Below are 57,671 nucleotides of genomic sequence, written 5' to 3' on the forward strand. Positions count from 1 at the left end.
CTCTACTCCGCGGATGCCGGGGTGGCGCGCGCGTCGGCCGCGATGCTCGAGCTCGAGCGGCGCGTGCAGGACGGCGGCGGCGAGGTCCGCTGGGGAGCGCCCGCCGCCGGCATCGACGATCTCGGCGCGCGCGGCGCGCGCGTGCGGCTGGCGAGCGGCGGTGAGGTCGAGGCGGACGTCGTCGTCGCGACCGTCGGCGCCTGGACCGAGCGCCTGCTGCCCGGCATCCGTCTGCCGCGACTCACGGTGACCGAGGAGACCCCGGCGCACTTCGCGCCCACCGCGGGCCCGTGGCCGTCGGTCAACCACCGGCTCGATCCCAGCCGCTACCCGGCGCCGGTCTACGGGATGCCGACGCCGGGCGAGGGCGTCAAGGTCGGGTTCCACCGTGTCGGGGACGTCGTCGACCCCGACGCGCGCACCCACCGGGTGACGCACCACGAGACGCTCGTCCACTACGTGCGCGAATGGATGCCGGGGCTCGACCCCGACTCTGCCGTGCACCTGTCGTGCACCTACACCTCGACCGACGACAGCGCCTTCGTGCTCGATCGCGTCGGATCGGTGGTGGTGGGAGCGGGCTTCTCGGGACACGGCTTCAAGTTCGCCCCCGGCATCGGCGCGACCCTCGCCGACCTCGCGCTGGATGCGACGGCGCGCGCCGCGGCGCCCTTCCGGCTGCCGCGAGGGTGAGTCGGGCCCTCGGGCTCGCGACCGGGCGCAAGCTTCGGAGGATGTCACGTCGCTCGGATCGAGCGGCACGATCTCTCCGGTCTTGCGACGAATCTCCGACTTCCGTGAACGCGGTGGGGCGCAAGCTCGGGCTCACGACCGCAGGTGAAGCCGTTGGGCGAGGGCGCGCTGGAGGGTGCGCTGGACGGCGGCCCGCTCGTGCACGACCTGCCGGTAGGTGAAGCGCAGCACGGTGTAGCCGCGTAGCCGCAGTTCGGCGAGGCCGTCGACGAATCGACCCGCGATCTTCGCCTGCTGGACGACCGGGACCCCGCGGTCACGCAGCGGCGCGAATACCAGGGTCTCGAGGCCGGAGTCGGACAGCCCCGTGACCGCGCCGGCGAGCTCGCGCGCCGCGACCGACGGCCACGGCACGGCCCGGAGAGTCTCCGGGGCGAGGGCTTCGGTGCGGGCGGCCGATTCCCACACCACGAGCGCGTCCTCCCGCGGCAGGCACTGGGCGATGTGGCCGAGTGCGTCCTCGACACCGGCTTGCAGATCCGTCCGCGCCACCGGGCAGAGCGGCCGGGTCCAGTGCGCCACAGTGTCGGCGTCGTCGGTATCCGGGGATGCGGCGTGCGGCAAGAGGTGCACGTGGTGCTGCGACGGGATGCCGTCGGGCACCCACCACCCGCGCCGTCGCGCGAGCGAGACGCAGCTCAGCCTTCCGCCGGCCGATGCCGCAGCACGGAGGTCTCCCGGTGCGCCGGCAGAGACGCACCAGGCGCGGCGAACCATCCGCAGGCCGCCAGCAGCGACCGCGTCGCGGATCACCCGCACCGGGAACTCGGCGGCGAGGACCGCGCTGCGATGCGCGATTCCTCCGGCTCCCTCCACCCATCGGGTGACTTCGGATGCTGTGGGACGGCGGGGCATGCCGTCATCCTCGTGCGGCGCTGCGGCCCCGCGGCATCCCTCCCCCGGTTCTGGGGAGAACCACGTGGCTTCTCTCCCTGGGGAGGAGGACCCATGCCCGTCGTACCTCGGAGAATGCGACGAAGGTCGGACGATCTGGGGCGATCGATCCGACCTTCGTCAGAATCTCCGAGCTTCGCGCACAGGCGAGCGCGGGTCAGCGCTTGTAGTTGGGCGCCTCGACCACGATCTGGACGTCGTGGGGGTGCGACTCCTTGAGCCCGGCCGAAGTGATGCGCACGAACTTGCCGCGGGCCTTCAGCTCTTCGACGGTGCGGGCGCCGACGTAGAACATCGACTGACGCAGGCCGCCGATGAGCTGGTATGCCACGGCCGACACGGGGCCGCGGTAGGCGACCTGCCCCTCGATGCCCTCGGGGATGAGCTTGTCGTCGCTCGGGACGTCGGCCTGGAAGTACCGGTCCTTCGAGTACGAGGTCTTCTTGCCCCGGGTCTGCAGCGCGCCCAGCGATCCCATGCCGCGGTACTGCTTGAACTGCTTGCCGCCCTGGAAGACGATCTCGCCCGGCGACTCGTCGGTTCCGGCGAGGAGCGACCCGAGCATGACCGAGTCGGCGCCGGCGACGAGGGCCTTGGCGATGTCGCCCGAGTACTGCAGACCGCCGTCGGCGATGATCGGGATGCCGGCTTCGCGCGCGGCCAGCGACGCTTCGTAGATCGCGGTGACCTGGGGCACACCCACACCGGCGACGACGCGCGTGGTGCAGATCGAGCCCGGGCCGACGCCGACCTTGACGGCATCCACACCCGCGTCGATGAGCGCCTGCGCGCCCTCGCGGGTCGCGACGTTTCCGCCGATGACGTCGATGTGCTCGAAGGATGCATCCGCCTTCAGGCGTTTGACCATGTCGATGACGCCCGCGGACTGACCGTTCGCGGTGTCGACGACGATGACGTCGACACCGGCGTCACGCAGTGCCTCGGCCCGCTGCCACGCGTCTCCAAAGAAGCCGATGGCCGCACCGACGCGGAGGCGCCCCTGGTCGTCCTTGGTGGCGAGGGGGTACTTCTCGCTCTTGTCGAAGTCCTTGATCGTGATGAGACCGGCGAGCTTGCCCTCCTCGTCGAGGAGCGGGAGCTTCTCGACGCGGTGGTGGGCGAAGAGCGCGATGACCTCGTTCGCCCCGATGCCGACGCGACCGGTGACCAGGTTCTCGCTCGTCATGACGTCGCGCACCTTGGTGGTCTGCCGCTCGAAGCCCGAGACGAAGCGCATGTCGCGGTTCGTGACGATGCCGAGCAGGTGTCCCTCGTCGTCGACGACGGGCAGGCCCGAGATGCGGTACTGCCCGCAGAGCGCGTCGACCTCTTCGATGGTGGCGTCGGGGGTCGTCGTGATCGGGTCGGTGATCATGCCCGACTCGCTCCGCTTGACCCGGTCGACCATCGCCGCCTGCTCCTCGATCGAGAGGTTGCGATGGATGATGCCCAGGCCGCCCTCGCGCGCGATCGCGATCGCGAGGCGCGCCTCGGTGACGGTGTCCATCGCGGCCGACAGCAGCGGAGTGGCCACGGTGATGCGGCGCGTCACGCGCGACGACGTATCGGCCTCGGACGGGATGACGTCGGTGTGCCCCGGCAGGAGCAGGACGTCGTCGTAGGTGAGGCCGACGAATCCGAACGGGTCGTTGTAGTCGCTCATGCGCACTCCTTGAAAGTCTCAACGATTCTAAGCGCCCGGCGCCCCACGGCATTCCCGCTCCCGAGATCCACGAAACGACACACCGCATTCGTTGTTGCGCACCGGAAACACGCAAGCAACAATCAGCGCATACGTTCAGGTGTCGCCGAAGCCACCAGCAGAACCGGTACCTCTCGGCGTTCGTCCACTTATCTCAGGAGGTGCCAGTGGCGATCACTTCGATGACGCGCGCTGCTCGTCGCCCGAGGCGCATGTTCTCGACGTTGATCGCCGGCCTCCTGGCCGCCGTGGCGTTCCTGGGCATCGCCTCCCCCGCCCTGGCCGCAGGAGACGACGCCGAGTCGTTGCCCTTCACGATCGCGGGCAACGTCCGCACCGGCGGTGAACCCGTCGAGGGCGCGACCATCGTCGTGACCGGCGGCGACTTCGAAGCCGAAGGCGAGACGAACGAGAGAGGCAGCTTCTCGATCGGCGTTCCGACGAAGGATGTCGCCTACACCGTCGAACTCGTCGAGGACAGCCTCCCCTCGGGGGTGACCGTCCCTGAGGGCTTCGAGTCGACGCTCGAGGTCGAGTTCGGAGCGACGAGCACGATCACGCGCAACTTCACCCTCGAGGCGGCCGAACGGCAGACGACGAGCTTCGTCGATCAACTGCTCTCCCGCGCCGTCAACGGCCTGAACTTCGGCCTCATGCTCGCCCTCGCCGCGATCGGCCTCTCGCTCGTGTTCGGCACGACGGGCCTGTCCAACTTCGCGCACGGCGAGATGGTCACCTTCGGAGCGCTCGCAGCGCTGCTGTTCTCGGCCGGGTTCAGCCTGCCGATCTGGATCGCGATCCCGTTGGCGGTCGCCGTCTCGGCACTGTTCGGCCTGACGATGGATGCCGGCCTCTGGCGACCGCTGCGACGCCGCGGCCTCGGCACCGTGCAGCTCATGATCGTCTCGATCGGTCTCTCGCTCGCGCTGCGCTACATCTTCCAGATGTTCGTCGGCGGCGGCACGGCCCAGCTCCCCGGCGGCTCGACCTCGGTCATCCCCGGGCTCGGCCCCATCCGCCTCACCCTCACCGACGTGATCAGCATGGGCGTCTCGCTCGTGGTCATCGCCGGCTTCGCCTGGTGGCTCATGCGCACGCGGATCGGCCGCGCGACGCGGGCCGTCTCGGACAACCCGTCGCTCGCCGCCGCCAGCGGCATCGACGTCGATGCGGTGGTCCGGGTCGTATGGGTCGTCGCCGCGGCGCTCGCCGGCCTGTCCGGCGTGCTGTGGGCCTACTTCCGGCCGGGCATCAAGTGGGACATGGGCACCAGCATCCTGCTGCTCATCTTCGCCGCCGTCACGCTCGGCGGTCTCGGGACCGCGTTCGGCGCGCTCGTGGGCGCCATCATCGTGGGGCTCCTCGTCGAGGTGTCGACGCTGTGGATCCCCTCCGACCTCAAGTACGTCGGCGCGCTGGTCGTGCTGATCGTCATCCTGCTGTTCCGCCCGCAGGGTCTCCTCGGGCGCCGAGAGCGAATCGGATAGGCATCGTGAACTTCCTTCAGATCCTCAGCAACACCGCGGCGCAGATCCTCGCCCCGGCGACCCTCGGGTACATCCTCGCCGCCATCGGCCTGTCGGTTCACTTCGGCTTCGCCGGCCTGCTCAACATGGGCGTCGCGGGCTTCATGGCGATCGGCGCCTACGGGTTCGCGATCTCGATCCTCACCTTCGGTCTCGCCTGGCCGGTGGCCGCACTCATCGGCCTCATCGCCGCCGTGGTCTTCGCGCTCGTCATGGGCATCCCCACCCTCCGGCTGCGCGGCGACTACCTCGCGATCGTGACGATCGCGGCCGCCGAGGTGCTGCGCCTGCTCTTCCTGACGTCGGCATTCCGCAACCAGACGGGATCGGCCGACGGCCTCTCGGGCTTCCAGGCCGGGTTCCGGGCGAGCAACCCGCTTCCTCCCGGACGGTGGGGCTTCGGGCCGTGGACGTACCAGTCCGACCAGTGGTGGGTCATCATCGTCGGCCTGATCACGATCGCGATCGTCGTCACCCTGGTCTGGCTGCTCATGAGCAGCCCCTGGGGCCGCGTCATCCGCGGCATCCGCGAGGACGAGGACGCCGTGCGGTCGCTCGGAAAGAACGTCTTCGCGTTCAAGATGCAGGCGCTCATCGTCGGCGGTGTCATCATCGCGGCCGGCGGCATCGTCACCGCCATGGGCACCAACGTCAACCCGAACGTCTACGTCACCTCGCAGACGTTCTACGTCTGGACCGCCCTGCTGCTCGGTGGCGCGGCCACCATCTTCGGCCCGGTGCTGGGCGCCGTGCTGTTCTGGGTGGTGCGCGCGTTCCTGTCGAACCTGCTGCCGGCCCTCGTCAACATCGGCTGGCTGCCGTTCCTGACCACCGAGCAGAGCCAGATGCTCGTGTTCGTGCTGGTCGGCGTCGCGCTCATGCTGCTGGTGATCTTCCGCCCGCAGGGCATCCTCGGAAGCAAGAAGGAGCTGACCTTTGTCCGCTGATGTCGTACCCCCGACGCCGCGCCCCAAGGCGACCGGCCTGCACAAAGACGACGGCAGCGGCGAGGTCCGCCCCGGCGTCGCGAAGAACGACCCGATCATCGTCGCCGACGGCGTCAAGCGCGTCTTCGGCGGCCTGACCGCCGTCGACGTCGAGCACCTCGAGATCCCGCGCGGCGCGATCACCGCCCTCATCGGCCCGAACGGCGCCGGCAAGACGACGCTGTTCAATCTGCTGACCGGCTTCGACAAGCCGAACGCGGGATCGTGGTCATTCGACGGGACCAACCTCGCCGGCATCCCCGCCTTCAAGGCGGCGCGCATGGGCCAGGTGCGCACGTTCCAGCTGACGAAGTCGCTCGGTCTGCTCACGGTGCTCGAGAACATGAAGCTCGGGGCTCCGAAGCAGAAGGGCGAGGGCATCTTCGCCGGCATCCTGCCCTTCCTGTGGCGTGGTCAGGAAGCCGAGATCGAGGAGAAGGCGCGCGGTCTGCTCGCCCGCTTCAAGCTCGACGCCAAGGAGAAGGACTTCGCCGCGTCGCTCTCGGGCGGTCAGCGAAAGCTCCTCGAGATGGCGCGGGCGCTCATGAGCGATCCCGTGCTCGTCATGCTGGATGAGCCGATGGCCGGCGTGAACCCCGCCCTGACGCAGTCGCTGCTCGACCACATCCTCGATTTGAAGGACCTCGGCATGACCGTCGTCTTCGTCGAGCACGACATGCACATGGTGCGTCACATCGCCGACTGGGTCGTCGTGATGGCCGAAGGCCGCGTCGTCGCCGAGGGCCCGCCCGACACCGTGATGCAGAATCCCGCCGTGATCGACGCCTACCTCGGTGCACATCAGGACGTCGACCTCGGCGTCGTGACGGGCCGCCACGCCGGTGAGCTGCCGCCCGAGGCGGAGGAGCTCGTCGAGACGGTGCACGAGCTCGACCAGGCGATCGACGAGGCGCCGACGACGGATGCCGCGGGCGCTGCGCGCGCTGACGAGGATGGGGACCGCAAGTGACCGAGAACGTCGTCGAACTGACCGACGTGCACGCGGGCTATCTGCCCGGCGTCAACATCCTCAATGGCGCGAACCTCACCGCGGCTCCCGGCGAGCTCGTCGGGATCATCGGCCCCAACGGCGCCGGCAAGTCGACGATGCTCAAGGCCATCTTCGGGCAGGTGAAGGTGCGATCCGGTTCCGTGAAGCTGAACGGCGAGGAGATCACGGGGCTGCGTGCCAACAAGCTCGTGTCGAAGGGCGTCGGCTTCGTGCCGCAGACGAACAACGTGTTCCCGAGCCTGACGATCGCGGAGAACCTGCAGATGGGGGCGTATCAGCGACCGAAGGTCGTCGCGGAGCGCACCGACTTCGTGACATCCATCTTCCCCGACCTCGCCAAGCGGCTGCAGCAGCGGGCCGGATCGCTGTCGGGCGGCGAGCGCCAGATGGTGGCGATGGGGCGCGCGCTGATGATGGACCCCTACGTGCTGCTTCTCGACGAGCCCTCGGCGGGCCTGTCGCCGTCCCGCCAGGACGAGGCGTTCCTGCGGGTGTCGGAGATCAACAAGGCGGGCGTGACGACCATCATGGTCGAGCAGAATGCCCGCCGCTGCCTGCAGATCTGCGACCGTGGGTACGTCCTCGACCAGGGCCGCGACGCCTACACGGGCACCGGCCGCGAGTTGCTCAACGACCCCAAGGTCATCGGTCTCTACCTCGGCACCCTGGGCACCTGAGCCCGGGCTTCGCCTGGCTCGGCTGGTTCGCCTGGTTCGCCTAGTTCGCCTGGCAGTTCTCGCCTCTTCGCTCGCGCGGAGGCGGCGTGAGCTGCCAGGCGAACTGCATTAGGGGCTCCTCCCCTGCGGAGCGGGCGCGCGGGGGATCCACATGCCGGGGGCGCTGAGCCCAGCGGGGCGGAGTCCACGAGGAGGATCGGGGGATGCCGCGACGACCCGACCCTCTCCCCGAAGCCCTCGGCGGAGCGTTCTCGTGTGCCGACGCGGCGGCCGCGGGCGTCTCACGCAAGCGGTTGCGTGCAGCCGACCTCGACACACCCTTCCGCGGCGTGCGCCGGAGGCGCGGAGCAGAGGATGCTGCGGCGGCAGGACCGCTCGCGGAGGATCAGGCCATCCGGCACCGCGTTCTCGAGGATGCGCGGGCCTACGCCTCGATCATGGGCGGTCGGGCGTTCTTCTGCGGCCGGACCGCGGCGGTGCTGTGGGGAACGGGCGCCCACTCCCCCGGCGAGCTCGAGGTCGGGGTGCTTGCGCCGGAGCGAGCGCCGCGGCGGCGCGGCATCCGCGGGCGTCAGCTCGCTCCGACGCACGTCGAGGTCACGACTCTTGATGGCCTGCGCGTGTCGTCGCCCGCGTCGACGTGGGCGATGCTCGGGCGGAATGCCGGCGTGCGCGAGCTCGTGCGCATCGGCGACGCGTTCGTGCGGGTGCCGCGCGGTGAGCGGGGGCGGCGCCGGTCCGAGGCGCGGCTGTGCACGCTCGATGACCTCGCCGCTGCGGTCGCCGCCGGAAGGCGCGTCGGCTCCGCGAAGCTCGTCGAAGCGCTGGGGCTCATCCGCGAGGGCGCGATGTCGCCGCTCGAGACCGACTTCCGGCTCGGCCTCGTGGCGGCCGGGCTGCCGGAGCCCCTGCTCGACCAGGAGATCCGCGACGGCTCGGGGCGGCTGGCGGGAATCGCGGATGCCGTCTGGCCCGAGTACCGCGTCATCGCCGAGGTCGAGGGCGACCACCACCGCACATCGCGGAGTCAGTGGGCGCGCGACATCGAGAAGCACACCGCGTACGTCGCCCTCGGTTTCGAGGTCGTGCGGCTCACCTCGGCGCACATCAGGCCCACCGGCTCCGCGGCCGTGGCTCTCGTGGCTGGTGCCCTCAGCCGCCGCGGCTGGTCTCCGTCGCCAACCCGAACCTGAGCCCAGAGCCCAGAGCCCAGAGCCCAGTTGGCAGCTCGCGCCCCCTCGGGCCCCAAAAAGGGGCATCAACTGCCAACCCGAACCTGAGCCCGAAGCTCGGTTGGCAGGTCAAGCCCACTCTGGGCCCGCGAGCGGGCACGAACTGCCACCCGAGTGAGGCCCCACTCTGCTCGACTCAGCGATTCCACGCCCGGCTCGCGGCTCAGGCCCCACAGCTCGGTTGGCAGCTCATGCCCACTCGGAGCTTAAGAAGGGGCATCAACTGCCAACTCAAACCTGAACCCGCAGCTCAGCTGGTAGCTCGCGCCCACTCGAGGCATAGGAAGGGGCGGGAACTGCCAACCCGAGCGGGGGCGCGACCCCGCCTCCGAGCGAACACGACGAAGGGCCCCGGCCGGGAGACCGGGGCCCTCGTGCGTGGGAATCAGCCGACGCGGACGAACTCGTAGTTGTTGTCGTCGCCGTACTCGAAGACACCGATGGAGGCCTCCGTCGGGTCGCCCACCTCGTTGAAGGTGATCGGGCCCGAGACGCCGTCGTAGTCCGCGGCCTGACCGGCGATGATCAGGTCGGCGCATTCCGCGAAGCTCGTGCACTTCGTGCCGTCACCGGAGCCGCCCGAGACCGCCTGCAGGTTCGCCGCGACGTCGGGGCCGGCCGTCGATCCGGCCTGCAGCGCGGCGAGGGCGAGCAGCACGACCGCGTCGTACGACTCCGGCCCGTAGGTGAAGTCCTGCAGCTCGGCGTTGCCGGCACCGGTCCAGAACGCCTGCAGGTTGTCGCGGAAGGTTGCGATCGACGCGGGGTCGACGGCGGGGTAGGTGCCCTTCGCGCCGGCCATCGTGCCGGCCTCGAAGTCATCGCCGAAGTTCGCCAGGTTGCCGTCGACGAGGTAGAGCTGCTCGGGCGACACGTCGGCGCCGATGAGCTCGGGGATGATCGTCTTGACCTCTTCGAACGTGATGAGGGCGATCGCGTCGGGGCCGGCCGCGAGCACGTCCTCGACCTGGGCCGAGAAGTTCGTGTCACCGGTGTTGTAGAGCGAGGTCGCGACGACCTCGCCGCCGGCGGCCTCGAAGGCGGCCTTGGTGAAGCACGCGAGGCCGGTTCCGTAGGCGTCGTTGAGCACGATCATGCCGAGCGTCTCGTTGCCGTCGGCGCCGATCAGGTTGCCGAGCACCTCGCCCTGCAGCACGTCGGAGGGAGCGGTGCGCCAGTACAGGCCGTTGTCCTTGTACCCGGTGAACGCGGCAGAGGTGTTGGCCGGCGAGAACTGGATGGCGTTGGCCGCGATCACCTGGTCGATGAACTGCAGCGACGTACCCGAGGATGCCGCTCCGATGATCGCCGTGGCACCTTCGCCCAGCAGTCGGGGGATCTCCGTCTCGTACGCCTTGTTGTCGGTGTCACCCGAGTCGCCCTGCTTGAGGTCGATCGTGATGCCCTTGCCCGCGGCGTTGATCTCGGAGGCGGCGAACTCGGTCGCCGAGATCTCCGGCGGGCCGAGGAACGCGAGGTTGCCGGTCACGGGCAGCGCCGTGCCGATCGTGTAGGTGAGGTCGGTGCCGGGACCCGTCGAGGTCGAGGTGTACTCCGGCGTGTACGAGGCGGGCTCGGCCGCTTCGCAGTCGATGGGGAAATCGGCCGAGGTGTTCCCGCCGGCGTCGCCCGACGCAGCGGGTTCGCTGTCTCCGGCACAGCCTGCGAGGACGAGGGCACTCGCGCCGATCACGGCGATACCGCCGAGGACCTTCGCGGTGCGGGAACGGGTGAGAACGCCCATTGTGCTCCTTGATGAGTGGGAACGCGGCACCGAAGCCCCGCGAGGTTGGGTCAAACCTAGTGGCGCGTCCGCGTCGGCGATGTTGCGATGTGTTAACGGTCTGTTACGCGACCCAATCGTTATCTGCGGCCTCGCGTACGGCCTGTCATTCCGCGGTTGGGACCGTGGTCACGACCGTCATCGCGCCGAGCCGACGAGCCGGAATGCGAAGCGGGAGCCTCAGACGACGGGAGCGACGTCGGATGCCTCGTCGATGCGCTTCGGGCGACGTGCGGCCCGGAGAGAGTCGACGCTCAGCACGACGAGGGCGAGCCAGACGAGCCCGAACCCGATCCATCGCTCGAGCGGCATCGGCTCGCCGAGGATCCAGGCTCCCGTGATGAACTGCAGGATCGGCGCGACGAACTGGAGCAGGCCGATCACCGTGAGGCTGCTGCGCCGGGCGCCGGCGGCGAAGAAGAGCAGGGGCACGGCGGTGACGACACCCGCGAGGGTGACCAGCGCGGTGTGTCCGGGGCTCACCGAGCCGAACACCAGCCCGCCGGTGAGCGCGACGATGATCGCCTGAACGATCGCGACCGGCGCCAGCCAGAGCGACTCGAGCGTCAGGCCGCTGACGGCGTCGACCGACGGCCCGATCTGCTTCTTCACGAGGCCGTAGGTTCCGAAACTCGCGGCGAGCGTCAGCGCGATCCACGGGAAGGCTCCGTAGCCGACGACGATCACGCCGACGGCGACGGCGGCGATGCCGATGGCGACCCACTGCGCCACCCGCAGCCGCTCCTTCAGGACGAGGACGCCGAGGAGCACCGTGACGATCGGGTTGATGAAGTACCCGAGACTCCCCTCGATCACGTGCCCCGTGAGGGTGCTGATGAGGAAGACCTGCCAGTTCACGTAGATGAGCAGGCCGGCCACGATGGTCCACAGCACGAGGCGCGGCGTGCGCAGGATCGCGATCAGCTTGCCCCAGGCGCGGAGCACCGTGAGAAGGATCGCGCAGAAGACGAGCGAGAACAGGATGCGCCACGACACGACCTCGAACGGGCCCATCGGGGCGAGCGTGAGGAAGTACAGGGGCATGAAGCCCCACAGCACGTACGCCGAGAACGCGTAGATCCCGCCGAGAGAGCGTTCACGGGCGGGATCGAGGGGTGTCACGAGCCAAGCATAGGACGGTCATGACATGCTGCGCCGGTCGCGGACTGCCATCCGCCGCCGCGCGCCTGCCATGACGAAGGCCCGGATGCGGTGCACCCGGGCCTTCGTGGAAGAGCTCTGCGTCAGCGGACGACGACGGCGAGGACGTCGCGCGCCGAGAGCACGAGGAACTCGTCAGCGCCGAACTTGACCTCGGTTCCGCCGTACTTGCTGTAGATCACGCGGTCGCCGACGGCGACGTCGAGCGGAACACGGTTGCCGTTGTCATCGATGCGGCCGGGGCCCACCGCCACGACCTCGCCCTCCTGGGGCTTCTCCTTGGCGGTGTCGGGGATGACCAGACCACTCGCAGTGGTCTGCTCGGCCTCGACCTGCTTGATGACGATGCGGTCCTCGAGCGGCTTGATGGAAACCGACACGGTCTACCTCTTTCTTCGACAAGACTTGTTGGCAATCTCACCCTGAGAGTGCCAACTCCGAGTCTAGGGGGACGTTGGCACTCACGCAACGCGAGTGCCAACCTGCCGCGGCATCGATCCGACCCCGCGCGTAGGCTGTCGTGGTGGATCACGCCGAGCTCTCCGCGTTGCTGACCCCCGAGGGACTCCGTCTGGTCGACACCCTCCGGATCTCCTCGACCGCGGATGCCGCATCGGCCGTGTCACGGCTGCGGCGCGAAGGCCTCTCCCCCGACCTCGTGTCGGCGGTCGTCGGTCAAGCCCGGCTGCGCGAGCGCGCGCGGGCGAAGTTCGGTCCGTTCGCCGACCGGATGCTGTTCACCCGCGCGGGTCTCGAGCAGGCCACGCGTCTCGCGGTCGCCGCACGCCACGCCGGCCGGTTCCGCGACGCCGGCATCGCGCGGGTCGCCGACCTCGGCTGCGGGATCGGCGGCGACGCACTCGGCTTCGCGGGCATCGGGCTCGAGGTCCTGGCCGTTGACGCCGACGAGATCACCGCCGCCCTGGCCGCCTACAACCTCGCCCCGTTCGGCTCGTCCGCCCGGGTGCGCCACGGCCGCGCAGAGGAGACCGATCTCGACGGTATCGATGCGGTCTGGCTCGATCCCGCCCGCCGCACCTCGGGCCACAGCGAGACGCGGCGCGTCGCGGCATCCGACTACACGCCGTCGCTCGACTGGGCCTTCGACCTCGCGCGGCGGATGCCGACAGGGATCAAGCTCGGGCCCGCGTTCGACCGCGACGACCTCCCGCCGGAAGGCGAGGCGCAGTGGATCAGCGCGGACGGCTCGACCATCGAGCTGGTGGTGTGGTCGGGCTCCCTCGCCCGCGCGGGCGTGCGCCGTTCGGCCCTCGTTCTGCGCGGCGACCGTGCCGCCGAGCTCACCGCGCCCGCCGACACCGCCGACGCCGACCCCCGCGACCTCGGCGCCTACCTGCACGAGCCCGACGGCGCCGTCATCCGTGCGCGCCTGATCGGCGACGTGGCCCGCGCGCTCGAGGCCGGCATGCTCGCCGGTGGGACGGCGTACATGACATCCGACGCCGGACGCACCAGCCCGTTCGCCACGACGTTCCGCGTTCGTGACGTGCTGCCGCTCAAACCGCGTGAGATCGAGGCCGCCCTCCGACGCGCCGACATCGGCATCCTGGAGATCAAGAAGCGCGGCGTCGACATCGATCCGGCGCAGTTCCGCAAGAAGCTGCGCCTGTCGGGGAGCGCGTCGGCGACGCTGTTCCTCACGCGCATCGGTGATCGCCGCGTCGCCGTCCTCGCGGATCGCGTCGAGGACGAGCCCGGTGGCGCGAGTCAGCCCAGCAGCCCCGCCTGAGCCGCCGCCCACACGAGCCAGCCCGCGCTGTACAGGATCGACAGCGCCGCGAGGCCCAGCGCCCAGACGGCCACGGTGCGACTCTCCCACGGGTGGCGGAGGGCGAGCACGGCCATCACGACGGCGGCGATGCCGAGCGGGAACGCCCACCCGACGAACAGTGACAGCGCGAGCGCGACGATCCCCAGGGCCAGCGCCCACGCTCCCGACCGCGGGAGGATCTCGGGCGCCGGAGCCCACTCGACCCGCGGCTCGGGCACGACGGGCTCGGCCGGTCGCTCGGCCGCGGGGACGAACTGCAGCGGGGTCGGCTGCGTGAACTCGCGCTGGAACCCGCCACGGTGCTCCCCCGGAAGCGGCGCGGCCTCGGGCGCCGCAGCGACATCGCCCGTCGGCGCGTCCACCGCGGGGCGCCGACTGCGCAGCCGGTCGTCGCTCACCCGCGCACCTGGATCTCGGTCACCGGAAGCGTCGAGTCCGCGCCGAACGAGAGGGTGGAGGGCTCGGCACCCGAAGAGATGAGCTCGGCGGCGAGCGCCGCGATCATCGCCCCGTTGTCGGTGCACAGGCTCAGCGGCGGGATGCGCACCGCGACGCCGGCGGCTGCAGCGCGTTCGAGGGCGACCTCGCGCAGTCGCCGGTTGGCGATCACCCCGCCGCCGAGCAGCAGACGCGGGACGCCGTGCTGAGCGCACGCGTCGAGCGCCTTGGTGACGAGCACGTCGACGACCGCTTCACGGAAGGATGCCGCGACGTCGGCGACGGGCACGGCTTCGCCGGCGGCCTCGCGCTGCTCGACCCAGCGCGCCACGGCGGTCTTGAGCCCCGAGAAGGAGAAGTCGTATCGGTGCGCGGCCAGGTCGGAGGCGCGGGAGAGGCCGCGGGGGAACCGGATGGCGTCGGGGTCGCCGCTCGCGGCGGCGCGATCGATCTCGGGGCCGCCGGGATAGGGCAGGCCGAGGATGCGGGCGATCTTGTCGAACGCCTCGCCGGCGGCGTCGTCCATCGTCTCGCCGAGCATCTCGACGTCGGAGACGAGATCGCGCACGAGGAGGAGCGAGGTGTGTCCGCCGCTGACCAGGAGGGCGACGGTCGGGTACTCGACGTCGTCACCAGTCAGGATGTCGGCGGCGATGTGGCCGACGAGGTGGTTGACCGCGTACAGCGGCTTCCCGAGCGAGACGGCCAGGGCCTTCGCGGCGCCGACGCCGACCATGAGCGCACCGGCCAGCCCGGGCCCGCTCGTCACGGCGACGGCGTCGAGGTCCTGCAGCGAGACGCCCGCCTCGGCCACGGCGGCCTCGATCGCAGGCTGGAGGGCCTCGAGGTGGGCGCGCGCGGCGACCTCAGGCACGACGCCGCCGTAGCGGGCGTGCTCTGCCATCGAGCTCGCGATCGTGTTCGACAGCAGGGTACGTCCGCGCACGATCCCGATACCGGTCTCGTCGCAGCTGGTCTCGATGCCCAGGACGAGGGGCTCGGAACGGGTCGGGGTGGTCGTCATCGGTCGGTCCCTCCCTCACCGCGGAGGTTCAGTTGCATGATGATCGCATCGACGTCGTCGGGCTGGTAGTAGCGCGGGCGACGGGCGATCTCGACGAATCCCTCGGAGAGGTAGAGCCCCTGCGCGACGGGGTTGTCGGCGCGGACCTCGAGGAACAGCTCCCGTGCCCCGCGGTCGCGGGCTTCGGCCATCAGCGCGCGGAGCAGGCCGCGGCCGCGGCCCGTCCCCCGGCAGGCGGGGTCGAGGGCGAGGGTCTGGATGTCGGCGTCGGCCGCGCCCGGCACGGCGCGGACTCCGCCGTACCCGACGACCCGGTCGTCCTCGACGTCGACGAGGTACCGGCCGTGCGGCGACGAGATCTCGGCGGACATGGCGGTGCGGCTCCATGCGTCGGTGGGGAACGACGCCTCCTCGAGCGCCATGATGGCGTCGAGGTCATCGGCGGTAGCCGTGCGCAGGCTCACATGCCCACCTTCTTCGGCCCCGCGGGTACGGTCACATCCGGGGCCCGGAGATACAGGGGCTCGACGTCGGCGGCGTCGGCGCCTGCGTCGCCCGCGGCGAGCCGCTCGCCGGCGACGCGAGCGAGGGCGGCGGCGCTGATCGCCGTCGTCTCGGGCAGCTCGGCCGCCGGGGTGCCGAAGAGATCGAGGGGCTCGGTCGACGCGCGCGTCACGAGGTGGGGATCGACGATGCGCACCGGTATCCCGTTCTCGACGCGGTACACCGAGACGGCGAGCTCCCGGCGACGCGCGTCGGTGACGATCGCGATCGGCTCGCCCTCGACGGGGGCCGCGCCGGCGGTGGCGAACCCGGGGTCGACGTGAGCGCGGGCGGCCGCGTCATGACTCGCCACGGGGACCACGGGGATGCCGCGCCCGAGGGCGAACGCCCGCGCGGCCGCGATCCCGACGCGCAGTCCCGTGAAGGGTCCCGGGCCCATGCCTGCGGCGACGGCCGTGATCTCGGCGGGTTCGACGCCCGCCTCGCCGAAGACTCGCACGAGCAGATCGCCGATGACCTCGGCGTGACCGCGGGGGTCGGAGCTGACGGCCTCGGCCCGGACGCGCCCCGCAGAGTCGACGATCGCGACGGCCGTGCCGATCGAGGTGTCGATGCCCAGAATCACGTCACCCAGGGTAGCCCGGGCCGGGATGCCGCGCGCTCAGGGGCGCCGCGTGACGGTGACGATCCGCGGGGCGGCGTCGGCCATCTCCGCGGCCGCTGGACCGCTCGTGCCGCAGGCGTTGTCGAGGCCCGTACCGCTCCAGCCGCGCTCGAGCTCGATCTCCCACCAGCTCTCGCGCAGCCCGTCGACCATGCCGTGCCCCCACTCCACGATGGTGACGCTGGCGTCGAGGTCGAGGTCGAGGTCCGACAGCTCGGCGGGCGACCCGAGGCGGTAGGCGTCGACATGGATCAGCGGCGGCCCATCGACGAGCGAGGGGTGGGTGCGCGCGATGACGAACGTCGGGCTCTGGATGGGTCCGCGCACGCCGAGGCCGGCGCCGATCCCCCGGGTGAGCGTCGTCTTGCCGGCGCCCAGAGGCCCGGTCAGCACCACGAGATCGCCCGCGCGGAGCCGCGATCCGATCTCGCGCCCCCACGCCTCCATCTCATCGGCGGAGGTCACCTCGCGCTCGCCCAGGTATTCGTCGATTCCGCTCATCACCGGCCTCCCGTCATCTCGGACGATACCGCCGTGCGGTGCACGCGCGGGCCGATCCGCGTGACGATCTCGTAGTCGATCGTGTCGGCGGCGTCGCCCCATTCGGCCGCCGCGGGGAACCCCAGCGTGGGGTCGCCGAAGAGAACGACCTCGTCGCCGATCGCGACGTCGGCGTCTCCGACGTCGACGACGAACTGATCCATCGCGATCCGCCCCGACACGGTGAACCGCCGGCCGCCGATCACCACCGGTCCGCGGCCGGAGGCCTGCCGCGGCACGCCGTCGGCATAGCCGAGGGGTACGAGGGCGAGCGTCGTCTCGCTCGCGGTGCGATGGGTGTACCCGTACGAGACGCCCTGGCCCGCGGGCACGCGGCGCACGGCGGCGACCGCGGTGCGCAGGGTCATCGCGGGCTGGAGCCCGAGGTCGGCGGAGGACCGATCCGGAAGCGGCGAGAGGCCGTAGATCGCCAGCCCCAGGCGCACGCAGTCGAGCCTCGCTTCCGGGAGCGCGATCGCGGCGTTCGACGCGGCGATGTGGCGCAGCGGCGGGTGCACGCCGGCCGCCGCCGCCTCGGCGAGAGCGTCGTGGAATCGGGCGAGCGCAGCCCGGTCTTCGTCGATGCTCGTGTTCGACAGGTGGCTGAACACGCCGATGACCCGCAGCTGTCCGATGCGCTCGAGACGGGCCGCCTCCGCGCAGACGCGCTGCCATTCGCGGGGCTCGACACCGTTGCGCCCGAGGCCGGTCTCGACCTTCAGATGGACTCCGACCGGCTGACCGGGGGATGCCGCGGCCGCGGCGGCCTGCAGCTGAACAAGGCTCGAGATCCCGAGCTCGATGCGGTGCTCCGCGGCCTCGCGGAAGTCGGTCTGGGGGCCGTGCAGCCAGGCCACGAGGGGCGCAGTGATCCCGGCCCGGCGCAGCGCGACGGCCTCGGCGATGTCGGCGACGCCGAGGCGCGAGGCTCCCCCCGACAGGGCCGCCGTCGCGGCGCGCACCGCGCCGTGGCCGTAGCCGTCGGCTTTGACGACGGCGATGACCTCGGTCCGGACGAGGCGCCGGAGATGACGGACGTTGTGCTCGATCGCCTCGACGTCGATGAGCGCTTCGCGAAGCGGCCGCGGGGTCACGATGCCGCCTCGGCGATCACGTAGGCGGTCGCGAGGTTCGCATCGTGCGAGAGCGACAGGTGGAGGGCGATGACGCCGCGCGCGGCGACGGTCGCCGCCGTCTCGCCGGTGAGCGCGAACACCGGGCGCCCCGACGTCTCCGATGCCACCTCGATGTCGACCCAGTGCACGCCCTCGGAACCGCCCAGGGCCTTGATGAGGGCCTCCTTGGCAGCGTAGCGAGCGGCCAGCGAGCGCGGTTTGAGCGCGCGCTCGCTCGGCGAGAAGAGTCGGTCGAGCAGGCGGGGCGTGCGCTCGAGCGAGCGCTCGAAGCGCGGCACGTCGACCAGGTCGACGCCGATGCCGACGATCACGGCATCCCCTTCCGCCCGGACCGGCTCACTCGACCGTGACCGACTTGGCGAGGTTGCGCGGCTGGTCGACGTCGAGGCCCTTGGCGGTCGCCAGGCCCATAGCGAAGATGTGCAGCGGCACGACGGCCAGCAGCGGCTCGAACAGCGGCTCGGCGAGCGGGATGCGCAGCACCTCGTCGGCGAACGGGAGCACCGCGGCATCCCCCTCTTCGGCCACCGCGATGATGCGGGCACCGCGGGCGCGGATCTCCTGGATATTGGAGACGACCTTGGCGTGCAGCAGGGGCGAGCTCGTCGGCGAGGGCACCATGACGAACACCGGCTGGCCGGGCTCGATGAGGGCGATCGGACCGTGCTTGAGCTCGCCGGCGGCGAAGCCCTCGGCGTGGATGTAGGAGATCTCTTTGAGCTTGAGCGCGCCCTCGAGCGCGATCGGGTAGCCGACGTGGCGGCCGAGGAAGATCACCGAACGCGTGTCGGCCATCCAGTGCGCGAACTGCTCGATGTGCTCCTGCTCGCCGGCCAGCACGCGCGCGATCTTCTCGGGAACGGCCTCGAGCTGGGCCACCTGCTCGGCGATCGCCTCGTCGGTCAGGGCGCCGCGCACGCGGCCGACGTGCAGAGCCAGCAGGTAGAGCGCCGTGATCTGCGCGACGAAGGCCTTGGTCGACGCGACGGCGACCTCGGGACCGGCGTGGGTGTAGACGATCGCGTCGGACTCGCGCGGGATCGTGGCTCCCTGCGTGTTGCAGATCGAGAGGGTCTTCGCGCCGGCCTCGCGAGCGTACTTGACGGCCATGAGGGTGTCCATCGTCTCGCCCGACTGGCTGATCGACACCACGAGGGTGCGGGGTCCGATGACCGGGTCGCGGTAGCGGAATTCGTGGGCCAGCTCGACGTCGACGGGCACGCGGGCCCACTGCTCGAGGGCGTACTTGCCGACCATGCCGGCGTAGGCGGCCGTGCCGCACGCGATGACGATGACACGGTCGATGCCGGTGAACAGTTCGTCGAGACCGTCGAGCTCGGGGATCTGGACGAAGCCGTCGTGGACGCGACCGCGGATCGTGTTGGCGACGGCCTCGGGCTCCTCCGAGACCTCCTTCGCCATAAACGACGACCAGCCGCCCTTATCGGCGGCCGCGGCATCCCACACGACCTCGAAGGGCTCGACGTCGACGGCGTCGCCGGAGAAGTCGGTGACCGTGACCTCCTGCGGGGTGATCGCGACGATCTCGTCCTGACCGATGGCGAGGGCGTGACGGGTGTGCTCGACGAAGGCGGCGACGTCGGAGCCGAGGAAGTTCTCGCCGTCGCCGAGGCCGATCACCAGCGGCGAGTTGCGACGGGCGCCCACGACGAGCCCGGGCTGGTCGCGGTGCAGGGCGAGGAGGGTGAAGGCCCCCTCGAGGCGCGACACCGTCGCGCGGAACGCCTCGACGAGATCGCCGGATGCCTGGTACTCGCGCCCCAGCAGCACGGCGGCAACCTCGGTGTCGGTCTCGCTGCGGAAGGTGTATCCCTCGGCGACGAGCTCGGACTTCAGCTCGGCGAAGTTCTCGATGATGCCGTTGTGGATGACGGCGAGCTTGTCGTCGTCGGCCAGGTGCGGGTGCGCGTTGGCATCGGTGGGACCGCCGTGGGTCGCCCACCGTGTGTGGCCGATGCCGGTCGTTCCGTCGGCGAGCGGATGAGCGGCGAGGTCGTCGCGCAGCACCTGGAGCTTGCCGGCGCGCTTGCGTGTGCCGAGGCCCCCCTCGCCGTCGATCACGGCGATGCCGGCCGAGTCGTAGCCGCGGTATTCGAGACGAGCCAGACCCGAGATAAGGATGTCCTGCGAGGGACGGGGGCCCACGTAGCCGATGATTCCGCACATGGGCTCCATCCTAGATCGGCAGCCCGGGTGCGCTCGTGTCAGGTCGGTGCGGGGCCGCGCAGCGCGGCCAGCACGGCGTCGACGACCTCGAGGTTCGAGAAGATCGCGTCGTGTCCGCACGCCCCGCCGAAGGGCGGCGCGGCGACCTGGCCCGACAGGACCATGCCGATCCCCGCGGTGCCGGGCGGCAGGTCCGTGCGGCACGTGATGACGGTGGTCTCGCTCGCGCCGGCGAGCGCGGAGTCCTCGGCCACGAGCCCGTCGCCGAGGCGGGCCTCTGCGATCCTGCCCGTCGGCAGCGGCATCGTGACGACGGCCGATCCGGCGATCGCGTGCACGTGCAGGCCCGCGGGCCAGTCGGGCAGGCCGGCGATGTCGGCGGACCCGGCGCGCAGCGCGGTGCCGGCGGGCCCCAGGGCCGCGATCCCCGTCCGGATGATGGGCGGCAGGTCGCACCCGCCGCGGGCGTCGGTGGCGAGCTGGTTGTTGCAGACGGCGCCGATCCAGGGCAGCACGAGGTTCTGCAGCACCGGCACCGTCGACATCGTGGCGCGGATCGCCGCGGCGATGTCGACCGCGACGTTTGCGATGTCTGACCCCTGCGAGGGAGCGGCGACGGTGACGACCTCGCCGATGAGGGCGGCGATCCCGGGGTCGTCTCGCAGCGCGTAGCGCAGCGCGAGCCCGCCCATCGAGTGCGTCACGATGTCGACCGGACCGTGGACGCTGTCGGCGATCGACCGGATGGCGGCGGCGAGGTTGTCGGCCGACCCGTTCGAGCCCACCCATCCCGCCGAGTTCGCGGAGTAGTCGAAGGCGTACACCGCGACGCCGGGCTGGGCCTCGAGCCGCTCCTGCAGCGACGCCGTCATCCCGCGTGCCACGGGGGCGCCCGAACCGTCCCGCCACTGCACGGGACGCGAGAACGGCGATCGCGCGTAGGAACGCTGTCCGTCCGAGGCCGGTAGCACCGTGCTGAGCCAGCCGTGCACCAGCAGCACCGCCCGCGAGTCCTGCTCGCTCTCCTGGCTGAACCGCACGACGCGATCGCCGAGCGCGGCCGCGACTCCCGACCCGGCCGGCGCGAACGCCGACGACGCCGCCGCGGGGGCGAGCGTGGCCGTGGCGGCGAGCATGACGACCGTGCTCAACGCCACGAACGGACGCCACCGGGAGCGCCGCCGCCGCACTCGCGAGCGCGCGCGTATCACAGCGCGCACGAGCGCGCGTGAACGCCGCCCCAGTTCCATGGATTCATACCTAGCAGGTTGCGGCGACTCGTGCGTGCGGGAACACCGGGAGCCACCTTGCGATGAAAATGACGAGGGCCCTCTCGAGTCAGCCATTTGGGGACTGATTTACTCGAGAGGGCCCCGCTACACCTACGGGCTCTCGGTCGGGCCGTTGGGGACGGCGGGCGACCGAATCACCGCTTGGGGAACGGTTCGAGCGTTGCGCAGGCGAATGAAGCCTAGCGGATCCGCGTGAAGAGAACGCCGATCTGCGTCAGCATCTTTGTCCCCCTATTGGCGGACACGACCATCGGCTGTACGATCAACCACGGCGCGCAGGCTCCCTGCTTTTGGGGGGTATGGGAGTCACAATGGGCGTCGAACTCACGGTGTCGATGGGGATCTGTGCATTGTGAGGGCGTTGTGCAGTGCGCATCCGCGCACGCGCACTGCACAACGCGCGCCGCCGTCGAGAAGATGCCTCGGAGATTGACGCTTCCGGGGAGCAGGACACTCTGACATACTGAGCGCAGCCCGCGGCAGAGCCCGGGCACAACGCAGGGAAGAAGACTCGCCGGGATGGGACCCGGCGTGCTGGACCCGGCGGTATTGGGGACGAGAGATGGACGTGGGTCCGCTCTCGTGGGGACTTGGGGGATGACCATGACGAGGCGATTCCACGCGCTCGCACGGCTGCTGGGGGGCAGCCGACGCGACGGCGTCGACCGTGACGGCCCGACCTCATCCCGTCGGCGGCTGCCGGCCCACCGATACACGCCGTTCGGATGTGGCGGCTCACGCTCGATCACCGCGACCCGGGCCCCGGCCACGCCGGCTCGTCCGATCGGACCGCGCGGTTGCGGGTCGCACCCCTCCCCCTGAGTGGGGGCCGTCCACACCCAGGCGTGCCCGTCGTCCTCACGGATGGCGGGCACGCCGCTCTTCTCACGGGCGAATCAGACCTTGCGCAGGAGCACCCGCTCGACAGCGTGCGACGCCCCCTTGTGGAGGATCAGGGTCGCGCGGTGCTTCGTCGGCAGGACGTTCTCGACGAGGTTCGGGAGGTTGATGTCGTTCCAGAAGCCGCGAGCCATCTCGGCCGCCTCGTCGTCGTCGAGATCGGCGAAGGTGTTGAAGTACGACGAGGGATTGTTGAACGCCCCGGCCTTCAGCGCCATGAAGCGGTCGACGTACCACTGGCTGATGTGCTCGGCATCCGCGTCGACGTAGATGGAGAAGTCGAACATGTCGCTGACGGCCACCTCGTGCGGCGCAGGCGGGGGCGCCAGCACGTTGAGCCCCTCGACGATCACGACGTCGGGGCGGCGGACGGTGATCTGCGCATCGGGGACGATGTCGTACCGCATGTGCGAGTAGAACGGCGCGTGCACCTCGGGTGCACCCGACTTGACCTCGGTCAGGAACTCGATCAGCGCGCGACGGTCGTAGCTCTCGGGAAATCCCTTGCGCGCCATGAGACCTCGGCGCTCGAGCTCGACGTTGGGGTAGAGGAAACCGTCGGTCGTGACGAGCTCGACGCGCGGTGTGCCCGGCCAGCGGCTCATGAGCTCGCGGAGCAGACGCGCCACGGTCGACTTGCCGACCGCGACGGAACCGGCCACGCCGACGACGAAGGGCGTCGTGCTGTCCTCCTCGCCGAGGAACGCATCGGTGTCGGCACCGAGACGCCGAGTCGCGCTGGCGTAGAGCGACAGCAACCGGCTGAGGGGGAGGTAGACCTGCGAGACCTCGCCGAGATCCATGCGGTCGCCGAGACCGCGGAGCTGGACGATCTCGGTCTCGGTCAGCGGCTGAGCGACACCCGCCGCGAGACGGGACCAGTCCGCGCGGTCAATCTCGCGGTACAGCGCGGGGGCGAGCGGCGCCAGCGCCTGCACATCTTCAGGGGACATCGCGCTCATCGTAGTCCCCGCGCCCCGCCCCGCCGGCGCACCCGGCCTGCCACTACTGTGAACTCGTGCGTCTGGGAGTCCTCGACATCGGTTCGAACACCGTCCATCTGCTCGTCGCCGATGTCCGCCCCGGTGGGCGCCCGCTGGCCCGGACGAGCAAGCGAACGGTGCTGCGGCTCATGCGCTACCTCGAGCCCGACGGATCGATCAGCGACGAAGGGGTCCGGGCGCTGGTCGCGGCCGTGGCCGAGGCGGTCGCGGTGTCGCGCACCGAGAACGTCGCCGAGCTTCTGGCGACCGCCACGAGCGCCGTGCGCGACGCGACGAACGGACCGCAGGTGATCACGGCGATCGAAGCGGCGCTGGGACAGGACCTCCAGGTCCTCGGCGGAGAGTCCGAGGCCCGCTTCACCTTCCTCGCGGTGCGTCGCTGGTTCGGCTGGTCGGCGGGCGAGATCCTGCTGTTCGACATCGGCGGCGGCTCGCTCGAGATCGCCGCCGGCAGCGACGAGCTGCCCGACACCGCCGCCTCCGTGCCGCTCGGAGCAGGCCGCATGACGGTGCAGTTCCTGCCCGCCGATCCGCCCGGCGAGGGAGCCGTGGAGCTCCTGCGCGAGCACGCGAGGGCGACGCTGGCACCCGTGGTCACCGCGATGTCGGCCGGTCGCCGGCCGGATCACGTCGTCGGGTCGTCCAAGACGATCCGCTCCCTCGCGAAGCTCGCGGGATACCCGGTGCCGGGCTGGTCGGGGATCGAGCGGATGACACTGCCCCGCGCGGCGCTCGGCTCGTGGATCCCGCGACTCGCCCGCATCCCGGCATCCGCACGGCAGGAGCTCCCCGGCATCACGGCCGATCGCACCTTCCAGATCGTCGCGGGGGCCGTCGTGCTGCACGAGGCGATGCGAGCGTTCGACGTCGACGAGCTCGAGGTCTCACCCTGGGCCCTGCGCGAGGGTGTGCTCCTGCGCTACATCGAGTCGTTGTCGTGGAGCGCTCCGCGGACGTGACCTGCTGCCACGAGTGACGGTCCACGGGTCGGGACAGTGGCTTCGAGGACCACCTCACGCCCGAGCTGGAACACACGGGCCGACGGGCCGAGCCCGGCGACACCGAGGCCGGGGGTCCTCTCATCAGCACGCAGGCGACCGGGCGCACGCACACGCACGGACAGGGTCGACCCGCTCTCGTCGGACTGCACCTCGATGGCGGCGGATCTCGCCGCGGCGTGCTTGACCGCGTTGACGAGCCCCTCGGCGACGACCGCGACGACGCGCGTGGACACGAGGTCGTCAGTCATGGCGCTCCTCGCCGCGGGGTCGACATTCGACGAGACGGACAGCACCGGAGCCCAGATCGCCACCGTCTCGGACAGACCGGCCGGCCGGGCCGGGACCCGCGGGCCGGCATCGGCCGCCTCGGACAGCCCGTCTCCGATCGATTTTTCGAAGGCGATGAGGTCCGCCCCTGTCGCGAGATCGTCGTCGACCCGGGCCGCGAGCATGACGCAGCTGCTCTGGATGCGGCCGTGCAGCAGGTCCGAAGCACGCAGCAGCTCCTGCCGGGTGCTCGATGCCTGGTCCGCTGCCGAGCGGACCACTGCTCTCAGCGCACGCCCCAGGCGGCGCGATTCGACCCGTCCGCGATGAACGGCCTCAGCGCAGAGCGCCGCGACGACGGCGACGCCGGGGAGAGCGATGACGGGGATCAGCGGAACCAGAGTGCGCGCCCCCATCAGGGCGAGCGCCGCGCCGGCGACCACGACGGCGGCGCCCGTCCAGACCACGACGAGCCGAAGGCCTCGGGCATGGGCCGCGCAACGGTGCGACACGCGACGACTGACGTGGTCGGCTGCGAGACAGAGCAGCACGACGCCCACCACCATGACGGCGGCGAGCTCTGGCCCGGCGGAACGAAGCGCGAACGGCGCACTCCCCGCGGCGAAGATCACCCCGACGAGGCCGACCGCGGGCGGTCGGAGCCGCTCGAAGAATGTCCGCGCGCCTCGGGGCGTCGGGGCATCCGCGAGGTCGGGCGCGACCTCCGCGAGATCGATGCCGGCACGGGCTCGTGCACTGTGGCTGGCGGAGCGGACGGTGTCGGAGAACTCTCGCACGCGGTCGAAGTCGACATCCGCAGCCAGCAGAGCCGACAGCGCCGTTCGGAGGACGGTGATCTCAGCGGCCAGGAACGCGCGGCTCTCCCGCTCGTATCGGCTCGCGCGGCGCTGCTCATCGCTGACCGTCCGCAACGCGTCGAGCAGACGCGCTCGAGCTATCCCAGAGCTGACGTAGAGCTGCTCGGTGACGGCGACCAGCGACAGGATGCTGATCCAGACGACGATGTTCGTGACGATCCGCTCACCCCACGCAGGGTCGGTACCGAGGCCGAAGGCTCCGACCGCTACGACGTCGTTGAGGAAGGGGCGGCTCGTGGCTGCGACGAGGAGCGCGGTGAGCACCAGAGCCCCGCGCACCGGAGGCGACGGGATGCGTCTCTCCAGGAACGCGATCGGAAGCAGCGCGATGCTGAGTGCCACGGCAACCAGAGCCGCCGCGAGCTGCGCGGCGAGGGCCTCCGAGAACGTGTCGACCGTCGCGTAGGGTGCGAGCACGACGGTCGCCGTGGGGAGAGCGACGAGTGCGCTCCACACGGTGAAGAACCGCCCGCCCGACACGGCATCCCACCAGATCACGACACCCGGGCGAACCCGCGCACGGCGTCGCGATTGTCGTCCCCAGCCCACACCCGCCCCCTCGAACCCGACGGGTCGATCCTTCGCTGGCGGACATACTAGCGAACCGCGATGACGACAACTCACGCTGCCGCGGCAGGACGTGCCGTCAGGCGGTCGCGGCCCGCCCGCGGTCGGCGGCTGCCGAGAGCGCCCGCCGGAGCTGCGTGCTCGACGTGTGTGCGGTGTACGGGAAATAGACGACCTCGACGCCGACGTCAGCGAAGCGCTTCTCGAGCGCGCGCCCCTTCTCGGTGTCTCGCCAGTCGTCGCCCTTGAAGAAATGCGTGAAGCCGACCTCTCGCCACGCGTCGAGCTTGTCGGGAACACGCTCGATGTGCACGTCGTCGACGAAGTCGATGTGGCGCACGATCTCGGCGCGCTCTTCCGTGGGGATGAACGACGAGATGCCCTTGGTGCGCAGGAGCATCTCGTCGCTCACCACCCCGGCGATGAGGATGTCGCAGTGCTCGCGAGCACGCCGAAGGATCTGCAGATGACCGATGTGAAACACATCGAACGCCCCCGCGGCGTACCCGATTCGCTGTGTCATGGCGCCCCCAAAACGCTCGTGACCCGCCCATTGGTCCCACCCGCCGAGCGCATTCCCCAATACCGACATGATGCCGGTGCGAGTGACAGTACACCGATCCGGGGCGTCAGCGGAAGTCGGCGTGTCGCGCGGCGGCCCCAGGACTTCCGTCAGGCTCGGAGATGGTGTAGAAATCGAGGGCGGGCCGTGTGGGAACGGCCACGGAGAAATCCGACGCACTCGGTCTCGAGCCTGGGAACTTGTGACCGTTCCGAGCGATCTCGTCGCGATGTTCCATTGGGGGGAGCACATCATGCGCGTCAATCATGTCGTCGGGCGCATCAGAGCACGCGTCATCGGATCGATTCGATGACCGCCGTCGAGGACCGCGCCGGCCTGGGCTCAGGAGAGTCACGGGACCCCGCGGTCTCGCCGCGGCGCCTGCCGTCGCTCGAGCTGCGGGCGCAGCGCGAACGGCGATATGCGCGTCGCCTGCGCGTGACGGACACCCTCGTCGCCGGTGCCGCCGTGTCGGCGGCGGGCGCCGCATCGGTGCGCCTGGGCGAGACACCGTCGGTCGCGGCCCCGATCGCGATGGCGACCCTGATCGTGTGGCTCGCCGGGCTCACCCTTTTCGGATCTCGGGAGCCGCGCGTCATGGGTGCCGGTTCGAGCGAGTACAAGCGGGTGGCGAACGCGACGGGCGTCGCCTTCGGAATCCTCGCGGTCGGGTTCGAGGTCGCGCAGTGGGACGGTCTGCGCATGCAGATGGTCGTCGCACTGCCCATCGGCCTGCTCGCGCTGCTCGTGGCGCGCTGGCGCTGGCGCTCGTGGCTGCGGATGCGACGGCGTCTGGGGGAATACGCGTCGCCGACGCTCATCGCGGGAAAGCGCCGCGATGTCGATTACGTCACGCGTCAGCTCGCCCTCGCGGACAACGGCTACTCCGTCATCGCGCTGGCGCTGACCGACGAGGTGGTCGCCGATGACCCCGGTCGGGTGTTCCGCGCCCGCACCGCCGATGACATCGCCCGAGTCGCCCGTGACGTCGGCGCCGACACCCTCGTCATCGCGAGCGTTCCCGACGACGACCCGGACTTCACGCGCTCGCTGGCCTGGCAGCTGGAGGGAACCGCGGCCGAGCTCATCGTGTCGAGCCGGCTCGCCGACGTCGCCGGCCCCCGCATCAGCCTCAGCCCGATCGAGGGCCTGCCGCTCATCCATGTGAAGATCCCGGTCTTCGAGGGCGCCGCCCACACGCTGAAGCGGCTCCTCGACCTCGTCGTGAGCGCCGTCGCGTGCACCGTCGTGGCGCTGATGACCCCGGCGATCGCGTTGGCCGTCAAGGTCGACTCCCCCGGCCCGGTGTTCTTCCGTCAGCGCCGCGTCGGCCGTGACGGGCGGGAGTTCACGATGCTGAAGTTCCGTTCGATGACCGACACCGCGGAGCAGGAGCTCGCCGAGCTGCTGCCGGCGAACGACGGCGCGGGACCGCTGTTCAAGCTCCGCGCCGACCCGCGTGTGACGCGCGTCGGCCGATTCCTGCGCCGCTACTCGCTCGACGAGCTGCCCCAGTTCTTCAACGTCCTCCGCGGAGACATGAGCATCTCGGGTCCGCGTCCGCCACTGCCGTCCGAGGTCCGCAACTACGAGGGCCGGGTGTTCCGCCGGCTCTACATCAAGCCCGGCATCACGGGCCTGTGGCAGGTGAGCGGACGCAGCGACCTGTCATGGGAGGACAGCGTCGCCTTGGATCTCCGCTACGTCGAGAACTGGTCCGTGACCCTCGACCTCATGATCATGTGGCGCACCGTCAAGGTGATGCTCCGACCCGTGGGAGCGTACTGATGAGCCCGAGACCCGAGCCGGTGCCGGCATCCGTCCTCTTCGTGGGCATCAATTACAGCCCGGAGCCGACAGGTGTCAGTCCGTACACGACAGGGATGGCCGAAGGGCTGGCCCGCGAAGGCTGGGACGTCCGCGTCCTCACGTCGTACCCGCACTATCCATGGTGGCGCGTGCCGGAGGAGTTCCGGGACCTGCCGGCACGGTCGGCAGCGGCGGGGGTGGACATCCGGCGGCTGCGCCACTACGTGCCGCGGGTGCCCAGCACGATCAAGCGAGCCCTGTTCGAGATATCGTTCGGGCTGCGCGCCGTGACGTGTCGATGGGACAGTCCCGCCGCCGTCGTCGTCGTCTCACCGGCGCTGCTGGCCTCTCGCCTGGTGGCTCTGCGCGCGCGGGTGCATCGCATCCCGGTCGTCACCTGGGTGCAGGACATCTACGCGCTCGGTGTGCAGGAGGCGGGCTCGGGGACCGGCGCCGGAGCCATCGGGGCGATCGAGGCGAGCCTGTTCGCGGCCTCGGAGCGGGTCGTCGTCATCCATCGCCGGTTCCGCACCGCCCTCGAGGACAGGCTGGGCGTCACGCGTCCGGTCGACGTCGTGCGCAACTGGTCGCACGTGCCCGAGCCGGAGGCGAGCGACACCGCCGCGACGCGTCGTCGAATCGGCTGGGCCGATGACGACGTCATCGTCCTGCACACCGGCGCGATCGGGGCGAAGCAAGGACTGGAGAACGTCGTCGATGCCGCCGTCGTCGCCCGGGAGCGCGGGTCGCGCGTGCGCTTCGTGCTCGTCGGGGACGGCGGCCAGCGCGCCGCGCTCGAGCAGCGCACAGGCGCCGACGCCGTCTCGTTCGTCGACCCGCTTCCCGAGTCGGAGTTCCTCGACGTCCTCGCAGCCGCAGACATCCTGCTCGTCAACGAACGGCCGGGCCTGACGGAGATGTCGGTGCCGAGCAAGCTCACCTCGTACTTCGCGGTCGGGAAGCCGGTGCTGGCCGCCGTGGACGAGACCAGCACCACCTATGCCGAGATGGACGCTGCCGGCGCCGGCCCGATCGTGCCGCCCGCGGACCCCGATGCTCTCGTCACTGCGGCCGAAGCGCTCGCGGCCGCCCCGGAGCGGGCGGCGCGCTTCGGCGCTGAGGCGCAGAGCTACCGGCGGCGGCGGCTGACGGAGGAAGCCGCGGTCGCAGCGTTCGAGCGGACACTCTTCACGGCGATCGATGGGGCGGGGCGCACCGCGACTGCAGGAGCCACCCGCGGCAGCCGTCGGGCGGAAGCCGCGGCGGCCCGGACGGCGCACCGTGCGCCACGGTGAGCGACCGACGACGTTCTCTCACCACGAAGCGGGGGCTGCGGCTGCAGTCCCCGCTTCGGTGTTACCGGACGCGTCGGACGGACCCTCCCCGCGTCGGGCGGCCCTATAAAGAGGTGTGTCCGCGGGACACGTCGGAGGCCCGGTCGACGTTCGGGTCGTCGGCCGGGCCTCCGGGTGCGACGCGAGCGCCGCCCCCGCCGCGTCAGGGCAGGGTGTACGTGAGCGTGAGAGTCGGGCGCTGGCTCGCCGAGGTCGCCTCCCGCGAGAAGAGCCGAAGATTGTCCGCTGAGGTGGTCGAGAGCCGGAGCGTGACAGCCTGCCCGAGGAGCGGGGCGAGCTGCTCGACGGCGAGTGGCACGGTGTACGCGGTGTTGGTGGCGGACGCCCCCGACAGCGTTCCGATGGGCCCCGTCCCGCGGATCGCAGTCGGTCGATTGTTCCAGGTCAGCGTCGCCTCGTCCCAGGTGCCGTCCATCAGATGCACGTCGTGCGCCCCGGTGCTTCCCGCCGAAGGGTCGGTCGAGGTCCGCACGCCGAACGTGGCCGAGACGAGCGTCGCGCCCGGAGGGAGGGTGGGCAGCGAGAGCCGGAGAAAGCTCTGCTGGCCGACATCACCCCGCGAGACGAGCTGGTTCGAGGTCGCATAGTTCTGCGCCGGCGCGTTGGCGTATCCGGCGGCGTCCGCGTCGACCGCGACCGTCGCCGTCGCCGTCTGCACCGCGGGCACGACCGTCGCCGAGACCGCTGCCGATGCCGCGCTGACGTTTCCCGCGGCGTCGCGGGCGGCCACGCGGTACCAGTACGTTCCGGATGCCAGTCCGGCATCGGTGTGACTCGTGGTCGTCACGGTGGCGATCCGGACGGACGGGTCGGCGGCGAAGTCGGCGCTGGCGCCGCGGTAGAGCTCGTAGCCGGATACCCCGACGTCGTCGCTGCTCGCCGGCCACGAGAGCTGGGCTGAGCCACCGCTGACCGTCACGGCCGGTGTCCCCGGCACGGACGGCGCCGTCGTGTCGGGCGCGGTCACGGTGACCGTCACCTCGCTCGACGCGGGACCGGCGTTGCCGGCGGCGTCGAACGCAACGACCCGGTACACATAGGTGCCCGGCTCGAGCGGGCCGTCCTGAGCGGTCGTCCCGGCCGTCTGCGCCACCCGGTTGCCGGCCGACACCGCGAACCCGGGCGTCGTGCTGCGGTGGACGTCGTAGCGGACGACTCCGCGGTCATCCGTCGCGGCGGTCCACGAGAGGCCGACCGTCGATCCCGTCGCGTTCGCCTGCACGCCCGTGGGCGCGGTCGGAGCCGCCGTGTCCGGGGCCGACAGCGGTGTGAACTCGAGCACGATCACCGGACGGTACGAGCTGTTCGCCGCCTCCGACGACCACAGCCGCAGGTTGTCGGCACCCGAGCCCGTCATCCGCAGCGTCGCGTTCTGTCCGAGCAGCGGCCGCAGCGATGCCGTCGAGAGATCGACGCTGTAGGCCGTGTTGACGGCGGGCGCCTGTCCGAGGCGCCCCGCCGCGGTTCCCGGCGTGGTGGGACGCGAGTTCCACGTGACCGTCGATTCGTTCCAGGCGTCTCCGATGACTGCGAAATCGGTCGGCTCGACGGTGCCCGCAGACGGGTCGGTCGAGGTACGGAGCTTCAGTGTCACGCGTGTCAGCGCCGTGCCGTTCGGGGCCGTCGGCAGCGGGGCCGACAGCAGCGACTCGATCTGGCTGGTACCGCCGCGGCTGGAGATCTGCGTGCTCGCGCCGTAGTTCGTGCCGGGCACGCCCTGCACCACCATCGCGTCCTCGGCCACCGGGACCGTGACCACGACCGGCTCGACCGACTCGATCGTGACCGCGACGGATGCCGCGGCACCGACGTTGCCGGCGGCGTCGACCGCCGTGATCTTGTAGTGGTAGACGCCGGGCGCGAGGCCCGCGTCGTCGAACTTCAGGTCGGTGACCTCGGCGACGCGGTTGGTGTCGTCGGCGACGAAGGCCGCGTCGGAGCCGCGATGCACGCGGTATCCGATGACGCCGCGGTCATCCGTGGCCGCGGTCCACCGCACCTGCACCGTGCCGTCGACCAGGGCGGCCGTGGCGGTGGCAGGCGCCGAAGGCGGCGCCGTGTCGGGCGCGGCCACCGTCGCCGGGAGCGAGGCCGGCGAGGCCGCGCTGACGTTGCCGGCCGCGTCGGATGCGGTCACGCGGTAGTAGTACGTGCCGGGCTCGGGCGCCGGGTCGGTGAACCCGGTGGTCGCCGTTGCGCCGACGACGTTCGCGGCGTTCGCCGTGAAGTCCGCCGTCGGGCCGCGGTGGACGGTGTAGCCCGTGACCGCGACGTCGTCGGCGACCGCGTCCCACGTCACCGAGATCCCGTCGGCGGCGACCGTCGCGACCGGGGCTGCGGGCGTCTGCGGAGCCGTCGTGTCGGGGAGGTCGACCTTCGCGGCGTCCGTCGCGGGTCCGACGTTGCTGGCGGCGTCGACCGCGACCACACGGTAGTACCGCGTACCGGGCACCTGCGCCGTGTCGACGAATACGGTCGTCGCTGTCGACCCGAGCCGCGTGTCCTCGCCGAGGGCGAAATCGGCCGTCGCGCCGCGGTAGACCGTGTACGACGTCACCGCGTGGTCGTCGGTCGCGGCCGTCCACGACAGGTGCACGCCGTCGGCGAGGGCCTGCGCGGACAGCGCCGTCGGCGCGGTCGGCGGGGTGGTGTCGGCGATTCCGATCGCGTGGTGGCGGGCCACCGTCGCCGCGTCGAGCGTCGTCGGGTAGATCGCGAACTCGTCGAGCTCGCCGTCGAAGTAGAACGACTGGGGCTGGCCGGGCCAGCCGCCGAGGTTGCCGCCGCCGATGCGCCAATAGCCCTCGCCGGTCTCGGCGCCCGTCTGTCCGTTCGCGGCCACGAGCTCGCCGTCGACATAGAGCTTGCGTCCCGTCTCGTCGATGACGGCGACGGCGTGGTGCCAGAGGTTGTCGTTGTACGACTTCGAGGACTCGACCGTCGCGACATAACCGGGGTACGAGCCCCAGATGAGGCGCCCGTCGTTCGTCATGTACAGCTGCTTGTCGTAGTTCCATCCGTTGCCGGTCGGGACGTTCTCGAACCCGAACAGCTTGCCGCCCGCCGTCGTGTCAGTGCGGAACCAGATCTCGCCCGAGGTGGTCGGCGAGGGAGCGGTCGGCTGAGCCAGCGCTACGGTGCCGGAGTCGTTGCCCGGGAGCGCGACCGATCCGCTGCTGGGGACAGCACCCGAGGGCTGCCTCTGCGCCCCGGAGTTGTAGGCGCCGGGGCTCGTGCCGAACAGCGACGAGTCGTCCGCCACAGCTCCGGCGTCGTCGAAGCGCCAGTAGAGAGAGGGCTCGGATCCGAAGACGGCGGCCCCGTATGCGTCCGCCGGCGCCGCGTTCAGGTCGAGGGTGCGGCCCGAGGCCTGATAGTGCGCCGCGACGCGGGCGGGCGCAAGGGCGTTCGGGTAGATCGCCACCTCGTCGACGAGCCCGCCGAAGAAGTTGCTGGAAGGCTGCCCCGGCCATCCTCCCAGCTGGTCGCCACCCACTCGCCACACGCCCCAGTACGACTGTTGGTCGCGGTTGCTGTTGGATCCGACGCGGAGGCCGTCGACGTAGAGCGCCATGCCGCTCGCCCCCTGGGTCGCGACGATGTGGTGCCACTGACCGTCGTTGAGCGGCTGCGGGCTGGTGACGGTCGACGCGCTCCCGATCCAGACGCCGAAGGTGACGCGCCCGTCGTTCTGCATGTAGACGTGGCGGTCGTACGAGCCGCTGAGGTTCGAGATGTTGGAGCCGGTGCGGGGACGGCCGTTGCCGAAGCCGACGATCTTGCCGCCCGCGGTCGTCGTCGTGTTGATCCACGCCTCCACGGTGTACGTCGAGGGCCCGAGCCGCAGCTGATCGGTGATGGCGTAGTCATCGACGCCGTCGAACTTCAGCGAGCCGCCCGCGGCGGGCACCGCACCGTCGGTCGAGACGGTGGCCCCGTCCATCAGGATCGCCGGGACCGCGTCGGTGCGGGTCTGCGCGGCCCCTGAGTCGTGAACCCAGGTGCTGTTGGCTGCGCCGGACCACAGGCTCACCGGCCCGTCGGCGCGCACGGCGGCGGGATAGTCGGCACCGGCCGCGCGAGCCGTGGCACTGACAGCGGCGGAGCGGGCCGAGGTGTTGGTGCCGTCACTGGCGGTGACGCGGTACGAGTAGCTCGCACCCGGCGTCACGTTCGTGTCGACGAAGGTGACCTGCGGGCGCTCCCACCACAGCGATTTGCCGGTGCCGCTCCAGATCGGATCCGTCGCGTTGCCGCGGTAGACGCTGTAGGTCAGGTGGCTGTCGTCGGCGTCCACCACCGTGCGGAAGCGCACCTGGATGGTGCCGTCGCTCGTGGCCTGCGCGCTGGCCACGGGCGTGGGCGGAGCACCGGTGTCCTGCGGGCCGAACCGGGTGAGCCCCTGCTGGGCGTGGCCGTTGATGGTGGTGAAGTCACCGCCGGACCAGAGGTAGCGCTGCCCGCTCGCGTTGCCGGTGGCGACGGCGAGGGCGCGCGGCCCGATGCCCTCGCCGATGCCGTCGTTGCCGAGCGGGAGCCAGCCGAGCACCTCCATCGAGTCGGGGTTCTGCGCCATGAAATACCGACGGATGCCGTCGTTGAAGGCGTTGATCCCGCTGCAGTCGTGCGCGTGGCTGGCCGAGTACAGCGTGCCCTGGTACATCACGAGCGACTGGGTCGCGCCGAGGCACGTGTCGCGCCAGACCTGGTCACCCGTGGCCCAGGAGAAGGCCGCCTTGCCGTCGAACACCCCGCCGCCCGTGCCCTCGTTGCCGATGTAGAAGCGTCCGTCCCCGCCGTCGATGATGGTCTTGGTGACCGACGTGTCGGGGATGAAGCCCGGGCCGTAGGTGCGCAGCACATCACCGCCGCTGCCGTCGGCGATGCTCGCGCCGCTGACGATCGCGATCGAGTGCGAGTACTGACCGTTGATGGAGAAGAGGTCGCCGCCGACGACCACCTTCGCGCCGTCGGGCGACACGGCGATGGCGCGGCCCTCGTTGACCTGCGGCGGCAGATCGGTGCGGCCGCGCACCGCGTTGGCGGTCCACGGCAGCAGCGAACCGCTCGTGGCGTCGAAAGCAGCGAAGGCCTGACGGGTCTGGCCGCCCACGGTAGTGAAGAGCCCGCCGGCGTAGAGCACGTTGCCGTGCAGCGCGAGTGCGGTCACCGTCGAGCCGGGCAGCGGCGCCCGGAAGGGAGCGACCGTGCACGCTTGCACGTCGAGCACCGCGATCCGGGCGACGTTGACGCCGCCCACGGTGGAGAAGTTGCCGGCGATGTAGACACGCGACTGATCGGCGCTGACCGTGATGGCCCGCACCGTCGGGGTACCGCCGCTGAGCGTGACGCCGAACTGGCATGCGTCGGGCTCACCGGTCTCGGCATCGAGGATGACGAGGGCGTTGCGCGCTCGAGCCGCATCTGATCGGCCGGCCGGCGGGCGGATCTGCGAGAAGGTGCCACCGGCGACGACTTTGCCGCCGGCCGCACCCAGCGCGTAGACGGTGCCGTTGGTCTGCCAGGTCGACTGATCGTCGGCGGCGAATGAGACTCCGGGCGAAAGAGCGGATGCCGGCGCGGTGACCCCGGCGACCCCCGCCCCGATGATGAGAGCCATGACGACAGCGGCGACGGCCGCGATGCGTGTACGCACGAGTTTTCCCCAATTTTGCGCGCCCTCGCGGACGCTCCCCAAGACGCGCGGCCCCCGCCGCACGTCGTTCCCCCAAGCCCGGATCGATGCCCCAGCACCAGTCCGACTTCGTGCATCGTACACTGTGGCTCAGGGGACGCATAGGTCGGATTCCGCCGACCGGCGCGATGGGGGAGACAATGCGATTCGGCGACGCTTGGGGAAGCCTGCGACAGGCCCAGAAGGGCAAGCGAGGCGTCTCGCTGTACTCGCGGTGGGTCAATCGGCCGCTCGGGCGGGTCTTCGCCGCTGCGGCGGCCTCGGCGGGGATCGGCCCGAACGCGGTGACGGGGGTCTCCGCGCTGGCGACCGTGGCCGGCCTCGTCGTCATCGGGGCCGTGCCTGCCACGGTCGCGAGCGGAGTCGCCGCTTCGGCGCTGCTGGTCGTCGGCTTCGCGCTGGATGCCGCAGACGGCCAGGTCGCCCGCCTCACGGGCGCATCGTCGCGCGCCGGTGAGTGGCTCGACCACGTCGTCGATGCGGGGAAGATGGTCGGCGTGCATGCGGCCGTGCTCATCGGTTTCACCGCGGGCGGTCGTTCCGGCGGCGCGTGGATGCTCCTGCCGCTCGCGTACGCGCTGGTGTCGGTCGTGCTCTTCTCGGGTCTGACGCTCTACGCACTGCTGGCACCGCGCTCGAGCGCCGCACCACCGCCGTCGACGCTCCGAGCCGTGCTCCTCCTGCCCGCCGACTACGGCGTCCTCGCCGTCGCATTCGTCCTGTGGGGAACGCCCGAGGTCTTCGTCATCGTCTATGCGGCACTGCTGCTGGCCACCGCCGGTGTCACGGTGCTGCTCACTCGCAAATGGTTCCGCTCGCTGTCTGCGCCGATCGACGCCGTCTCGCCACGGACGTTCTAGACCCGAGGCTCATCAGCGCAGCGCCGCGATGACTGCCCGTGCGATCGCCTCGTGCCCTGCGTCGCTCGGATGCACCCCGTCGGGCGCCAGCAGACCGTCGCCGCCCGCCAGGGGCTGACCGATGTCGAGCCAGGTGGCCCCGACTCGCTGCGCGTCGGCGTGTACGAGCTCCGACAGCTGCTGCACGCCCTCCGGCGCGTCGTCATGCCACAGCACGTCGGTGACGTAGACGCGACTCTCCGGGTAGACGGCCGCGACCGTGTCGAAGAACGCGGCGACCTCGGCATCCACCGGGGACCCGCCGACGTCGTTGCGTCCGCCGGACACCACCACGATGTCGGGCACGAGGGCCGCGCCCTCGCGAGCCATCTCGCCGAAGGTGGGACACTCGTCCCGGCCGCACGCCGCTGGCGCGCCCTCGCCTGTCACCCGCGCGCCGTAGCCCGTACCGCCACGCGCGAGGTTGCGCACCCGCCAGCCCTCGGCTTCGCCGACGAGACTCGCCCACCCGAGCGACGTGTCGGACGCTCCGGTACCGGCAGTGTACGAATCCCCGAGGAACACCACGATCGGATCAGGAGCGCCGTCAACGGCCGAGCTCGGCCGCAGCGCGGCGCCGCCGGCGAGCACGCCGCCGATCGCCAGCGCTGAGAGGGCGACAGCCCATACAGGCATGCCACCCCAGTCGGCCGACCACCAGCGTGCGCCGCCGCGCCCCACGCGCCGGGTGGAGCTCATCGTCCGGTCACGATCTCGTCGGTCGCCGAGATCCACACGTCGTGGGTCGAGGTCTCGTCCCGGTCGAACCAAGCGCCCGACACGGCGCCGCGGAGGGTGGCCGGCACGCCCGCCCACAGCCCCGCGTCGGGTACGCCGCGGGCACGCGTGAGGACCGATCCCGCGCCGAGAACGGATCTCGGCGGAAGCACGGCGCCGCCGAGAATCAGCACGCGTGTGCCGACGAACGACCGTTCTCCGATGGTGACCGGGAACGCGGCCTGAGCATTGCGCCGCAGGTCCACGCTGTGCGACATCACCCGGCTCTGGTGTCCGGCGAGCGAGGCGAAGGCTCCCAGCGTCAGCGACCCGGAGCAGTCGAGCTGGTGGCGGCTGGTGATCTTCGCGTGATCACCCAGCACGAGGCGCCCCCCGCCGGGCAGATGCCGGATGAAGACGGGGTGCGACGAGACGAGGTTCCAGCGACCGAGCATCGCATCACGTCCCAGCCGGATCTCGCTCATGTTCTTCACCACGTTCGCCGAACCGAACGAGGCCCCCGGCCCGAGTTCGAATGACGCGACGCGCCACACGATGCTCGCCCGTGCCCGCGCAGTGGCGTGGATGCGGTGACCGGCGCGGCGCAGGAGCGCATTCTTCAGAGGGCTCGCAGGCAGCAGCCACAGCGCGAGCCTCAACAGGTCGCGAACCTTGTCAGGCATCGATCTCCTCCCGGATGACGGTTCTGTTGGATCGGATGGTGCGCGAGGCCGCACCCGCTTCGACGGCGCCGCGGATGACGAGCCCCACCACGACAGCCCCGAGAGCGCCCGGCGCGGCCCACAGGATGGCGCCGAGGGCGACGAGCGGGACGACGACGACGGTGCTGACGAGCGTGGCCTGCGCGCCGATGCGCAGGCGTCCGAGCGATGGCAGCAGCGCCTTGGCGACGAGCGACTCGAAGAAGTTGACCGCGACGAAGAGCCCCATGAGGACGATGGCCACCGGCACGACCTCGATCTCGCCGTTGCCGAGCCAGCCCAGCGCCGCACCCCCCGCTATCACGACCGCGAGGCCGATCGCCAGCGACATCCCGCCGCCGACGAGCAGGACGCTCCGTGCCCGCGCGGCGCTCTCGGCCCCGTCCCGCCGGGGCACCCACCCCTGGGCGACCGTGATGACCGGCTGCAAGGCGACGCCGACCTGCCGCTGGAACTTGTCGACGAGAGCGAAGACCGGTTGTGCCGCCGGGGCGACGATCGATACGACGACGACCGGAAGGGCGATGTAGACGGCTGATCCGAGCGCCGACCCCATGCCGTGACGCTGATCGGCCAGGATTCGCAGCAGTCTCGCGGGACGCGGCGCGGATGCGCGGTGGTGTCGAGATGACACGAGGATGCACGCGGTCGAGCATCCGAACGCGGCGATCATGCCGCCGAGCATGCCCGCCAGCCCCGCCGCGGCTCCCCCGCCGCCGAGCATCAGGACGATGCCGACGCCGGTACCCGCGACGCGCGGCAGCGTTTCGGCGAGGAGGAGCGAGAACGGGGCCCCGCGTCCGACGAAGTACCAGTTGGCCGACACGCCGGCTGCCGCCGCCGTCACGGCTCCGAGCGCCGCCAGGCCCGATGACTGCGGTGCGATCGCGGCTGCGGCGAGGCTGGTCGCCAGGACGATCGGGACGAAGAGGGCGAGCCGGGCCCGGACCGACTCGATGTACGCCGTGCGGCGCGACGGCTCGTCGGCGACGGCGATGCGGGCCGGGCCCGAGACACCCCAGCCGAATCCGATCGCGGCGGCGGCGATGGCCCCCACGGCTTGTCCGAGCGCGATCGCACCCCAACCGCGATCGCCCTCTGCCGCGATCATCACCGGAATGGCCGCCAACGATGCGATCGCCAGCAGCCCGATGGACAGGGCGAAACCCGACATCCTGCCGAGCCCGCCCGAGAGACGACGCAGTCGCCGCCGCACGTCGGACATTCCCCCGATACCCCCGAATCCGAGCCGCGTCCCCACGCCTGCCCGTTCGGAGGAGACGGTACCGCATCGGCCCCGCATCTGTCTCCAACCGATCCCGCAGCCGTGTGTACGATGAGGCGCCATGGGGGAACGGCGACGGCTGGCGGGCTTCAGCGGCAGGGGATACGACAAGGGCCGAGGGCCCGTCTGGCAGGCGGCGTGGCAGCTCGCATCGGCGATCGCGGTGATGCCGTGGTTCGTGCCGGTGCCGGTGCGGATCGCGGTGCTGCGCGCTTTCGGCGCTCGCATCGGACGCGGCGTGAATCTGCGGTCTGGCGTGCGCGTCCACTGGCCGTGGAAGCTCGAGATCGGCGACGACACCTGGGTCGGCGAGCGCGTCTGGATCCTGAACCTCGAGCCGGTCACGATCGGCAACGACGTGTGCATCTCGCAGGGCGCCCTGCTGTGCACCGGCAGCCACGACCGCCGATCCCCCACCTTCGAGTTCGACAACGCGCCGATCGTCGTCGAGGACGGCGCCTGGGTGGCCGCACGGGCGACGGTGCTGCGGGGGGTCCGGGTAGGCGCCGACGCCGTGATCGGAGCGACCGCTCTCGCGGTTCGCGACGTGCCCGCCGGGGCGACGGTGCTCGCCCCCGCCGCGATCGTGCGATCGTGAAGGTTCTCGGCGTCGTCACTCTCGTCAGCCCGCACGGCGAGTACGGCGGGCCGGTGCGGGTCGCACTCAACCAGCTCGCAGCGTTGCGGGATCTGGGCCACGACGTGGTCATTGCGGGAGCAGCACGCGGGTACGACTCGCTCCCCTCCGACGTCGACGGCATCCCCGCCCGCTTGTTCCCCGCCCGCACGCTGATCCCGGGCATCGGGTTCGCGGGCATCGGGTCACCCGCGCTGCTGCGCTCGCTGCGGCGCCACGTCGGTGAGTTCGACATCGTGCATGTGCACGCTGCGCGTGATCTCGTCACCCTGCCCGCGGCCCGCGTCGCCGGTGCACGCGGGGTCGCCACGGTGCTGCAGACGCACGGGATGATCGACGAGTCGGCGAATGCGCTCGCGATCCCCTTCGACGCAGCGCTGACTCGTCCGGCGCTTGCTTCGGCTCGCGCCGTGACCTACCTGACCGCCCGGGAACGCGCGTCGCTCGAAACCATCAGCCGAGGACGTGCGCGGCTGGTGGAGCTGCCCAACGGCGTTCCGGAGGCACCCGCAGCCTCCCCGACGGGACGCGAGCTGCTCTACCTCGCCCGGCTCGCCGCTCGCAAGCGGCCGGTGCAGTTCGTGGAGGCCGCTGCACGGCTGGCGCCGGAGTTCCCCGACGCCCGCTTCCGCCTCGTCGGCCCCGACGAGGGCGAGGGCGACACCGTCCGTGCCGCGATCGAAGCCTCGGGACACGGCGAGCGCATTCGCTGGGAGGGCGCGTTGGAGCCCGCCCGCACCGGAGAGCGGATGCGGCGGGCCAGCGGCTACGTGCTCCCGGCGGTCGACGAGCCCTATCCGATGTCGGTCCTCGAGGCGATGTCGGCGGGTCTGCCGGTCGTCGTCACGGACACGTGCGGGCTCGCGGCCGCCGTACGAGACGCCGAGGCGGGGTTCGTCACCGACGGCGGCTTCTCCTCTCTGGTCACGGCGATGCGCCGGCTGCTCGCCGACCCGGCGGATGCGCACCGGCGCGGACAGCGCGGCCGGATGATGACGCGCGAGCGGTTCACGATGCCGGCAATCGCGGAGAGGCTCGTCGAGCTCTATGCGCGGTGACGCGCGCTTGTGGTGAGGAGCTCGGCGTCCCTATACTCGCACCACCGTCGATTTGGGGATCGGCACGCGCCGAGCGGAGGGGTCCGCTCGGGTCGCGCGACGGGGCTGCAGCGCCGAGGCTTTGGGGGAGAACGCTCATGAAGCGTGCATTCATCACCGGTATCACGGGCCAGGACGGCTCCTATCTCGCCGAGCTTCTGCTCGCGAAGGGCTATGAGGTCCACGGCCTGGTCCGCCGGGCGTCGACGTTCAACACATCGCGAATCGACCACCTGTACGTCGACCCGCACGAGGTGGGGGCACGGCTGTTCCTCCACTACGGCGATCTCAGCGACGGCGTTCGGATGACGACTCTGCTCGCGCAGATCCAGCCCGACGAGGTCTACAACCTCGGCGCTCAGTCGCACGTGCGGGTCTCGTTCGACGAGCCCGAGCACACCGCCGACACCACCGGCACCGGTTCGGTGAGGCTTCTGGATGCCGTCCGCATGTCGGGTGTGCAGACCCGCTTCTACCAGGCGTCGTCCTCCGAACTGTACGGGGCCACTCCCCCGCCGCAGAGCGAGACCACGCCCTTCTACCCGCGCTCGCCCTATGCCGCCGCGAAGCTGTACAGCTACTGGATCACGAAGAACTACCGCGAGGCGTACGACATGTTCGCCGTCAACGGCATCCTCTTCAACCACGAGTCGCCACGCCGCGGCGAGACATTCGTGACGCGCAAGATCACCCGTGCCGTCGCGGCGATCAAGCTCGGTGTCCAGGACCACGTGTACCTCGGCAACATCGACGCGGTCCGCGACTGGGGATATGCCGCCGAGTACGTCGAGGGGATGTGGCGGATGCTGCAGGCCGACGAGCCCGAGGACTTCGTGCTCGCGACCGGCATCGGCATCACCGTGCGTGATTTCCTCGAGGCCGCCTTCGCCCACGCCGGTCTCGACTGGCGACGCCATGTCCGCTTCGACGAGCGCTACCTGCGTCCGACCGAGGTCGACGCACTGATCGGCGACCCGAGCAAGGCCGAGGAGAAGCTCGGCTGGAAGGCCACGGTCGGCCCGCTCGAGCTGGCGCGGATCATGGTGGACGCCGACATCCGGGCCCTCGAGTTCGCGGGCCGGCCGTGGATCGACACGGTCGCCCTCTCGGGATGGGCAGCGTGATCGACGAGGGCGCGTTCGCACCTCGCCGCCTGGATCGTCATGCGACGTTCTTCGTCGCAGGGCATCGAGGTCTGGCCGGCAGCGCGGTGGTCCGTCGTCTCGAGGCCGAGGGTTTCGATCGGATCCTGACCCGCGCCTCGTCCGACCTCGATCTGACCGAACGCGGCGACGTCTTCCGCTTCTTCCGCACGCACCGCCCGCGCTACGTCGTCCTGGCGGCGGCGAAGGTGGGCGGCATCCTCGCCAACAGCACGTACCCGGTCGACTTCCTGAGCGTCAATCTCCGGATTCAGTCCAACGTGATGGACGCGGCGTGCGAGACGGGAGTCGAGCGGCTGGTGTTCCTCGGATCGTCGTGCATCTACCCGAAGCTCGCTCCGCAGCCGCTCCGCGAGGACAGCCTGCTCACGGGCCATCTGGAGCCGACCAACGATGCCTACGCCATCGCGAAGATCGCCGGCATCCTGAATGTCCAGGCCGTGCGCAGACAGTACGGGCTCCCCTGGATCTCGGTCATGCCCACGAACCTCTACGGCCCGAACGACAACTTCTCGCCGCTCGGGTCGCACGTCCTGCCCGCGCTCATCCGCCGCTACGACGAGGCAGCCGCCGCCGGCAGCCCGCTGGTGACCAATTGGGGGTCGGGCACGCCGCGGCGGGAGTTCATGCACGCGGACGACCTCGCCTCGGCGATCGTGCACCTGATGGAGCACTACGACGGCGCATCGCACGTCAACATCGGCACGGGCCAGGACACGACGATCCGCGAGGTCGCCGAGCAGATCGCGCACATCACGGGCTACCACGGCGAGACGCGCTGGGACACGACGAAGCCCGACGGCACGCCGCAGAAGCTGCTGGACATCTCGCTGCTGCGTTCGACCGGATGGGCGCCGAGCGTCGGACTACGCGGGGGCCTGGCCCGCACGGTCGCCTGGTACCGCCGCAGCCACGCCGAGCTCCGCGCCGCCTGACTCGTCGCCGGGCGGACGACCACGCCCGGCGACGAGGAGGAGGCACGCGACCATCACCGTCGTCGCACCGGTCGCCTGCAGCAGCGAGCCTCGCATGAGGATGGTCATGTAGACCGGGAGCACCGCACCGACGATGGCCCAGACGCCGCCGGAGGCGAAGGCGGTCGCGATCCTGACGTCCATCGCCCGCAGCAGGATGCCGAGCGCGATGAACACGACCACGACACCGGCGATGCCGCCGTTGACCATCGCCTCGGCCCACATCGGCGCTGAGAGGTTGTCGAAGCTGTACCCGCGATACTCCGCCAGGACGATGCCCGTGTCGGTGGGCTTGTCCGGCCAGACCGCGCGGGGAACCCAGAACAGGATGCTGCCCAGGAACTGTCGCGCCGGCTCGACGAGGCCGTCGAGCCAGTAGGCGAGCGAGTTGGCGACCTGCCAGAAAGCGTCGTAATCGGGATTGCCGAGGTACTCGCCGAAGAAGCTGGTGCGATTCACCCGCACCTCGTCGGTGCGGAACGCGTCGGCGATCGGGAAGAGGAACAGGAAGGCCGCGATCGCGAGCAGCATCGTCAGGCGGGCCCGGGAACGGGTGGCGACGGCGCCGGCGAAGACGGCCAGGGCGACCGCGACGGTTCCGAAGGTGTAACGGGCGCTCGCGATCGGGTTGACGATCAGCAGGAGCACGACCGCGGCGGCGAGAGCCGCGACGGTGAAGCCGACGCGACCCGCTCGGGATCGGGCGACTCGTCGAAGCTGGGCCAGCGCCCCGGTCGCGATGAGCAACGGGTAGACCGACGCGGCGTACATGACGGCGCGGAGAGCCGGGTCCGGCCAGCGCGCCTCACGCGCGGCGAAGGCCGCTTCGCGGCTGCCGAGGGCGGCCGCGGGACCGAGCTGGGCGACGAAGAACGCGCTGATACCGAGCCCGACGACGGCGAGTCCGATCGCTCGCGCCGCGCTCACGGGACGGGATACGCCCGCCGCTCGCGGCGGACGTACGTGCTGCAGCAGGATCCAGGCGGCGCGAGCGAGCTCGTAGCAGCCGAGACCCAGCGCGACGATCCCCGCCGTAGGGAGGTCGAACGCCGGATCGATGCCCGGGGTCGTCGTCGAGACGGCGTCGGCACGGATCTGCGCCGTCGGCGCCAGCCCCATGAAGATATAGGCGAACACCCAGAAGAAGAAGTCGAACAGGCGAGGACGCCCCGACACCCACGACGCCGAGAGCCGGACGCCGCCGTAGATCATGATCAGCAGCGTGATGATCCACGCCTCGCTGCGTCCCCGGTCGGGGATGTCCGAGACGAGGGCGACCGGCAGCACGATGCTGAGCACACCGATCGACAGCGCGACGAGGGCGATCCGCGCGCCACCGCGCAGCGACGACTCGGCGCCACCGCGGATAACCGCGTCGCCGATGGTTCCGGTCTGCTTCCCCACGAGCCTCCCCCTCGCATATCATGGCAGACGGGGGTCCGCGTGGTCACACGCGGCATATTGGGGCCGCGTCGATTCGTCGACGCGCGAATGGGGGACGCTATGGAGTCCAACCGTGTTCTACGGGTGATCCGATACCACTGGATGACGGTGGTCGTGCTGACGGCGCTCGGCGCCGCGATCGGGCTCGCATACGCCTGGACGGTGCCGCGGGAGTACACCGCGCGAGCCGACGTCTTCGTCGCCGTGACGGGGAGCTCGACGACGGGTGAACTCGCCCAGGGGAGCAACTTCTCTCAGCAGCAGGCACGGAATCTCAGCACCGTCGCGACGCGGGAGATCGTGCTCGCCCCGGTCATCGACGAGCTCGGGCTGCCCGACTCGACCGCCAAGCTGCGTTCCCGAGTATCGACCTCGGTGCCGCTGAACACCTCGATGATCTCGATCTCGGCCGTGGACGCATCCCCGCGCGAAGCGGCGCGCATCGCCAACCTCGTCGCCGCCAAACTCGCCGAGGTCGTGCCGACACTGTCACCCCAGGTCGACGGCACCTCGCCGGTTCGATTGCGCGTCATCGAGAACGCGGTTCCACCGAACCTCCCCTCCGCTCCGCATATCCCGATGCTCGTCATCCTCGGTGCGCTCGGCGGCCTGGTCGCCGCGGCCGCCGTCGTGCTCCTGCGTCTGGCGTTCGGCACGCGCGTGCGCACCGTCGAGCAGGCTGAAGAGGCGGCGGACGCCGCGATCATCGGTACGGTGAGCACCGATCGCACCGCCGACCGCGCGCCCCTCGCCCTGATGTCGGCCCCGCAGTCGCTGCGCTCCGAGGACTACCGCCGCCTGCGCGGGAATCTGCGTTTCGTGCAGGCATCGCAGGATCACCGCGTCTTCGTCTTCACCTCGTCGGTCCCCAGCGAGGGCAAGAGCACGACCGCCGCGAACGTCGCGGTGGCATTCGCCGCGACCGGCGCGTCGGTCTGTCTCGTCGAGGCGGACCTGCGCCGCCCCAGCCTCGGGCGCATCCTCGATCTCCCGCCCGACCTCGGGTTCACGAGCGTCATCGCGCGGGAGGCGACGCTGGATGACGCGCTGGTCGCCTGGGGCCCGGACCGGCTCCGCGTCCTGCTGGCCGGCCCCGTGCCACCCAACCCGTCGGAGCTGCTCGAGTCCGAGCGCGCACTCGAGTTGCTCGAGAGCCTGCGGTCGGCCCATGACATCGTCATCATCGATGCGCCGCCGGTGCATCCGGTCACCGACGCCGCCGTCCTGGCGCGTGTGTTCGGCGGCGCCGTACTGGTCGTCGGTGCCGGGCGCGCCCGAGAGCGCGACGTGCGCCGCGCCGTTGCGCGCCTGGCATCGGTCGGAGCCACGATCCACGGGGCGGTGCTCAACCTGGCGCGTCCGACGCGAGCCGACCGCCGCAGCTACTCGACGTACTCGATGGTGCCGGAGAGCGGACGAGAGGGACGGGCGGACGGCTCGCGAACGTCGACGCGCAACAGTTCGCGCGAATCGCGCGTGCCGCGCGTCTCCGGAGCCGGTGACGGGAGCCGCCCCGCCGCCGACGGGCTCCGCTCGGAGACCTCGACAGCGGGGCGCCGCTGATCCGTCGTGCAGCGCGTCAGCCGAGGCTGCTGACCCCGTAGTAGCTGAGGTCCTGCACACGCGGCGTGCCGACGACGCGGTACGGCGACGTCAGCGAGATCACCCGCTTGCCGGAACGATCGATGCTCGCCGACACCGCACCCTGTCGCAACGGCACCGTGTAGACCGATCGACCTGCGGGAGCGTCGAATCGCGTGGCGGTGCCTCCCACGGTGACGGTCACAGTGGCGGGCGCGGTCAGATACACCACAGCCTCCACTTCGTCGGTGGGCGTGCTCGACGTGCCGCCGAGAGTGGGGGTGGCCAGCGTGTGACCGAGGCTCGGACGAGCGCCGGCGAACTGCGTACGGTGCACGAGGAATGCCTGATCCTGCGTCACCTTCGGCTCCGCCCCGGCATGGAACCAGTCGAGGTACGGCCGGCTGATGTCGAGGAACGTATCGCCGTGGTCGGCCGACGGCGCGAACTGCGTGCTTTCGCTGTAGTCGTTCCACGTGACGAGCTGCACGTACTGCGCACCGGAATCGATCGCGCGGCGCCATGAGGCCCGCAGGTTGTCGGTGTTGCCCGACTCGGCGAACACGCCCGCGCGCGGACGGTAATCCTGCACCGACACCGGCGCCATCCAGGTCTTCCCGAGAGCCCTGGCACGTGCCGCGTAGTCGGGGCCGTTCGCCGTGTGCCACGGAGTGCGCACACCCCAGTTGCCGTAGCCGTCGGCGATCGCGCGGAAGGCGGACATGTTGGCGTCGGAGGGATTGAGGAAAACGGCTTGGAAGGTGACCTGCACACCGTGCGTGCGCTGCAGTCGTTGGATGATCCGCGACCACCATTCCACGCTCTGCTTCTCGGCGGCGAAGGATGACAGGAGCATCCGGTCTCCGACGCGGAAAGCCGCTTTCGACCGGTAGAGCTCGGCCAGGCGGTCCGCCACGGTCTCGGGGGATACCGCGGCCACCGACGCTGAGGCGTCGACCATCGGCACCACGGCGAAGCCGCCCTGCCGTTCGGCCGCGGTGAAGAGGTTCTTCGTGGCGTCCCAGTTGCTGCCGCTGACGCTCATGATGTTGACGGTGAACCCGTCGATACCGGCGCCCTGAGCCTGAGCGACTTCGCGCCGCAGGTTGTCGATTTTCCAGGACGAGGAGCTCGATGGCGCCACGCCGAGCGGACGGTCGCGCAGGAGCCCGCCGTACTCGGCATGCTTGCCGTTCTCTCCATCGGGGCTCAGATAGTTGCGCGTGTAGTAGTCGGTGTCGGCGGGCCGATTGTCGATCGAGATCGGGTACGGCGGGAAGTAGTGCGCGAACACCATCCGTGCCCCGCTGGCCGGGGCCGGGGCCGGCTTCGGCGTGTACGTCAACCGCAACGAGGGCGCCTTGTCTCCCGTGCGGAAGAACGTGGTCGAGACGCTCTTCTGCCGATAGGCCAGCCGGACCGACAGCTGGCCGTCCTGCGCGACCTGCGCGACGTCGCCGAGAGGCACCGTCACAGACGAGCCGGCACGCGCCGTCGCTGTCGACCCGGCGAGCAGGTCACCCGACTCCGCGGGTCGGGTGGCGTAGGTGAGAGTCGCTCCGGCCCACGAGCCGCGCTCGGCGTACACGTCGACACCGGCCGTCGACGCGGTCGAGTATCTCACCGTCAGAGACAGCGATGCCGAGACGGGACGCGTGGTGTCGACATCGGCCGGCAACGTGAAGCGCGCATAGCTGCGGTCCTGCGTCGAGGTCGCGCTGAGCGGCTGCGTTCCCAGCACGGTCCGGGGCGTGCGCGCCGAGACGGTGGCCGTATCACTCGTGGACAGAGTGACCGTCACCGGGCGCGGCGTCGCCGCTGCGGCGACGTGGCCGCCCGACGCGTGAGCCGCGGTGGTTCCGCCGAGCAGCAGTGCGAGTGTGGACAGGGTCGCGAGAATTGCTCGCCCCGAACGTCGTCGGCGCGAGCTGTGGGGATCTTGATTGTCGGGTTTCATGTCTTCCTCGTGGGTAACAATCACCTTGACGAGCGCTTACCGCCCGCCAAGTCCCTCCCCCAGCAATCTCCACGAGTGTGCCACGAAGCATCGACCGCACCAAATGCCCCGGCGTCTTCCCGAAGCGCAAGGCCATGCGAAGGCAACCGCAACGTTGGCTCAACGTTGCCCGAAGCCCTCGTTTCACACGACGCGACGCAATACTCTGAAGATCGTTCCGAGGCCGACCGGGTCGACATCCGATGAGACCCGCTACTCGGATCCGTTCGCCGGTTTGGGGCCGGCGTGTCGGATAGTCTCACTGTCCGGACGCGATTGGGGAAGAGCGTCCGGACAGTGGACCCCGGCGGCGAATCATACGCCTCCGCCGCGGGCGCGGCAGGCGGTGGGATCGATGGGCCGTCGCGCTCTACGGTGGCCCGATGCAGAGCTACGACTATCTGATCGTCGGCGGCGGGATGGTCGCCGACGCGGCCGCCCGCGGCATCCGCGAACTCGACGAGAGCGGCACGATCGGCATCCTCAGCGCCGATGTCGACGAACCGTACACGCGCCCCGCGCTGACGAAGAAGCTGTGGACCGACCCGGACTTCACCTGGGACCAGGTTCCGCTCGGCACGGCCGACGACACCGGCGCCGAGATCCGGCTGCGGACGCTCGTGACCGCGATCGACCGCGACGGGCGCGCGGTCGAGGACGAAGCCGGCGAGCGCATCGGTTACCGCCGGCTGCTCCTCGCCACCGGTTCGCGTCCGCACGAGATCGATGCGCCCGACAGCGACCGGGTGCTCTTCTTCCGCTCAGCCGACGACTACCGCCGGCTGCGCGAGCTCGCCGCCGCGGGTGGGCGCATCGTCGTCGTGGGCGGCGGCTACATCGGCGCCGAGCTCGCGGCCGCGCTCGTGCAGAACGACGTCGCGGTCGACCTCGTCTTCCCGGGCGCTGTGCTCGGCGACGGCACGTTTCCGCTAGAGCTGGCCGAGCGCTACCAGGATCTGTTCCGAGCGGCCGGCGTCCGGCTGGTCGCGGAACGTCGGGTCGCCGAGGTCGTCGAGGGCGCGTCACCGGACGACGCTCTGGAAATCCTCCTCGACGACGGGTCGCGCCTGCGCGGCGACGCGATCGTGCTCGGGCTCGGCGTCTCGCCCGTGACGGACCTCGCCGAAGCCGCCGGTCTCACCGTCGCCGACGGCGTCGTGGTCGACGAGCTGCTGGCTACCAGCGATGATGCGATCTGGGCGGCGGGCGACATCGCCTCGTACCCCGACCGCCTGCTCGGCCGCACCCGAGTCGAGCACGTCGACAACGCCCAGGAGATGGGCCGCGCGGCCGGGCGGGCGATGGCGGGCAGCGGCGAGGCCTACCGGCACACCCCGTACTTCTACTCGCAGGTGTTCGGCGTCCGGTGGGAGGCCGTCGGCACCCTCGACCCCGATCTCGACACGCTCATCGTGGACGTCGGCCAAGACGAATCGGGCCCGCGAACGGTGGTGTACTACCGCGACCAGACGGGCGCGCCGGTGGGCGTGCTGCTCTGGAACGTCGCCGGCGCCACGGATGCCGCACGCCTCGTGCTGGCCGAGTCGCCCACCGGCACGGCGGATCTGCGCGGCCGGATCAGCTGAGCGCGAGGCGGTCGGCCACGACGGCCGCGAGCTCGTCGGCGATGGCCCGGGCTTCGTCCTCCGTCGTGGCCTCGACCATGACGCGCACGAGCGGCTCGGTACCGGAGGCACGCAGCAGCACGCGACCGGAATCACCGAGGCGCGCGGTCGCTGCGGCGACGGCATCCTGGACGCCCGTGTCGCTGGCGACACGCTCGCGATCGACCTCGCGGACGTTGACGAGCACCTGCGGATAGACGGTCATGACAGACGCGAGCTCGGCCGCGGTCTTGCCCTGGCGTGCCATCTCGGCAGCGAGGTGGAGCCCGGTCAGCAGACCGTCGCCGGTCGTCGCGTAGCGACTCATGATGACGTGCCCGCTCTGCTCACCGCCCAGACCGAAGCGGCCCTGAGTCATGCGCTCGAGCACGTAGCGGTCGCCGACCGCGGTCTGCTCGACGGCGATGCCGTGCTCGGCCATCGCGCGGTGCAGTCCGAGGTTGCTCATGACCGTCGCGACGAGGGTGCTGAAGGGCAGGCGTCCGCGCTGCTTCATCGCCACCGCGAGGATGGCCATGATCTGGTCGCCGTCGATGACGCGACCCTCAGCGTCGACGGCGAGGCAGCGATCGGCGTCGCCGTCATGCGCGATGCCGATGTCGGCCCCCGTGCGGATGACCTCGGCGGCCACCCGGTCGAGATGGGTCGACCCGACGCCGTCGTTGATGTTGAGGCCGTCGGGATCGGCACCGATGACGGTGACCTTCGCACCGGCGTCGCGGAACGTCTGCGGCGACACCCCGGACGCCGCGCCGTGCGCGCAGTCGATGACGACATGGATGCCGTCGAGCGTGTGCGGCAGCGAGCCGAGCAGGTGGACGACGTAGCGGTCCTCGGCGTCGGCGAACACCCGGATGCGGCCGACGTCGGCGCCCGTGGGCTGGAGCTTGGGGCCCGTGAGGGCCTCTTCGATTCGGCGTTCGACCTCGTCCGGGAGCTTGACGCCGCCGCGCGCGAAGATCTTGATGCCGTTGTCGGGAGCGGGGTTGTGGGATGCCGACACCATGACCCCGAAGTCCGCGTCGATGTCACCGACGAGGAACGCCGCGGCCGGAGTGGGCAGGACGCCCGCGTCGAGCACGTCGACGCCCGACGAAGCGAGGCCGGCCGCGACAGCGGCCGACAGGAACTCTCCCGAGACGCGGGGGTCGCGCGCCACGACCGCGGTCAGCCGCTTTCCGGCGGCCTTGCGCGCCTCCGCGATACGGCCCTGGCCCAGGACGACGGCAGTCGCCTGGGCCAGGGTGAGTGCGAGTTCGGCGGTGAGGGGGCCGTTGGCCAGCCCCCGAACACCGTCCGTACCGAACAGCGCCACGGAGCTTAACGCTTCGAGTACTGAGGAGCCTTGCGCGCCTTCTTGAGACCGGCCTTCTTGCGCTCCTTGACGCGCGCGTCGCGCGAGAGGAAGCCGGCCTTCTTCAGGGTCGGGCGGTTGTTCTCGGCGTCGATCTCGTTCAGCGCGCGGGCGATGCCCAGGCGCAGCGCACCGGCCTGACCCGAGGGGCCGCCGCCGGAGATGCGCGCGATGACGTCGTACGAGCCGGCGAGCTCGAGCACCGTGAACGGGTCGTTGATGAGCTGCTGGTGCAGCTTGTTCGGGAAGTAGTCCTCGAGCGTGCGCCCGTTGACCGTGATGGTGCCCGAACCGGGGATGAGGCGCACGCGGGCGATGGCCTGCTTCCGGCGGCCCACGGCGGCACCGGGAACCGAGAGGACCGGACGGGGCGCGGCGGCTGCAGCAGCCTCCGAGGCGGGCGTCTCGGTCGAGTAGTTCTGGGGGGTCTCCTCGAGGGAGTCAGCGATCTTCGCCATCAGTGTTTCCTTGAGTGTTTTCGCGGCGCTTACTGGGCGACCTGGTCGAAGGTGTAGGTGGTGGGCTGCTGCGCAGCGTGCGGGTGCTCGGCACCGGCGTAGACCTTGAGCTTCGAGAGCTGCTGGCGGCCCAGGCTGTTCTTCGGGAGCATGCCGCGGATGGCCTTCTCGACCGCGCGGACGGGGTTCTTCTCGAGCAGCTCCTCGTAGGAGACGGCCTTGAGGCCGCCCGGGTAGCCCGAGTGGCGGTACGCCATCTTCTTCTGGAGCTTCTGACCGGTCAGCGCCACCTTGTCGGCGTTGACGACGATGACGAAGTCACCGGTGTCGACGTGGGGAGCGAAGGAAGCCTTGTGCTTGCCGCGGAGAAGGACGGCGGCGTGCGAGGCGAGACGGCCGAGGACGACGTCGGTTGCGTCGATGACCAGCCACTCGCGCTGGATCTCGCCAGCCTTGGGGGTGAAAGTGCGCGTCACAGTAGTGCTGCTTTCTTGATTCGAACGGAGGAGTTCGTGAATCCCGCTCCGGGGTGGTTCGTCCGAGACGAACACGCCAGTGGAGGGCTCACGTTCGTGGCGACACGCCTGCGTGGCATGCGCACCAAAGAGACAGCGTACGCTATCGGTCGACGTTATCAAAGCCGCGCCTGTCCCCCCGGGCCGTCCTCGATCTCTCATGCACCCTCGATCGGAGACCCCGGATGCCCCTGTTCGAACCGCAGCGTGCGCGCGCCGGTCGCATCCGGGTGTTCACCCGAGCGCAGCTGCCTTTCGTGATCGGCACGCTCGTCGTGCTCGCCGCTCTCGCCGTCGGCGCGCCGGCCTCGCTCTCGTCGCCGCTCGTGGGCGCCGCGGTGGTCCTCGTCATCGTGGCGTCGATGGCCGGCACGCTCGTCCCGTGGGAGCTGTTCTCGTCGTCCTGGCTGATCGCCGTGGCCATGGCCGACATCGTCGCCGTCGCACTCCTGCGCACCGAAGTGGTCTGGCTGCTCCCCGGGGTGAGCATGCTCGCGATCTTCCCGATCCTCTGGATCGCGTACGGCTTCCCACCGGTGGCGTTCACCGCTGCAGTGGGCGGCGCGGCGTTCATGACCTCGCTTCCCTTCCTCGTCCGCGGCAGCTGGCCCGCGACGCCGCTGGAATGGGCCAACGTCTTCACCCTGCCCGGGCTCATCCTGGCCGTGGCCGTCGTCGTCAACATCGCCGCCCAGCATCTGCGTCGCAACGCCCACCATCTACGCGCGTCGCACGAGGAGCGCGCCCGCGCGCTCGCGCAGGCGCACGACAACGAACTCGTCCTGCGCACGGTGCTCGACAACGTTCGCAGCGGCGTCGCGCTGTACGACGATGCCGGCCGCCTCGTCCTGGCGAACCGCACGGCCGAGGACCTGTCGCGGGCGATGGGCTTCGCTCTCGACGAAGCGCCCTACGCCGGCGACGCCGTCCTCGCCGCCGACCGGACCACGCCGGTGCCCCACAGCGAACAGCTCATCCCGCGCGCCCTGCGCGGCGACAGCGTGGGCGAGGCCGTCGAATGGGTCGGTCCGATGGCGGAGCAGCGCGCCATCCTGGCCGATTCCGACCGGGTACGTCGTACCGACGGCACGCTGCTGGGAACGCTCGTCGTCGCCCACGACGTGACCGAGATGGCCGACGCCGCGCAGATCCGTCACGACTTCCTGCGGACGGTGTCGCACGAGCTGCGCACGCCGCTCACGAGTGTGACCGGTTACCTCGACCTCCTCACCGAACGGGTCCGGCCGGAGGATCCGGCCGCGACCCGCTATCTCTCGCTCGTCGAGCGCAACGTCCTCGTGCTGACGGACCGGATCAACGAGCTCCTCGCCGCCGCCTCGACCGACACCGAGGTGTCGCCGCGCCCCGTGACCCTCAGCGACCTGATCGCCTCGGCGGTGCGTGCCGTCACGCCGCAGGCCGAGCGCCGCGGCAGCTCGATCCAGCAGATCGGGGCGACCGACGAGCGCGTCGTGCTCGACCCCGTCCGCATCCGCCAGTCGCTGGAGGAGCTGATGGTGAACGCCGTGAAGTTCAGCCCACCCGCTTCCGCCGTCGTCATCGGCCAGCGCGTGGACGACACGGGCATCCACATCGTCGTCAGCGACAGCGGGCCCGGGCTGACCTCCCTCGAACGGACCCGGGTGTTCGATCCGTTCTACCGCACCGAGTATGCCCGCCAGCACGCGATCCAGGGCTTCGGCATCGGACTCTCCGTCGTGCGCAATGCGGTCGTGGCGCACGGGGGGCGCGTGCGAGTGGGAGCTTCGGCGTCGGGCGGCACCGCAATGGCCATCGTCCTGCCGACCGTCCTGCCGGCCCCCTCGCCGACGGACTGGGCGCACGACGCCCCGGTGTCAAGTCCGGGCGGGACATTCGTCGCGACAGGAGAATGATCCCGACGCTGAGACTCTCGACAACTCGGCCCGTTCGAGGTGACGACGACGATGAGCCCTTCCCCCTATGACCACGCCCCTGCGGCCGAGGCCGCCTTCGCCGGCGTCGCGACCGACTGGGCGGCGCAGGTGACGTCGGTCGGGATCGTCGAGCTCGACGACGCGGGCGTGGTGCGGTCGTGGAACCCCGGGGCGGAGCGACTGAAGCGGTACGCCGCGGCGGACGTCATCGGCACGTCCTTCACCCGGTTCTACCGGGCCGAGGACCGCGAACGCGGCCGTCCGGAGCGGCTGCTCGCCACCGCACGCGCCGACGGATCGGTCGAGGACACCGGCTGGCGGGTCCGCGGCGACGGCTCGCTCTTCTGGGCGCATGTGCTCATCACGGCCGTCCGCGACGAGGATGGCGCACCCGGGGGGTTCGTCAAGATCGTGCGCGACCTGAGCGAGGCCAAGCGCATCGATGACGAGAAGGACGGCTTCCTCCGCGCGTTCGCCCACGACCTCCTCTCGCCGATCACGGCCCTGCGCGGGTATGTCGATCTGCTCGAGGACGAGATCCCCGAAGCTCAGGCGGGCCTGCTGCAGCACGTCTCACACGTCACCGACCACATCATCGCGATGGTGGGCGAGCTCTCCGCGCACGTACGCGGCGGTCACGGCGACGAGAGCGAGGAGACCGAGCTGCTGGCACTCGCCCGCGAGGCGGCCGAGCTCGTGCTCCCGGGAGACGTCAACGAACGGGTGGATGTGCGCGGCGCCGGGCACGCCTGCGTGTCGACCGATCGCGCCCTGCTGCGCCGCGCGCTCGCGAACATCATCGACAACGCAGCGAAGTACAGCGAGGACGCGATCGTGATCTCGGTGTCGGAGGAGCCGGATGCCGCGGTCGTGGCGGTCGCCGACAGCGGGCGCGGCATCGATCCGGCCGACCTCGCGACGATCTTCGAGCCGTACCGCCGGGGACGGCTCTCCGACCCCGGCGACGGCGGCACCGGCGTCGGACTCGCGAGCGTACGCGACATCGCACGACGACTCGGCGGCGAGGCGTCCATCGAGAGCACCCCGGGGGTCGGGACGACGGTCACCCTGCGCCTGGCGCCCTCACCGTGACGCCGGGAGGACCGTCTCGAGGACGACGTCGCCGCCGTCCTGGAAGACGCGCCGCCCGATGGTCCCGAGGCCACGTCCGGGACGAGGGGCGAGGCGGCCCGGCGAGGCGACCCGCAGCAGCAGCGATCCCGAGCCGGTGACACGCGCGACCACCTGAGCGCGCCGCGCGCCGGAGTGCTTGACGGCGTTGACGAGCGCTTCGGTGACGACCGAGACGACGCGCTCGGCGGTCTCGGGGTCGCGCAGCCGCATCCGGACGGCGTCGTCGATCCGCTGCGTGACCGCGACGGCCGGCGCCCACGCCTCGATCAGGCGGTCGAGCGATTCGCCCGGCGGCATCCTCTCGTCGGATCCGGCGTGGAGGATCGCGCGGAACGCAGCCTCCGTGCGGCTCCGGAAGTCCGCGACCTCGTCGGGCGTCGGGGCGCGCTCGTCGACGCGGGCCGCGAAGACGACGCACGCACCCTGTGCGCGGCCGTGCAGCACGTCGACACCCCGGCGGACCGGTGCGCTCTCGTCGACCTCGGCCGCCTCACGGGCCACCTCCGCGAGTCCGCCCGCAGCACGACGCTCGTCGGCTCCGGCCCGCGAAAGGGCGTCGCGGCAGAGACCGACCAGCACCGCGACGACGGGGACCGCGAGCACCGGCACGAGCCCGAGCACCCCGATGCGCGGCAGGAAGAGGTAGGTGACGACGCTCATCCCGGCCCCGGCGGCGGTCCAGACGGCCACGAACGCGGCGGGACGCGGGGGACGGGCCCAGCGACGCACGGCGACGCCGGCGACGAGGTCGACGAGGATGCCGCCGACGAGACCGGCGAGCCCCACCCCCGCTCCGCCGGCCGCGACGGCGTAGGGGAAACAGGCCAGCGCGTAGAGCAGGGCGACACTGAGCCAGGGCGGGGCGACCAGCCGCATCGACAGCGGCGCGTCCGCGTCGTCCGGCAGGGGCGGCTCGAGCGGTCCGTCGTCGTCGTACGAGCGCAGCAACCGGTCGACGCGGTGGCTCAGTCCGCGGACGTCTTCGGAGAACGCGCGGACGGCCTCGAAGTCGACGGGACCGTCGAGCATCCGCTCACGCGAGCGGCGGAGCATCGCGATGCCGCTCACGAGCGCCTCCCTCGCCTCCGCCGCGATGCGCTGCCGCCGCGCCTCCGCGCTCGCGACCCGCGCGAGGGCGGCGCGCAGCCGGTCGGCGGCGGCACGCGAGGCGGCGTGCCGCGAGGTGATGACCGCGACGATCGACAGCAGCGCGACGGCGGTCACGAGGTTGGTCGCGATGCGCGACGGCATCGGTCCGCTCGGGACGATGCCGAACAGCGCCGAGCTGATCGCGTCGTTGACGAAGGATCGCATCGTCGCCACCACAAGCAGGGCGCCGAGCACCAGCGCGCCGCGGCCGGCGCGCGACGACATACGGCGTTCCGCGACGGCGACCGGCACGAGCAGCGCCGCCAGGACCGCCCACCCGAGGGCGGCCACCGCCGCTCCGCGCAGATAGGCCTCGATGCCGACGCCACCGACGGAGGGCACCGAGAAGATCCCCGCCACCAGCAGCGACACGGCGGCGCTCCAGCGCGTGTAGAAGCCGCCGCCCGAGACTGCGCTCCACCAGGTCGTCATGCGGGCTCCACGCGCTCACGTTACCGGCGGGCCGGCTGATGCCGCAGCCGGGCCCGGCCGAGTTCGCCCCCGCCGTGACGATCGCCAGGTGGCAATGCGACGCAGGGGCGGACGGTCCCCCCAGCCGTCCGCCCCACGCCCTCGCCGTCCCCGTCTCCATCCTGATCGTGAGCGTCGCCGCGGAGCGGTCCTGGGCGCGGAATTCACCCGCCGGTTCACCCGTCAGCGAAGGCGTCCGTCCCCGGGGCGGGTGACGCGGAGACGGCGCGCCCCGTAGCCGTCGAGGTCCATCGAGACGATGGCACCGTCGAGCAGCCAGCTCTCGCCGGACGCCAGACAGACGAGCTCGGTCCCGGACGGTTCATCGCCGAGATCGACGTCGAACGAGACGGGTTCGCCGGCGAAGTTGTGCACGGCCACGAAGCGGCTCCCGCTCGTGCGGGCGCCGTGGGCGAGCACGGATGCAGCGGTGACGGGCAGCAGTTCGAGGTCGCCCCAGCCGATCTCGGGAGACTGCCGATAGGTCTGCGCGAGTCCCTTCACGAACGTGAACAGCGAGTCCGGAGCCAGCAGCTGCGTCTCGACGTTCACGTGCTGGGGCGCGTAGGGCCCGTCCGGCGCGGGCAGCGGATGGGCGCCCACGGGCGCCGTCGAGAAACCGCCGTCGGGACGCCACTGCATCGGCACCCGCACCGCGTCGCGCTCCTCGATCTCGAGGTTCTCGCCCATGCCGATCTCTTCGCCGTAGAGCAGCACAGGCGTTCCCGGCAGCGAGAACAGGAGGCTGTAGACGAGGCGGATACGACGCGGGTCGCCGCCGAGCATCGGTGGAAGCCGGCGCCGGATTCCGCGGCCGAAGACCTGCATCGACTCCTCGGGCGCGAATGCCGCGAAGACCTCTTCGCGCTCGGCATCCGACAGCTGATCGAGGGTGAGCTCGTCGTGGTTGCGGACGAAGTTGGCCCACTGCGAGATCGTCGAGATGTCCGGCCGGCCCGCGAGCGAGGCGCGCAGCGGCTCCGGGTCCTCCCGCGCGAGGGCGAGGTACAGCGCTTGGTTGCTCGCGAAGTCGAACTGCATGTGCAGCTCGCCGTCGCCGTCGGCGCCGAAGTACGCGGCCTGTTCGTCATGGGGGACGTTGACCTCGCCCACGAGCATCGCATCGCTCGACCGGCGCTGGGCGAAGCGGCGCAGCGCGCGCAGGACATCGTGATCGCGCTGCGGCTCGCGGCG

At 70.9% G+C, this 57,671-nt stretch carries 47 protein-coding genes (2 of these 47 only partly in view); 19 read left to right on the forward strand and 28 right to left on the reverse strand.

Going from position 1 to position 57,671, the window contains the following annotated elements; translation table 11 throughout:
* Positions 1 to 693, forward strand: partial view of an FAD-dependent oxidoreductase gene (locus C1N74_RS13155; protein WP_309147414.1) — the 3' portion only. Its footprint begins 489 nt before the window's first position; only the last 693 of its 1,182 coding nucleotides appear in the window; the start codon falls outside the window, past its left edge; its stop codon occupies positions 691 to 693.
* Positions 694 to 825: 132 nt separating this feature from the next.
* Here C1N74_RS13155 and C1N74_RS13160 read toward each other — a convergent pair whose 3' ends face one another.
* Positions 826 to 1,608, reverse strand: coding sequence for a hypothetical protein (locus tag C1N74_RS13160; protein ID WP_137750692.1), 783 nt, complete (start codon positions 1,606 to 1,608; stop codon positions 826 to 828).
* A gap of 196 nt (positions 1,609 to 1,804) precedes the next feature.
* Positions 1,805 to 3,310, reverse strand: a complete 1,506-nt coding sequence (guaB, locus tag C1N74_RS13165) for an IMP dehydrogenase (protein ID WP_023954406.1) — start codon at positions 3,308 to 3,310, stop codon at positions 1,805 to 1,807.
* A gap of 251 nt (positions 3,311 to 3,561) precedes the next feature.
* Here guaB and C1N74_RS13170 point away from each other — a divergent pair, with 251 nt between their 5' ends.
* The 5 genes from C1N74_RS13170 to C1N74_RS13190 all read left to right on the forward strand — a co-directional run bounded on the left by C1N74_RS13170 (position 3,562) and on the right by C1N74_RS13190 (position 8,743).
* Positions 3,562 to 4,836 (forward strand): branched-chain amino acid ABC transporter permease, encoded by a 1,275-nt coding sequence (locus C1N74_RS13170; RefSeq protein ID WP_023954404.1) that lies wholly within the window; start codon positions 3,562 to 3,564, stop codon positions 4,834 to 4,836.
* Positions 4,837 to 4,841: 5 nt separating this feature from the next.
* Complete coding sequence (locus C1N74_RS13175; protein ID WP_023954402.1) at positions 4,842 to 5,822, forward strand: branched-chain amino acid ABC transporter permease; 981 nt, start codon at positions 4,842 to 4,844, stop codon at positions 5,820 to 5,822.
* Positions 5,812 to 6,831, forward strand: coding sequence for an ABC transporter ATP-binding protein (locus C1N74_RS13180; RefSeq protein WP_023954400.1), 1,020 nt, complete (start codon positions 5,812 to 5,814; stop codon positions 6,829 to 6,831). The genes C1N74_RS13175 and C1N74_RS13180 overlap by 11 nt, the downstream gene beginning before the upstream one ends.
* The gene (locus C1N74_RS13185) at positions 6,828 to 7,550 is read left to right on the forward strand and encodes an ABC transporter ATP-binding protein (protein WP_023954398.1); all 723 of its coding nucleotides are present in this window, start codon (positions 6,828 to 6,830) and stop codon (positions 7,548 to 7,550) included. Before C1N74_RS13180 ends, C1N74_RS13185 begins: the two co-directional genes overlap by 4 nt.
* Before the next feature lie 203 nt (positions 7,551 to 7,753).
* Positions 7,754 to 8,743 (forward strand): hypothetical protein, encoded by a 990-nt coding sequence (locus C1N74_RS13190; protein ID WP_137750693.1) that lies wholly within the window; start codon positions 7,754 to 7,756, stop codon positions 8,741 to 8,743.
* A gap of 424 nt (positions 8,744 to 9,167) precedes the next feature.
* On the opposite strand, the gene C1N74_RS13195 is transcribed toward C1N74_RS13190, so the two are convergent.
* The 3 genes from C1N74_RS13195 to groES all read right to left on the reverse strand — a co-directional run bounded on the left by C1N74_RS13195 (position 9,168) and on the right by groES (position 12,106).
* Positions 9,168 to 10,526, reverse strand: a complete 1,359-nt coding sequence (locus C1N74_RS13195) for an ABC transporter substrate-binding protein (RefSeq protein WP_023954394.1) — start codon at positions 10,524 to 10,526, stop codon at positions 9,168 to 9,170.
* Between the two features lie 219 nt (positions 10,527 to 10,745).
* Entirely contained in the window at positions 10,746 to 11,687 is a 942-nt protein-coding gene (gene rarD, locus C1N74_RS13200; RefSeq protein ID WP_023954392.1) for an EamA family transporter RarD, read from the reverse strand.
* Positions 11,688 to 11,809: 122 nt separating this feature from the next.
* Positions 11,810 to 12,106 carry a co-chaperone GroES gene (groES, locus tag C1N74_RS13205; RefSeq protein WP_023954390.1) on the reverse strand — a complete coding sequence of 99 codons (297 nt, stop codon included), beginning with the start codon at positions 12,104 to 12,106 and terminating at the stop codon, positions 11,810 to 11,812.
* A gap of 143 nt (positions 12,107 to 12,249) precedes the next feature.
* Between groES and C1N74_RS13210 the strand changes: the two genes are divergently transcribed.
* Positions 12,250 to 13,476: a class I SAM-dependent methyltransferase gene (locus C1N74_RS13210; RefSeq protein WP_071919135.1), complete on the forward strand. Its 1,227-nt coding sequence runs from the start codon at positions 12,250 to 12,252 to the stop codon at positions 13,474 to 13,476.
* On the opposite strand, the gene C1N74_RS13215 is transcribed toward C1N74_RS13210, so the two are convergent.
* The 10 genes from C1N74_RS13215 to coaA all read right to left on the reverse strand — a co-directional run bounded on the left by C1N74_RS13215 (position 13,455) and on the right by coaA (position 23,156).
* Positions 13,455 to 13,916: a hypothetical protein gene (locus C1N74_RS13215; protein WP_064955361.1), complete on the reverse strand. Its 462-nt coding sequence runs from the start codon at positions 13,914 to 13,916 to the stop codon at positions 13,455 to 13,457. The two genes, C1N74_RS13210 and C1N74_RS13215, sit on opposite strands and share 22 nt — an antisense overlap.
* The gene (tsaD, locus tag C1N74_RS13220; RefSeq protein ID WP_064955362.1) at positions 13,913 to 14,980 is read right to left on the reverse strand and encodes a tRNA (adenosine(37)-N6)-threonylcarbamoyltransferase complex transferase subunit TsaD; all 1,068 of its coding nucleotides are present in this window, start codon (positions 14,978 to 14,980) and stop codon (positions 13,913 to 13,915) included. Before tsaD ends, C1N74_RS13215 begins: the two co-directional genes overlap by 4 nt.
* Positions 14,977 to 15,444: a ribosomal protein S18-alanine N-acetyltransferase gene (rimI, locus tag C1N74_RS13225; protein WP_023954382.1), complete on the reverse strand. Its 468-nt coding sequence runs from the start codon at positions 15,442 to 15,444 to the stop codon at positions 14,977 to 14,979. The genes tsaD and rimI overlap by 4 nt, the downstream gene beginning before the upstream one ends.
* Positions 15,441 to 16,109 (reverse strand): tRNA (adenosine(37)-N6)-threonylcarbamoyltransferase complex dimerization subunit type 1 TsaB, encoded by a 669-nt coding sequence (gene tsaB / locus C1N74_RS13230; RefSeq protein WP_137750694.1) that lies wholly within the window; start codon positions 16,107 to 16,109, stop codon positions 15,441 to 15,443. Before tsaB ends, rimI begins: the two co-directional genes overlap by 4 nt.
* 36 nt (positions 16,110 to 16,145) lie before the next feature.
* Complete coding sequence (gene tsaE / locus C1N74_RS13235; RefSeq protein WP_064955364.1) at positions 16,146 to 16,649, reverse strand: tRNA (adenosine(37)-N6)-threonylcarbamoyltransferase complex ATPase subunit type 1 TsaE; 504 nt, start codon at positions 16,647 to 16,649, stop codon at positions 16,146 to 16,148.
* Positions 16,649 to 17,782, reverse strand: a complete 1,134-nt coding sequence (gene alr / locus C1N74_RS13240; protein WP_071919133.1) for an alanine racemase — start codon at positions 17,780 to 17,782, stop codon at positions 16,649 to 16,651. The genes tsaE and alr overlap by 1 nt, the downstream gene beginning before the upstream one ends.
* Complete coding sequence (locus tag C1N74_RS13245; RefSeq protein ID WP_064955366.1) at positions 17,779 to 18,135, reverse strand: holo-ACP synthase; 357 nt, start codon at positions 18,133 to 18,135, stop codon at positions 17,779 to 17,781. Before C1N74_RS13245 ends, alr begins: the two co-directional genes overlap by 4 nt.
* Positions 18,136 to 18,160: 25 nt before the next feature.
* Positions 18,161 to 20,011 carry a glutamine--fructose-6-phosphate transaminase (isomerizing) gene (gene glmS / locus C1N74_RS13250; RefSeq protein ID WP_064955367.1) on the reverse strand — a complete coding sequence of 617 codons (1,851 nt, stop codon included), beginning with the start codon at positions 20,009 to 20,011 and terminating at the stop codon, positions 18,161 to 18,163.
* A 38-nt stretch (positions 20,012 to 20,049) separates the two neighbouring features.
* On the reverse strand, positions 20,050 to 21,168 hold the full coding sequence (locus C1N74_RS13255; protein ID WP_137750695.1) for a triacylglycerol lipase: 1,119 nt from the start codon (positions 21,166 to 21,168) through the stop codon (positions 20,050 to 20,052).
* 1,031 nt (positions 21,169 to 22,199) lie between these two features.
* Positions 22,200 to 23,156, reverse strand: coding sequence for a type I pantothenate kinase (gene coaA / locus C1N74_RS13260; RefSeq protein WP_023954368.1), 957 nt, complete (start codon positions 23,154 to 23,156; stop codon positions 22,200 to 22,202).
* 65 nt (positions 23,157 to 23,221) lie between these two features.
* On the opposite strand from coaA, the gene C1N74_RS13265 reads away from it, so the two are divergent.
* Complete coding sequence (locus C1N74_RS13265; RefSeq protein ID WP_023954366.1) at positions 23,222 to 24,166, forward strand: exopolyphosphatase; 945 nt, start codon at positions 23,222 to 23,224, stop codon at positions 24,164 to 24,166.
* On the opposite strand, the gene C1N74_RS13270 is transcribed toward C1N74_RS13265, so the two are convergent.
* Both C1N74_RS13270 and C1N74_RS13275 read right to left on the reverse strand, forming a co-directional pair.
* Complete coding sequence (locus C1N74_RS13270; RefSeq protein ID WP_137750696.1) at positions 24,127 to 25,902, reverse strand: hypothetical protein; 1,776 nt, start codon at positions 25,900 to 25,902, stop codon at positions 24,127 to 24,129. The two genes, C1N74_RS13265 and C1N74_RS13270, sit on opposite strands and share 40 nt — an antisense overlap.
* Positions 25,903 to 25,999: 97 nt before the next feature.
* Positions 26,000 to 26,443 carry an adenylyltransferase/cytidyltransferase family protein gene (locus C1N74_RS13275; RefSeq protein ID WP_036304797.1) on the reverse strand — a complete coding sequence of 148 codons (444 nt, stop codon included), beginning with the start codon at positions 26,441 to 26,443 and terminating at the stop codon, positions 26,000 to 26,002.
* A gap of 348 nt (positions 26,444 to 26,791) precedes the next feature.
* Here C1N74_RS13275 and C1N74_RS13280 point away from each other — a divergent pair, with 348 nt between their 5' ends.
* Positions 26,792 to 28,270 (forward strand): sugar transferase, encoded by a 1,479-nt coding sequence (locus C1N74_RS13280; RefSeq protein ID WP_137750697.1) that lies wholly within the window; start codon positions 26,792 to 26,794, stop codon positions 28,268 to 28,270.
* Positions 28,270 to 29,586: a glycosyltransferase gene (locus C1N74_RS13285; RefSeq protein ID WP_088380992.1), complete on the forward strand. Its 1,317-nt coding sequence runs from the start codon at positions 28,270 to 28,272 to the stop codon at positions 29,584 to 29,586. The genes C1N74_RS13280 and C1N74_RS13285 overlap by 1 nt, the downstream gene beginning before the upstream one ends.
* A 202-nt stretch (positions 29,587 to 29,788) precedes the next feature.
* Here the strand turns inward: C1N74_RS13285 and C1N74_RS13290 are convergent, their stop codons facing one another.
* Positions 29,789 to 35,302 (reverse strand): LamG-like jellyroll fold domain-containing protein, encoded by a 5,514-nt coding sequence (locus tag C1N74_RS13290; protein WP_137750699.1) that lies wholly within the window; start codon positions 35,300 to 35,302, stop codon positions 29,789 to 29,791.
* A 179-nt stretch (positions 35,303 to 35,481) separates the two neighbouring features.
* Between C1N74_RS13290 and C1N74_RS13295 the strand changes: the two genes are divergently transcribed.
* Positions 35,482 to 36,201 (forward strand): CDP-alcohol phosphatidyltransferase family protein, encoded by a 720-nt coding sequence (locus tag C1N74_RS13295; RefSeq protein ID WP_181405537.1) that lies wholly within the window; start codon positions 35,482 to 35,484, stop codon positions 36,199 to 36,201.
* Between the two features lie 12 nt (positions 36,202 to 36,213).
* On the opposite strand, the gene C1N74_RS13300 is transcribed toward C1N74_RS13295, so the two are convergent.
* From C1N74_RS13300 to C1N74_RS13310, 3 genes are read right to left on the reverse strand one after another with little or no spacing between them, the layout of a single operon-like run.
* On the reverse strand, positions 36,214 to 36,939 hold the full coding sequence (locus tag C1N74_RS13300; RefSeq protein ID WP_084670408.1) for an SGNH/GDSL hydrolase family protein: 726 nt from the start codon (positions 36,937 to 36,939) through the stop codon (positions 36,214 to 36,216).
* The gene (locus C1N74_RS13305) at positions 36,936 to 37,640 is read right to left on the reverse strand and encodes an acyltransferase (RefSeq protein ID WP_137750701.1); all 705 of its coding nucleotides are present in this window, start codon (positions 37,638 to 37,640) and stop codon (positions 36,936 to 36,938) included. The genes C1N74_RS13300 and C1N74_RS13305 overlap by 4 nt, the downstream gene beginning before the upstream one ends.
* Complete coding sequence (locus tag C1N74_RS13310; RefSeq protein ID WP_137750702.1) at positions 37,633 to 38,904, reverse strand: hypothetical protein; 1,272 nt, start codon at positions 38,902 to 38,904, stop codon at positions 37,633 to 37,635. The genes C1N74_RS13305 and C1N74_RS13310 overlap by 8 nt, the downstream gene beginning before the upstream one ends.
* 121 nt (positions 38,905 to 39,025) lie before the next feature.
* Between C1N74_RS13310 and C1N74_RS13315 the strand changes: the two genes are divergently transcribed.
* From C1N74_RS13315 to C1N74_RS13330, 4 genes are all read left to right on the forward strand, one after another.
* Positions 39,026 to 39,562 carry a DapH/DapD/GlmU-related protein gene (locus tag C1N74_RS13315; protein WP_023954346.1) on the forward strand — a complete coding sequence of 179 codons (537 nt, stop codon included), beginning with the start codon at positions 39,026 to 39,028 and terminating at the stop codon, positions 39,560 to 39,562.
* Positions 39,559 to 40,659 (forward strand): glycosyltransferase, encoded by a 1,101-nt coding sequence (locus C1N74_RS13320; RefSeq protein WP_137750703.1) that lies wholly within the window; start codon positions 39,559 to 39,561, stop codon positions 40,657 to 40,659. Before C1N74_RS13315 ends, C1N74_RS13320 begins: the two co-directional genes overlap by 4 nt.
* A gap of 137 nt (positions 40,660 to 40,796) precedes the next feature.
* On the forward strand, positions 40,797 to 41,822 hold the full coding sequence (gmd, locus tag C1N74_RS13325; RefSeq protein WP_036304794.1) for a GDP-mannose 4,6-dehydratase: 1,026 nt from the start codon (positions 40,797 to 40,799) through the stop codon (positions 41,820 to 41,822).
* Entirely contained in the window at positions 41,810 to 42,796 is a 987-nt protein-coding gene (locus tag C1N74_RS13330) for a GDP-L-fucose synthase (RefSeq protein ID WP_064955376.1), read from the forward strand. Before gmd ends, C1N74_RS13330 begins: the two co-directional genes overlap by 13 nt.
* Here the strand turns inward: C1N74_RS13330 and C1N74_RS13335 are convergent.
* Positions 42,728 to 44,239 carry a hypothetical protein gene (locus C1N74_RS13335; protein WP_137750704.1) on the reverse strand — a complete coding sequence of 504 codons (1,512 nt, stop codon included), beginning with the start codon at positions 44,237 to 44,239 and terminating at the stop codon, positions 42,728 to 42,730. The genes C1N74_RS13330 and C1N74_RS13335 overlap by 69 nt on opposite strands.
* Positions 44,240 to 44,338: 99 nt before the next feature.
* On the opposite strand from C1N74_RS13335, the gene C1N74_RS13340 reads away from it, so the two are divergent.
* Positions 44,339 to 45,841, forward strand: a complete 1,503-nt coding sequence (locus tag C1N74_RS13340; RefSeq protein WP_181405538.1) for a polysaccharide biosynthesis tyrosine autokinase — start codon at positions 44,339 to 44,341, stop codon at positions 45,839 to 45,841.
* A gap of 16 nt (positions 45,842 to 45,857) precedes the next feature.
* On the opposite strand, the gene C1N74_RS13345 is transcribed toward C1N74_RS13340, so the two are convergent.
* Positions 45,858 to 47,816 carry an endo-1,3-alpha-glucanase family glycosylhydrolase gene (locus C1N74_RS13345; RefSeq protein ID WP_137750705.1) on the reverse strand — a complete coding sequence of 653 codons (1,959 nt, stop codon included), beginning with the start codon at positions 47,814 to 47,816 and terminating at the stop codon, positions 45,858 to 45,860.
* Positions 47,817 to 48,238: 422 nt separating this feature from the next.
* Here C1N74_RS13345 and C1N74_RS13350 point away from each other — a divergent pair, with 422 nt between their 5' ends.
* Positions 48,239 to 49,441 (forward strand): NAD(P)/FAD-dependent oxidoreductase, encoded by a 1,203-nt coding sequence (locus C1N74_RS13350; protein ID WP_137750706.1) that lies wholly within the window; start codon positions 48,239 to 48,241, stop codon positions 49,439 to 49,441.
* Here C1N74_RS13350 and glmM read toward each other — a convergent pair.
* Genes glmM through rplM form a run of 3 tightly spaced genes read right to left on the reverse strand, consistent with a single transcriptional unit; the run spans position 49,434 to position 51,768 of the window.
* Entirely contained in the window at positions 49,434 to 50,795 is a 1,362-nt protein-coding gene (gene glmM, locus C1N74_RS13355) for a phosphoglucosamine mutase (RefSeq protein ID WP_103843186.1), read from the reverse strand. The two genes, C1N74_RS13350 and glmM, sit on opposite strands and share 8 nt — an antisense overlap.
* Before the next feature lie 5 nt (positions 50,796 to 50,800).
* A complete protein-coding gene (gene rpsI, locus C1N74_RS13360; RefSeq protein WP_023954328.1) occupies positions 50,801 to 51,292 on the reverse strand; it encodes a 30S ribosomal protein S9 in 492 nt (163 codons plus the stop codon).
* 29 nt (positions 51,293 to 51,321) lie between these two features.
* A complete protein-coding gene (gene rplM, locus C1N74_RS13365; RefSeq protein ID WP_023954326.1) occupies positions 51,322 to 51,768 on the reverse strand; it encodes a 50S ribosomal protein L13 in 447 nt (148 codons plus the stop codon).
* A gap of 224 nt (positions 51,769 to 51,992) precedes the next feature.
* On the opposite strand from rplM, the gene C1N74_RS13370 reads away from it, so the two are divergent.
* Positions 51,993 to 53,702: a cell wall metabolism sensor histidine kinase WalK gene (locus C1N74_RS13370; RefSeq protein WP_103843190.1), complete on the forward strand. Its 1,710-nt coding sequence runs from the start codon at positions 51,993 to 51,995 to the stop codon at positions 53,700 to 53,702.
* 51 nt (positions 53,703 to 53,753) lie between these two features.
* Positions 53,754 to 54,815, forward strand: a complete 1,062-nt coding sequence (locus tag C1N74_RS13375; protein WP_137750707.1) for a HAMP domain-containing sensor histidine kinase — start codon at positions 53,754 to 53,756, stop codon at positions 54,813 to 54,815.
* On the opposite strand, the gene C1N74_RS13380 is transcribed toward C1N74_RS13375, so the two are convergent.
* Together C1N74_RS13380 and C1N74_RS13385 are read right to left on the reverse strand one after the other, a co-directional pair.
* Positions 54,807 to 56,438: a hypothetical protein gene (locus C1N74_RS13380; RefSeq protein ID WP_137750708.1), complete on the reverse strand. Its 1,632-nt coding sequence runs from the start codon at positions 56,436 to 56,438 to the stop codon at positions 54,807 to 54,809. The genes C1N74_RS13375 and C1N74_RS13380 overlap by 9 nt on opposite strands.
* Positions 56,439 to 56,660: 222 nt before the next feature.
* A protein-coding gene (locus C1N74_RS13385) for an alpha-amylase family protein (protein WP_064955383.1) crosses the window boundary here: on the reverse strand, positions 56,661 to 57,671 show its 3' portion. It continues 642 nt past the right edge of the window; only the last 1,011 of its 1,653 coding nucleotides appear in the window; the start codon falls outside the window, past its right edge; it ends in the stop codon at positions 56,661 to 56,663.

The organism is Microbacterium sp. SGAir0570 (genome assembly GCF_005491085.2).
Taxonomy (GTDB): Bacteria; Actinomycetota; Actinomycetes; order Actinomycetales; family Microbacteriaceae; genus Microbacterium; species Microbacterium arborescens.

Coding starts and splice junctions, on each gene's coding strand:
- C1N74_RS13160 (WP_137750692.1), bottom strand. CDS start 1,608: ATGCCCCGCCGTCCCACAGCATCCGAAGTCACCCGATGGGTGGAGGGA.
- guaB (WP_023954406.1), bottom strand. CDS start 3,310: ATGAGCGACTACAACGACCCGTTCGGATTCGTCGGCCTCACCTACGAC.
- C1N74_RS13170 (WP_023954404.1), top strand. CDS start 3,562: ATGTTCTCGACGTTGATCGCCGGCCTCCTGGCCGCCGTGGCGTTCCTG.
- C1N74_RS13190 (WP_137750693.1), top strand. CDS start 7,754: ATGCCGCGACGACCCGACCCTCTCCCCGAAGCCCTCGGCGGAGCGTTC.
- C1N74_RS13195 (WP_023954394.1), bottom strand. CDS start 10,526: ATGGGCGTTCTCACCCGTTCCCGCACCGCGAAGGTCCTCGGCGGTATC.
- tsaD (WP_064955362.1), bottom strand. CDS start 14,980: ATGACGACCACCCCGACCCGTTCCGAGCCCCTCGTCCTGGGCATCGAG.
- tsaE (WP_064955364.1), bottom strand. CDS start 16,649: ATGAGCGGAATCGACGAATACCTGGGCGAGCGCGAGGTGACCTCCGCC.
- glmS (WP_064955367.1), bottom strand. CDS start 20,011: ATGTGCGGAATCATCGGCTACGTGGGCCCCCGTCCCTCGCAGGACATC.
- coaA (WP_023954368.1), bottom strand. CDS start 23,156: ATGTCCCCTGAAGATGTGCAGGCGCTGGCGCCGCTCGCCCCCGCGCTG.
- C1N74_RS13275 (WP_036304797.1), bottom strand. CDS start 26,443: ATGACACAGCGAATCGGGTACGCCGCGGGGGCGTTCGATGTGTTTCAC.
- C1N74_RS13280 (WP_137750697.1), top strand. CDS start 26,792: ATGACCGCCGTCGAGGACCGCGCCGGCCTGGGCTCAGGAGAGTCACGG.
- C1N74_RS13285 (WP_088380992.1), top strand. CDS start 28,270: ATGAGCCCGAGACCCGAGCCGGTGCCGGCATCCGTCCTCTTCGTGGGC.
- C1N74_RS13295 (WP_181405537.1), top strand. CDS start 35,482: ATGCGATTCGGCGACGCTTGGGGAAGCCTGCGACAGGCCCAGAAGGGC.
- C1N74_RS13300 (WP_084670408.1), bottom strand. CDS start 36,939: ATGAGCTCCACCCGGCGCGTGGGGCGCGGCGGCGCACGCTGGTGGTCG.
- C1N74_RS13305 (WP_137750701.1), bottom strand. CDS start 37,640: ATGCCTGACAAGGTTCGCGACCTGTTGAGGCTCGCGCTGTGGCTGCTG.
- C1N74_RS13310 (WP_137750702.1), bottom strand. CDS start 38,904: ATGTCCGACGTGCGGCGGCGACTGCGTCGTCTCTCGGGCGGGCTCGGC.
- C1N74_RS13315 (WP_023954346.1), top strand. CDS start 39,026: ATGGGGGAACGGCGACGGCTGGCGGGCTTCAGCGGCAGGGGATACGAC.
- gmd (WP_036304794.1), top strand. CDS start 40,797: ATGAAGCGTGCATTCATCACCGGTATCACGGGCCAGGACGGCTCCTAT.
- C1N74_RS13330 (WP_064955376.1), top strand. CDS start 41,810: ATGGGCAGCGTGATCGACGAGGGCGCGTTCGCACCTCGCCGCCTGGAT.
- C1N74_RS13340 (WP_181405538.1), top strand. CDS start 44,339: ATGGAGTCCAACCGTGTTCTACGGGTGATCCGATACCACTGGATGACG.
- C1N74_RS13345 (WP_137750705.1), bottom strand. CDS start 47,816: ATGAAACCCGACAATCAAGATCCCCACAGCTCGCGCCGACGACGTTCG.
- C1N74_RS13350 (WP_137750706.1), top strand. CDS start 48,239: ATGCAGAGCTACGACTATCTGATCGTCGGCGGCGGGATGGTCGCCGAC.
- rpsI (WP_023954328.1), bottom strand. CDS start 51,292: ATGGCGAAGATCGCTGACTCCCTCGAGGAGACCCCCCAGAACTACTCG.
- C1N74_RS13370 (WP_103843190.1), top strand. CDS start 51,993: ATGCCCCTGTTCGAACCGCAGCGTGCGCGCGCCGGTCGCATCCGGGTG.
- C1N74_RS13375 (WP_137750707.1), top strand. CDS start 53,754: ATGAGCCCTTCCCCCTATGACCACGCCCCTGCGGCCGAGGCCGCCTTC.
- C1N74_RS13380 (WP_137750708.1), bottom strand. CDS start 56,438: ATGACGACCTGGTGGAGCGCAGTCTCGGGCGGCGGCTTCTACACGCGC.